The organism is Bradyrhizobium sp. Ken01, assembly GCF_055807355.1.
Genome location: NZ_JBVVPC010000045.1, coordinates 1 through 56,388 on the forward strand (window position 1 = coordinate 1; position 56,388 = coordinate 56,388).

A 56,388-nucleotide genomic window follows, 5' to 3' on the forward strand; every position below is an offset into this window, starting at 1 on the left:
ATCTGGCCGGTCTGATTGCTGTCGTCGTCGATCGCCTGCTTGCCGAGAATGATCAGGCCCGGCTGCTCTTCGTCCGCGATCTTCTTCAGGATCTTGGCGACGGCGAGCGGCTCGACCGCGCCCTCGGCCTTCACCAGGATGCCGCGATCGGCGCCCATGGCGAGACCGGTGCGGATCGTTTCCGACGCCTGCGCCGGTCCGATGGAGACCACCACGACTTCGGTCGCCTTGCCGGCTTCCTTCAGGCGCAGCGCTTCCTCGACCGCAATTTCGTCGAACGGGTTCATCGACATTTTGACGTTGGCGAGTTCAACGCCCGATCCATCGCTCTTGACGCGGACCTTGACGTTGTAATCGACCACCCGCTTTACCGGCACCAAGACCTTCATCGATCCTCTTTCACTCAATCTGGGAGGGGATTTATCAACTGGCGCGGAACCTAAAGGCCTGATCCGGCCCGGTCAACGCGCGAAGGGGTCTAATTTTGGCGCCCAGAAATGCGCCGCCTGATGGGTCAGCGATTCTGGCCCGGAACCCAAAGCACGTCGCCGGCGCCGTCGTCGTTACTGGCGCGGCTGGCCACGAACAGGAAGTCTGACAGGCGGTTCATATACTGGATGCCAGCGGCACCAACAGGCTCTTCCGGCCGGGCCGCCAGTTCCACCATCACGCGTTCCGCCCTGCGGCAAATCGTACGGGCGACATGGAGGTAGGCTGCGGCTGGCGTCCCGCCCGGCAGCACGAAGGAGGTCAGGGGTGCCAGCTTGTCGTTGAGCGCGTCGATGTCGCGCTCGAGCCGCTCGACCTGGCTCGCCACCACCCGCAGCCGCTCCGCCTTGCCCTCACGTTCGGGCACCGCGAGGTCCGCGCCGAGGTCGAACAGATCGTTCTGGATGCGGCCAAGCATCGCGTCGAGCTCGGGCGCATCCCTGGTGTGAAGCCGGACCACGCCGATCGCAGCATTGGTCTCGTCGACCGTGCCATAGGCCTCGATGCGCAGATCGTATTTCGGCCGGCGCTCGCCCGAGCCGAGCGCTGTCGTGCCGTCGTCACCGGTTTTCGTATAGATGCGGTTGAGCACGACCATGTTAACGCCCCATCGCCCACACGGCGACCATCGCGATGACGATCGCCACGAACTGAAGCAGCACGCGCCAGCGCATCAGCTTCTGCGAGGTGTTGGGCGAGCCGCCGCGCATCATGTTGATGAGACCGAGCAGCAGCACCAACGCCACGGCGCCGGCCGCGATCGGCAGGATGAAAGTACTCAGGAGAGATGCCATTCGAGGGTAGATAACACCCTGCGCGCCGGTCCGCCATGGCGTTCCCGATCTGGCTTTTAAGCCAATAATATCAGAAGCTAGCTGGATGAATCCGGATTTGCGCGAACTGCCCATCCTCTTCGCCTCTCCCGACTTGCGGGAAGAGGCCGGAATACGCTCCCCGCGCGCGGGAAGCGGCAGCGGCAACAGCAGTGCAGGTGGCGCGTGAAGGCAGTCCGCACCGTCTACCTTGTCGTAATGGACGCGTTCTACACGTTCCTTGCCGATGACGGCTGGGCGATCGCGAGCCACATCGCGCTGTCGACGCTGATGGCGCTGTTCCCGTTCCTGATCGTGCTGACCTCGCTCGCCGGCTTCTTCGGCTCCAAGGAACTCGCCGATCAGGCGGCCAGCCTGATGCTCCAGGTCTGGCCCAAGCAGGTCGCGGATTCGATCTCGGGGGAAGTCCACGACGTGCTGACCACGACCCGCACCGGCCTATTTACCATCGGTGCGGTGCTGTCGGTCTACTTCGCCTCCAACGGCGTCGAGGCGCTGCGGGTCGCGCTCAACCGCGCCTATGCGGTCGTGGAGATGCGGCCCTGGTACTGGCTACGGCTGGAATCGATCGCATACACGCTGATTGCGGCCTTCACCGCGCTCGCCATGGCATTCCTGATCGTGCTCGGGCCGCTGCTCATCGAGGCCGCGCGTGCGCACATTCCGCTATTCGTTGAATCCAACGAGAGGATCCTCACCTGGCTGCGCTACGGCATCACCGTCGCCGCGTTGGTGGTGGCGCTGATGATCCTGCATACCTGGCTGCCGGCGGGACGGCGCCGGTTCCTCCAGATCCTGCCCGGCATCGTCTTCACCATCGTGGCGTCGCTGATCTCGGGCATCGTGTTCGGCCAGTACCTCGCGCGCTTCGCCAACAATTACGTGACGATGTATGCGGGGCTCGCCTCGGTGATCATCGCGCTGGTGTTCCTGTATTTCATCGCCGCGATCTTCGTTTTCGGCGGCGAGCTCAATGCCGCGATCATCAAGTCGCGGCTTCCTCACGGCGTGTCGCTGCAAGCAGCGCAGTCGCTAGCGCCCGCGGAGACACAGGCTTGACCAGAAATGCGTCGGCGCCGGCCTCGCGTGAAGCGACTTCGTCTTCGCCGCGACCGGACACCCCGATGATGGGGATCTGAGCCAGCGGCGTCGCCATGGTGCGGATCCGCCTGATCGCCTCGACGCCATTGATGCCCGGCAGCACCATATCCATCAGCACCGCGTCGAAGGCGCCCTGCGCGAGCCGGTTCACCGCGTCCTCGCCGCGCCCGATGAATTCGGCATGATGACCGAGCTCGGTCAGGATGGTGTTGAGCACGACGCGGCCGAACGGATTGTCCTCGACGCTGAGCAAGCGCAACGCCGGGACCGCATCCATCTCGGCTTCGCCCTTCGACTTGCGGGACTTGCCCGATCCCGTGGCACACACCGACACCGTCAACGTGAAGGTGGCGCCGCCGCCGGGCCGAGGGGCAACCGTGATGTCGCCGCCCATCGCGCGCGCCAGTTGCTTCACCGACGACAGGCCCAGGCCGGCGCCGCCGAAGCGCGAGGCAATGGTGACGTTGGCTTGGGTAAACGGCCGGAACAACCGCTTGATCTCGGCCATGGTGAGGCCAATGCCGCTGTCGGACACGGCGAAGGCGACGCCGATGCTGCCTTTGCCCTTGGCTTTGCCTCTGCTCTTGGTCTTGTCCTTGCTCTTGGCGGAACGCCAAGGCGCGACCGTGAGCGCCACGCCGCCGTGCTCGGTGAATTTCACGGCATTGTCGATCAGGTTCTCGAGCGCGGCGCGCAGGCGGACGGGATCACCGACCACCAGCCCGGGCAGATTCTCTGAGATATCGACCTCGGCTTGGAGACCCTTGGCTGCGGCGCGACCGGCCAGCGAATCGCCGGCGTTGCGGGCAAGGGTCCGCAGGTCGAACAAATCCTGCCGCAGCGTGCTTCCACCTCCGACGCCCTTGCCGGTCCCCTTGCCGGTTCTGGCGGCATCGACGAACAGGGTGGCAAGGTTCGCCAGATGCTCGGCACCGGCCTTGATCGTGTCGGCCCAGCGTCTTTCCCGCTCACCGAGATCCGAAGTCGCGAGCAGATCGCTGATCGCGAGAATGCCGGTCAGTGGGGTGCGGACCTCATGGGCAAAGGCGGCAAGCGCAGCCTGGACGACGTCCGGCTCGACCCGCTTGGTGCTGCGCTTGCGCAACCGGGCGGCCGGCCCGGAGCGCTTCCGAGCCACTCGCTTGGACGTCCCCGTAGTGCGCGCTGCGCGCGTTTTCGCCGCCATAACTCCCCTTCGAAGTATCCCCTTCGAACCCGGGCCGTCAGGTGAGCATGGCACGGCGGAACACCCGGAGTCACGGCGGCGTTTGGCTAACCCCCAGAGAAACTTAACCTAATCCCACCAGCTGGCGGATACCGGCCGGCGTGGCGCCGGCAGCACGCAATTCACGTAGGCCGGTCGAGTTGGTTGATTTCGACAGCTTCCGGCCGGCCTCGTCACGAAGTAGCCCATGGTGGCGGTAGACGGGTTCCGGCAGGCCGAGCAGAACCTGGAGCAGACGGTGGACCGAAGTGGCGTGGAACAGGTCCTGGCCCCGCACGATCTCGCTGATGGCCTGGAGCGCATCGTCGACAACAACGGACAGATGATAGCTGGTCGGCGTCTCCTTGCGGCCCACAATGACGTCGCCCCAGGCTTCTGGCCGCGCCGGGACGACGCCGCGCTCACCATCGGGCCCCTCGCCCAGTTCGTTCCAGCTCAGGCCGGCGGCGCGGCGGCAGGCTCCCGCCATGTCGAGCCGAAGCGCATAAGGCGCGCCGGTGTCGATGAGGCGGTCGCGCTCGTCGGCGGACAGCGATCTGGCGGCGCCGGGATAGAGCGGCGCGCCGTCCGGATCGCGCGGCCACGGCCCATCCGCTTCACGCGCCGCAACCTGCCTTGCGATCTCGGCGCGGCTTTCGAAGGCGGGATAGACCAGGCCGAGCGCCGAGAGCCTGTCCAGTGCCGCCCGATACGCGTCGAGATGCTCCGACTGCCGCCGCACCGGCATCTCCCAGGCGATGCCGAGCCAGGCGAGGTCTTCGTCAATCGCTGTCTCATATTCCGGCCGGCAACGCGTCGCGTCGATGTCCTCGATCCGCAGCAAGAGCCGCCCACTCGTCTCGCGCGCGCGGTCGGAATTCAACAGCGCTGAATAGGCGTGGCCAAGGTGCAGGTAGCCGTTCGGACTGGGGGCAAATCGGAAAACGGGTGGCGACATATGCACAAATCTCGTCATGGCCGGACTTACCCGATCATCCATCTTCCAACACTCTGTTACGATAGGAGATGGATGCGCGGGTCAAGTCCGCGCAGGACGAGTTGAGCAAGCAATGACCATCCACCTCGAGACCCAGTCCGACCTCGAAGAAGCCGTCCACGCGCTGGTCAAGCGCGATCCGCGCCTGAAGCCCGTGCTGGCGACTGCCGGCATGCCGACGTTGCGGCGGCGCGAGCCGGGCTTTGCGGGGATTGCCCACATTGTCTGCGGGCAACAGCTCTCGACCGCAAGCGCCGCGGCGATCTGGGGACGGCTGTCGGCTGCCTTCGATCCGTTCGACCATGACGCGGTGCGACGCGCGCGCACCGACCGATTGGGGCGGCTCGGCCTGTCCGCCGCCAAGATCAAGACGCTGAAACATCTCGCGCGCGAGATCACCGCACAGCGGCTGAACCTCGACGTGCTCGCCGAAGAAGACGCCGATGCCGCGCATCACACGCTGATCGCACTGCCCGGCATCGGCCCCTGGACCGCGGACGTCTATCTGCTGTTCTGCCTCGGCCATGGCGACGCCTGGCCGGCCGGCGACCTCGCCGTGCAGGAAGGCATTCGCATCGGGCTCGGCTTGCAGGCGCGGCCAACGGAGAAGCAGATGGCGCCGCTCGCCGAACCCTGGCGCCCCCTGCGCGGTGCGGCGGCGCATCTATGGTGGAGCTATTATCGCGCGGTGAAAAAACGCGAGGGCGTCATCGCGGGATCAGCTTAGCCCCGCAACCCAACGCGATCGGTCCGGGCGCAATCGGCGACGAAGTCGACCACGGCCCGCACCGCCGGCAGATCGACGAGGTCGGGATGGGCGAGCAGCCAAAGGTCCGCCACGCTGGCGAGCTTCTGCGGCGCGACGCGCACGAGATCGGGATAGCTTTCGGCGACAAAACACGACAGGGCGGAGATTCCGAGTCCGGCGCGGACCGCCGCCAGCATGTCGCCCTGCGACGAGCAGCGCATCACCACCCTGGCCTGACGCGTGACGACGTCGCTCCAGCGCGCAAGCTGGACGTTAGAGGTCTGATCGGCGAAACCGATGACGCTGTGCCCCTTCCACTCGCCGCGCCGTTCCGGCAAGGACCGCCCGCCGGTGTAGTCGCGCGAGGCGTAAAATCCCGTGCCGAGACGGCCGATCTTGCGGCCGACCAGATTTTCCTCGCCGCTGTCAAAGGGCCGCAGCACCACGTCCGCCTCGCGCCGGCGTACGCTGGCCGGAAACGGATGGGTGATGATCTCGAGCTGGACGTGATCATGCGCGCGCAGGAAAGCAGGCAGGCGCGGCATCAGCCAATGCGAGGCCAGCGTCGCGCCGATCGACAGCTTGACGGTACCACGCGCCTTGTGCCCTCCGGCCGAGACGGCCGTCTCCGCCCGCAGCGCGGCCGCCGCCATCGCCTCGGCGTGCTCGCGCAGTGTCCGTCCATCCGCGGTCAGCGCCAGACCGTCGGCGGCGCGTGCCACCAGCCTGGTGCCGAGCTGGGCTTCCAGCGCCGCGATCTTGCGGCTTACGGTGGGATGGCTGCTGTGCAGCCGGCGTGCCGCGCCGGTGAAGCTGCCGGTCTCGGCGACCGCGACGAAGGTCTTGCAAAGGTCCCAGTCCATGCGCGGCCTCTGTTCAAATCTGAATAGTCATGCGTTCAATATTGAACGATCGGAGGCCGCACTCCAACCCTATAATGGCGTCAAATGAACATGGGCGGCAACTCGCCCGCGACGATCAACAGGGAAACGCCTCGTGATCCGCCTGCCGGCGGGCTGCGTTTCCGGGAGGACATCATGGCGCTGCCGGCTCTCTTGAAGGATTCGCTCGAGCTGCCCGTGGTCGGCTCGCCGCTCTTCCTCGTCTCCGGCCCCGAGCTGGTGATCGCCCAGTGCAAGGCCGGTGTTGTCGGCTCGTTTCCGGCGCTCAATGCCCGTCCGGTGGAAAAGCTCGACGAGTGGCTGAGCCGCATCGAGGACGAACTCGGCGAATACAAATCGCGCAATCCCGGCAAGAAGGTCGCACCCTACGCCGTCAACCAGATCTGCCACGCCTCCAACGACCGGCTGATGAAGGACATGGAGACCTGTGTGAAGCACAGGGCGCCCATCATCATCACCTCGCTGCGGCCGCCCGCCGAACTCGTCGAGGCCGCACATTCCTACGGCGGCCTCGTGTTCCACGACGTCATCAACGTCAAGCACGCGCGCAAGGCCGCCGAGCAGGGCGTCGACGGCCTGATTCTGGTCTGCGCAGGCGCTGGAGGACATGCAGGAACGCTCTCGCCTTTCGCGCTGGTACGTGAGGTCAAGCAATGGTTCGACGGCGCGATCCTGCTGTCGGGCGCAATCAGCGACGGCTTCGCAATCGCCTCCGCGCTGACGCTGGGCGCCGACCTCGCCTATATCGGTACGCGCTTCATCGCGACGAAGGAAGCCAACGCTGACGAAGCCTACAAGTCCGCGCTGACACAGCACGCCGCGCACGACATCGTCTACACCAACCTCTTCACCGGCGTGCACGGCAACTATCTCGGCCCTTCGATTGCCGCGGCCGGGCTCGATCCGGACAATCTGCCGGCCGCCGACAAGACGAAGATGAATTTCGGCTCCGGCGGCAACATGAAGTCCAAGGCGTGGCGCGACATCTGGGGCTCGGGCCAGGGTATCGGCCAGATCGCCGACGCGCCGCCGGTCGCCGAGCTCGTCGACCGGATGAAACGGGAATTCGACCAGGCCCGACAGGATTTCCTGATGCGCGCCAGCGCCTAAAGGCTCGGACCGACAACAAAACGGGAGGACACCATGAAGCTGACAGCCGCACTGATCGGCATGTCGTTGCTGACGCTCGCTGGCGGTAGCGCCCATGCCGAAGGCAGCGACGAGATTCGCATCGGGCAGACCCTGCCCTATAGCGGTCCGGCCTCCGGCTTCGGCGCGATCGGACGGACGCAGGAAGCCTTCTTCGAGAAGGTCAATGCCGAAGGCGGCATCAACGGCCGCAAGGTCAAGTTCATCACGCTGGACGACGCCTATTCGCCGCCCAAGACCGTCGAGCAGACCCGCAAGCTGGTGGAGCAAGAGGAGGTGCTGATGATGTTCGGCTCGCTCGGCACCGCTACCAACAGCGCCGTGCAGCGCTATCTTAACGCCAAGAAGGTGCCGCAGCTGTTCGTGCTCTCGGGCGCCACCAAATGGGCGGATCCACAGAAGAACCCGTGGACGATGCCGGGCATGGCGGCCTACGAATCCGAAGGCGTGGTCTATGCCAAGTACATTTTGCAGACCAAGCCGGATGCCAAGATCGCGATCCTCTCGCAGAACGACGATTTCGGCCGCGACTATGTCGCGGGGTTCAAGCGCGCGCTCGGGACCAAGGCCGCAAACATGATCGTGGCGGAAGCAAGCTATGAGACCAGCGCGCCGACGATCAGTTCGCAGCTCTCGACCTTGAAGGCATCAGGCGCCAACGTGCTGTTCGGCGTCGTGCTCGGCAAGTTCACCTCGCAGATGGTCAAGGGCGTGGCCGAGATCGGCTGGAAGCCGGAGCTGTTCTTCGTGCCGACCTCGGCGTCGTCGATCTCTTTCCTGGAACCGGCAGGGCTCGACAACGCGGTCGGCCTGATCTCGTCCAGCAACCAGAAGGACACGATGGACCCGCAATGGGCCGACGATGCCGGCGTGAAGGAATATTTCGCCTTCATGAAGCGCTACATGCCGACCGCGGACCTCTCCAACTCCAACTACGCCGCGGGCTATCACTATGCCACGCTGCTGATGACGGTGCTGAAGGCGTGCAGGGATGATATCAGCCGCGACAACATCATGCGACAGGCGGCCTCGTTGAAGGATGTGAAGCTGCCGCTGCTGCTGCCGGGAATGGCTGTTACGACCGGCCCCGACGACTATCTGCCGTTCCAGCAGCTTCAGCTCCGGCGCTTCAACGGCAAGAGCTGGGTCGGCTTCGGCGACGTGCTGGATGATCGCTAGACGAGCGGGATGAGGAGACGCCATGATCATCAGCGGCGAACGCCAGATCAGCTATGACGACATCCGGGCCCGGATCAGGCGGGCGATGAGCGGCTTCCGCGCTCTGGGGCTTGCCGAGGCCGCGCCGGTCGCGATGATGCTGCGCAACGATTTCGCCCTGTTCGAGGTGGTTGCGGCCTCGGCCGCGCTGGGAAGTCCGGTGGTGCCGATCAACTGGCATTTGAAGGCCGAAGAGGTCCGTTACATCCTGGCCGACAGCGGGGCGAAGATCCTGGTCTGCCATGCCGATTTGCTGCCGCAGATCCGCGACGGCATACCGGCGGATGTCCTTCTCCTGGTCGTCGCGACCCCGCCCGAACTCGCAGCGACCTTCTCGATCCCTCGCGAGCTGACCGAGATCCCGGTGGGACTGACCGATTGGGACCGCTGGCGCGACGACCATCCGCAAGCGCAGGAGCCGCCGCGGCGGGCCGCAGCGATGATCTACACATCGGGCACCACGGGCATGCCGAAGGGCGTGCGGCGCATGCCGATGCAGCCCGAACAGGCGGCCGCCTCGGAACGTGTGGGCGGGATCGCCTACGGCATCAAGCCGCGGGACAACCAAATCGTGCTGATCAACGGGCCGATGTATCACTCGGCGCCGCATTCCTACGGCATGCTGGCGTTCCGCAGCGCTTGCACCATCGTCCTCCAGGCGCGGTTCGATGCCGAGGAGCTGCTGGCGCTGATCGAGCGCCACCGCGTCACGCACATTCACATGGTACCGACCATGTTCGTCCGGCTGCTGCGGTTGCCCGACGCGGTCAGGCAGCGTTACGACCTGTCGTCGCTGCGCTTCGTCGTGCACGGCGCCGCGCCCTGCCCGCCGGACGTCAAGCGCGCCATGATCGACTGGTGGGGACCGGTCATCAACGAATATTTCGGCTCCACGGAGACCGGGATCCCGGTGTGGCACTCGGCCGAGGAAGCACTGAAGAAGCCCGGCACGGTCGGCCGCGCCATCGAAGGCGGCATCGTCAGGATCTTCCGCGATGACGGCAGCCCGTGCGGTGCCAATGAAGTCGGCGAAATCTACATGCGCCAGACGGCGGTGCCCGATTTCGACTATCACGGCAGATCGGGGGCAAGGGCCGAGGCCGGCCGTGACGGCCTCGTCAGCGTCGGCGACGTCGGTTACCTCGACGAGGACGGCTATCTGTTCCTGTGCGACCGCAAGCGCGACATGGTGATCTCCGGCGGCGTCAACATCTATCCCGCCGAGATCGAGAACCTTCTGATTGGAATGCCCGGCGTGCGCGACTGTGCCGTGTTCGGCATCCCCGACGCGGAATTCGGCGAACGGCTGTGCGCCTTTGTCGAGCCTGAATCGGATGCCGAGCTCTCGGCCGACGCCGTCCGATCGTTCCTGCGCGAGCGGCTTGCCAATTTCAAGGTGCCGAAGAACGTCGAATTCCGCGACGCGCTGCCGCGCGAGGCAACGGGAAAGATTTTCAAGCGCAAGCTGCGGGAGCCCTATTGGGCGACGTGAGCCGGGAGCTCACTTTCGGCCCATGATCGATGCCAGCCGAGCTTATCGAATACAAACTTCTCGCGCAAAGTGCAGACCGCATAAACGGGAAAGAGCGGCAATCGTTCCTGGATTCTTGAGAATTCGAGAACGTTGAATCCACGCGCTTCGATTTCCGAGCTGCCGCAACCAATTCGAATCTCGTCTGTTGTCGACCGGCACAATCACTGCCGGAGGATAAACTATGTCACGTCTAATTTCGCTCGCTGCGGCTGTCCTGCTGCTCGGATCAATGCCCGTAAGCGCACAGTCGCAAAAGGCACAAAGCGGCCCGGGCAACAACGCCGTCAACAGCTCTGATCACAACAACTCCAACGCACCCGTCGCAGGCCGCAACAGCTTCACCGAGGGACAGGCGAAGTCGAAGATCGAGGGCGCGGGCTATTCCAATGTGTCCGGCCTGAAAAAGGACGACAACGGCGTCTGGCGCGGCAAGGCCGACAAGGCCGGCACCAAGGCGGACGTGAGTGTCGATTTCCAGGGCAACGTGAACCCCGCCAAGTAAGGAGGATAAAACATGACCACCACCATTTCTCGACTCTATGACACCTATTCGGATGCGGAACGTGCGGTCAGGCGTCTGGAGGCCGCGGGCGTGCCGCACTCCGACATCAGCATCGTCGCGAACAACTCCGATAATTGGTACGGCTCATCCACCGGCAAGGTCGACCGTGATCGCGACGGGGTCGACGATCGCGCCGAAGGCGCCGGCACGGGTGCCGGCATCGGCGCGGGCCTCGGAAGCGCGGCGGGCCTGCTTGCAGGACTTGGCTTGCTGGCGATTCCCGGACTCGGCCCGGTGGTTGCTGCCGGATGGCTGGCTTCGACCGCAGTTGGTGCCGCGGCCGGCGCCGCGACAGGCGGCATCGTCGGCGCGCTGACCGAAGCCGGCGTCTCCAAGGATGATGCGTCACGCTACGCAGAAGGTGTCCGTCGCGGCGGAACGCTGGTATCGGCGCGGGTACCCGACCAGGACCGCACGCGTCTCGACGCCCTTCTGCATGAGAAGGCCGTGAACCTGCAGGAACGCAGCACCGCCTGGCAAAAGTCCGGCTGGAACGGCTTCGATGCCGCAAGCCCACCGCTGTCTCCCGACGATGTCGGCCGCGAGCGTGAGCTGTACGGCGCCGGGATGCGTGGCAGATAGGGCGACGCAAGCCAAACCAAAGCACGAGGAGGCTCCACTCAGGTGGAGCCTTTTTCGTCACACACTCCAGTTCGGCGAGCGTGGCCCGGGCATCTCATAACGCTCACGGGCGCATTCCGCCTGAGCAGGGCCACATGCTTTCACTGACCGGGTAAAGCGCTTTCGATGACCCTCTTTCCAGTATAGCGTTCGACCTCAGAGGAAACGCCGCGAAGACGGCACGAGGTCGCGCATGCTGGACAGAACCAAGGATATTGCCGCATCCGCGCAAGCCTGGCTCGACGAATTCGAGCGCACGCTTGGCGCACCTGATGGCGCTGGGCTGGATGGTCTTTTCCTTGCCGACAGTTACTGGCGCGATGTGCTGGCGCTGAGCTGGAATCTGCAAACGCTTGCCGGCGGCGACTTGATCAAACGGGGGCTGACAACGCTCGCGGCAAAGGCCGCGCCGAGCCATTTCAAGATCGCGCCGAACCGGGCTCCACCGCGCTGGATCACGCGTGCCGGGACCAACACGATCGAAGCCATCTTCAATTTCGAAACCGCACTGGGGCGCGGCAGCGGCATCGTCCGGCTCGTGCCCGACGCCGCCGACGGCGACCGCCTGAAAGCGTGGACGCTCCTCACCGCGCTCGACGAGCTCAAGGGCTTCGAGGAGCAGCTCGGCACCTCGCGGCCGCGCGGCCAGGCCTATTCGCGCGACTTCCGTGGACCGAACTGGCTCGACCTGCGCAACGCCGCGCGCGACTATGCCGGTCGCGATCCCGCCGTGCTGGTGGTCGGCGGCGGCCAGGCCGGGCTCGCGATTGCGGCGCGGCTGAAGCAGTTGAACATCGACACCCTGATCGTCGATCGCGAGGCCCGGATCGGGGACAATTGGCGCAAGCGCTATCACGCGCTGACCCTGCACAACCAGGTGCAGGTCAATCATTTGCCCTACATGCCGTTTCCGCCGAGCTGGCCGACCTATATCCCCAAGGACAAGCTCGCCAACTGGTTCGAAGCTTACGTCGACGCGATGGAGCTGAACTTCTGGACCGGCACCGAATTCGAAGGCGGCGCCTACGACGATGCCAAGGGCAATTGGACCGTCACGTTGCGACGCGCCGACGGCAGCAAACGGACCGTGCACCCGCGCCATGTGGTGATGGCAACCGGCGTCAGCGGCATCGCCAATGTGCCTGCTATTCCGACCCTCGATAACTTCAAGGGCACGCTGCTGCATTCGAGCCGCTACGAGGACGGCGAGACCTGGGCAGGCAAACGCGCCATCGTCATCGGCACCGGCAACAGCGGCCACGACATCGCGCAGGATCTTCACTCCAGCGGCGCCGAAGTGACGCTGGTGCAGCGCTCGCCGACGCTGGTCACCAACATCGAGCCGTCGGCCCAACTCGCTTATGCGACCTACAATGAGGGCACGATCGAGGACAACGATCTGATCGCGACCTCGATGCCGACGCCGCTGGCGAAGAAGACCCATGTGATGCTAACGGAGCAGTCGAAGCAGCTTGATAAGGAGCTGCTTGACGGCCTTTCCAGCGTCGGCTTCAAGCTCGATTTCGGCGAGGCCGGCACCGGTTGGCAGTTCAAATACCTCACCCGTGGCGGCGGCTATTATTTCAACGTCGGCTGCTCCAACCTCATCGTCGAAGGCGCGATCAAGCTCAGGCAGTTTTCGGACATCGAGGGCTTCGTCGCCGAGGGCGTCCGGATGAAGGACGGCACGACCGTTCCGGCTGACCTGATCGTGCTTTCGACCGGTTACAAGACGCAGGAATATCTGGTGCGGAAACTGTTCGGCGAGGCCGTCGCTGACCGGGTCGGCCCGATCTGGGGCTTTGGCGACGGCCTCGAACTGCGCAACATGTATGTGCGCACTGGGCAGCCCGGCCTCTGGTTCATCGCCGGCAGCCTCGCGCAATGCCGGATCAACTCCAAATATCTGGCGGTCCAGATCAAGGCGATCGAGGAAGGGATTCTGGGGCGGACATGAACACAGCCGTCATTCCGGGGTGCGCGCAGCGCGAACCCGGGATCCATTCCTCCTCGAAAATGCCGTACGACGGATTCCGGGTTCACGCTGCGCGTGCCCCCGAATGACAACAGGAGAGGACATTCAATGCCAGCCATTCTCGGCACCGGCGAGCACCGCTACCGCGTCGTTGAGAACTTCGCAAAGCTGCCGGACCGATGGCAGCTCACCGACGTCGCCTCGGTCGCGGTCGACAGCAAGGACCGCGTCTACGTCTTCAACCGCGGGGCCCATCCGATGGTCGTGCTGGATCGCGAGGGCAACTTCTTGCGCAGTTGGGGCGAAGGCCTGTTCTCGCGCGCCCACGGCCTGCACATCGATGCCGACGACAATCTCTATTGCACCGATGACGGCGACCACACCGTGCGCAAGTGCACCACCGACGGCAAGGTGCTGCTGACGATCGGCATCCCCGAGAAACCGTCGCCGTTCATGAGCGGCGATCCCTTCCACCGCTGTACCCACACTGCACTGTCGCCGAAGGGCGAAATCTACGTCTCCGACGGCTATGGCAATGCGCGTGTGCACAAGTTCACGCCCGACGGCAAGCTGATGACGAGCTGGGGCGAGCCCGGCACCGACCCCGGCCAGTTCAACATCGTGCACAACATCGCCACCGATGGCGACGGCTTTGTCTATGTCGCCGACCGCGAGAACCATCGCGTGCAGGTGTTCGACGGCAACGGCAGGTACGAGACGCAGTGGAACAATCTGCACCGCCCTTGTGCGCTATGCTGCTGCGGTGGCGGCAAGAGCCCGACCTTCGTCATCGGGGAACTCGGCCCCGGCCTCGCGGTCAACCGCAAGGTGCCCAATCTCGGCCCGCGGTTGTCGATTGTGGATGCAAAAGGCAACCGCATCGCGCGGCTCGGCGGCGAGGAAGGCCCGGGCGTTGCGAACGGCAAGTTCCTGGCACCGCACGGCATCGCGCTGGATTCCAGGGGTGACATCTATGTCGGCGAGGTCGGAGTCACCGACTGGAAGACCAGCTTTCCGGACGAGGAGATGCCGGCCGCGGTGCGCGCGACGCGATGTTTGCAGAAGCTGGAGCGGGTGCGGGACTAGCTGCCTCGGCACATCCACGTCGCGCTGTCAGGACGACGCTGCCTCCGCGGCCTCGGACCTGGAAATCATGGCGTTTTGCGCGGTTTGCCACCCCCCGGCCGCATTGCTTGCGCCGGAATAAGTCGCTCAACGGGCTTCACAATCCCGTCACGCTGCATGTAGTATGTCAGTTACGTGCTGCTTCGCAGCGTACATTGGAGGCCAGGAGCGTTACTTGAACGCACATGTCTCGCAAGGCCATTGGCCGGTGTTGGTGCTGAATGCGGACTTCCGGCCGCTGAGTTACTACCCACTGTCTTTGTGGTCGTGGCAGGACGCGATCAAGGCGGTATTCCTCGACCGCGTCAACATCGTCGCGCATTACGATCAGGCGGTCCATAGTCCCACGCTGCAAATGCAGCTGCCGAGCGTCGTCTCGCTCAAATCCTTCGTCAAGCCGACCACGCACCCTGCGTTCACCCGATTCAACGTCTTCCTGCGCGATCGTTTCGCCTGCCAATATTGCGGTTCGCCCGAAGACCTCACCTTCGACCACATCATCCCGCGCAGCAAAGGCGGCCAGACCACCTGGGAGAACGTGGTCGCGGCGTGCTCGCCCTGCAATCTGCGCAAGGGCAATCTCACGCCGGTGCAGGCCAAGATGTTTCCACGCCAGCACGCGTTCGCGCCGACCGTGCACCAGCTCCACCGCAACGGCCGCCTGTTCCCACCGAACTATCTGCACGACAGCTGGCTGGACTACCTCTACTGGGATACGGAGCTGGATCCGTAAGGGAGCGCCGAACTGCGGCACCAATCTCGGCTCCGCGCGTCAGGCTGCGGTCCGCGGAGTTGAGCCTCTACACCCGCTGCAAGGCAAGCGTCTCCCGAGCGTGAGTGCAAGCGCTGCTCATTCGCGGGAGCCAAGCGGCTTGTCATGGATGATTGCGGCGGAGACCACGCTGATCACGAGAACGATCAGCATGCCTGTCGATGCAGACGGAGCGTCTCGAACCAGGTGAGCTGGCAGATCTCAAAGGACGGAACTTGAAGCGCCGGCGCCCGTTCAAAGCCGAGGCCAGACGTTTCCACAGGCGCCGATTGTCGGCGACACGCCACACTGCCACAGCACAAGAGGGGAGACTTGCGATGCCCACAGCCGAGCACGATCACGTCTACAAGATCCTGGAACTGGTCGGATCGTCCGAGACCTCGATCGAGGACGCGATCAAGAACGCGGTCAGCCGGGCCGCCAAGACCGTTCGCGAGATGAAATGGTTCGAGGTGGTGCAAACGCGCGGCCATATCGAGAACGGTGCCGTGCGCCACTACCAGGTTACGCTGCGCGTCGGCTTCACGCTGGATGAATGAGGCAGAAAGGCCAGGCGAAACCGACGCCCGAGGCCAGCCTGGTTAGCTCGACAATAGCCCGTCAATTATCGAGGACTGTTCCGACCGGAAGCGCACAATCCGCACGGATGTTGCAACAGGCCGTTAAGGCCAAAGTGGGAGGTTTGCGCCGGAATGGAGCAAGCCTGATGGCCACGGGCCGCGAACTCGGAAAGACGCGCCTTCCGCTCTGGGCGGCGGGTTTCGTCATACTGACCTGCTTCGCCATCCTCGGCTTGAGCGGCTGGCGCGAATGGGAAACCCGCAACGCCGAACTCAGGAACGCCGAGATCGACGTCGCCAATCTGGCGCATTCGCTGATCCAGCACGCGGACGACACGTTCGAACTCGTTGATACGATCCTCGTAGGCCTGGTCCATCGGCTCGAAATCGACGGGACGGGTCCGGACACGATTACCAAGCTTCAGGCCTATCTGCCGACACGGAAATCATCGGATCGCATCCGCGGGATCTTCGTTTATGACGCGACCGGGCAGTGGCTTGCCACGACCGAGCACCTCGACTTCTCCAAGCTCAACAACAGCGACCGCGAATATTTCCAGCGCCATCGCGACTCTCCGGAAACGGGCACGCTGATCGGACCGCCCGTCAAGAGCCGATCCGGTGGACAATGGATCATCACCGCATCTCGCCGGATCAACGATGCCGACGGTGGCTTTGCCGGCGTTGCCCTGCTCACGATCGACGTCGGCTATTTCGTCAAGTTCTACGAACGGTTCGACATCGGTCCAAACGGCTCGACATCGCTGCTCAACAATGGCGGCATTTTGCTGGCACGCAGCCGCGATGATGTTGCCGCCTTCGTCGGGCGTGACCTGTCCAGTACGCCGTTGTTTAGGGATTGGGAAAGCCGTCCCGCCGCGGCGGTCTACTATTTCAAATCACCGCTCGATGGCGTGCAGCGGCTGAGCTATTACCAGCGCAGCAGCCGCTATCCTCTGATGGTGCTCGCGAGCAAGTCGCGGGACGACGTGCTGGCGCCCTGGCGGCGCGCTGCCGCCGCGCGCACGACCTTCGTCCTCGGCCTCGTGCTGCTAATCGCGGTGATCGGCTTCTACCTGGTCCGTCAGCTCGCGCAGCGGCAGCGCATGGCCCAGGCCCTCGTCGTCAACGAAGCAAACTTCCGCCTGTTGGCCGAGCAATCCAGCGACATGGTGACCCGGATCGGGCTGGACAACCGGCTGCTCTACGTTTCTCCCTCGTGCGTACGCATCACGGGCTGGTCCTCCGAGGAGCTGCTGGCCACCTCGGCACTGGCGGGCATTCACGCCGACGACATGGAGCGCGTCGAGCAGGCCATCGCTGCGCTCAGGAATGGCGAGGCCGAGGAGGCGCGGTTCGTCTATCGCCAGCGTCATCGCGACAAGGGCGAGATCTGGGCGGAGGCTGCCTTGCACGTGACCCTGGCGTCGGACAGCGGCGAGATCGACGGCGTCGTCGCGGTGGTGCGCGACATGACCGAGCAGAAGGATCTTCAGGACAAGCTCGCCTCGCTTGCAACGACCGACGGCCTCACCGGCCTCGCCAACCGGCGCGCCTTCGACGAGCGTCTCGTGGACGAATGGGCGCGCGCAAGGCGCGACGGCACCCAGCTCTCGCTCCTGCTGATCGATGTCGACCATTTCAAGAAGTTCAACGACCATTACGGACATCCGGCGGGCGACGGGTGCCTGCGCGCGCTGGGCCGGATGCTATCAGCCCACACCAAGCGCCCAGCCGACCTCGCGGCGCGCTACGGTGGCGAAGAATTCGCCGTGCTGTTGCCGAACACCGGCCCCGAGGGCTGCGCCGAGGTCGGCGAAGCAATTCGCAAGGCGCTGCACGATCTCGCCATTCTGCATGCGCAAAGTCCCCCCTCGCGCCTCGTGACCGCAAGCGTTGGCGGCGCGACGAGTCTTCCGTCTCAAACCACGACGGACTGCAGCACGCTGGTCGTCGCCGCCGATCGCGCGCTCTACGCCGCCAAGGACAACGGCCGTGACCGGCTGGTGATGTCGGGGCAGGTCGTTCCCTGGCCCGCCAGGAGCGCGTGACGGATCGACCGTTGCCTCGGATTGTCGCCTGCGCTCCAGCGCGGTATGGCTTGGATCACGGCCGGATGTTCGGCCAATCCGAGAGTGCTGCTGTGGCTGGTAGAATAAAACTCATCCTCTTCGACATGGACAATGTCCTCTGCGACTACGACAGGGCAAAGCGTGTCGCATCGCTGGCGAAGGTTGCCGGGACCACGAGCGAATCCGTCCACAAGGCGATCTGGGACAGCGGCTTCGAGCTGCTCGGCGATTCCGGCACTCTCGATGCCGCGGAGTATTTGCAGGGTTTCGGTGACCGCATCGGCTATCCGCTGTCATTGGACGAGTGGATCGAGGCGCGACGCCGTTCGATGCAGGCCGATCGTGCGATGCTGGAGATTGCCGGCAGCTTGCGGCAAACCGTCGACGTTGCCGTCCTGACCAACAACACCACGCTGGTCGCCGACCATATCGCTGCGCTGCTGCCGGAATTGCCGCCGCTGTTCGGCTCGCGAATCTACGCCTCGGCCCGGTTCAAGACGGCGAAGCCGGACCCGGGCTGCTTCCGCCTTTGTCTGTCGGAGCTCGACGTCAAACCGGAGAGCGTCCTGTTCGTCGACGATCTCATGCCCAACGTCGCCGGCGCGCGAGAGGCGGGTCTGTTCGCGCATCACCACACCTCGGTTGAGACTTTCAGGCGGACCCTTTCGGAGCACGGCCTGCTTCACGCATGAATGCGCGCTCCGCATTTGTCGGCGTCAGGCGAGATGGCACGCCACAAAGTGCCCGCCCGCTCCTTCCTTCAGCTCCGGTGCGCTTTCCGCGCAACGCGGCTGGGCGATAGGACAACGGGTGTGGAAGTGGCAGCCCGACGGCGGCTTCATCGGGCTCGGAACGTCGCCCTTGAGGCGGATGCGCTCGCGCTTGAGCTTGGGATCGGGCACCGGCACCGCTGATAACAGCGCCCTCGTGTAGGGATGCTGCGGATTGCGGTAGAGGTCGCTGGCCTTGGCGAGCTCGACGATACGGCCAAGATACATCACCGCGACGCGGTCGGAGATGTGCTCGACCACCGACAAATCATGCGCGACAAAGAGATAGGTGAGGTTCAGCTCGGCCTGGAGATCTTCCAGCAAATTGATGACCTGCGCCTGGATCGAGACGTCGAGCGCGGACACCGGTTCGTCGCAGACGATCAGCTTCGGCTCGACCGCGAGCGCGCGCGCGATCACGATGCGCTGGCGCTGGCCGCCGGAAAACTCATGCGGATAGCGGCGCATGTGCTCGGCCTTGAGACCGACCTTCACCAGCAAGCTCGCGACGCGATCCTCGCGCTCCTTGGCCGATGAGCCGAGCTTATGGATGACGAGCGCCTCGCCGAGGATGGCGCCGACCGTCATGCGCGGATTGAGGGAGGCGAACGGGTCCTGGAACACGAGTTGCATGTTTCGCCGCATCGCGCGCAAATCGGTGCCGCCGAGCTGGCCGACGTCCTGGCCGTCGAACACGACCTCGCCGTCGGTCGGCTCGATCAGGCGCAGCACGCAGCGTCCCGTCGTCGACTTGCCGCAGCCGGATTCGCCGACGAGGCCGAGCGTCTCGCCGCGATTGACCGAGAACGAGACCCCGTCGACCGCGTAAACGCTGCCGACCTGGCGCGACAACAGCCCGCCATGCACGGGGAAATATTTCTTCAGGCCGCTGACGCGGAGCAAAGGCTCGGTCATGCTGCGCCTCCCAACTGCGTATCTCCCAGATGACAGGCCATGCGGTGGCCGGGCGCGATCTCGCGCAGCAGCGGCTCCCTCTCGGTGCAGACGCTCATGGCGTGGCGGCAGCGCGGAGCGAAGCGGCAGCCGACCGGCGGATTGATCAGGATCGGCACCGAGCCGCCGATCGCCTCCAGCCGTAGCTTGTGCTCGCTGGCGAGATCGATGCGCGGGATCGAGCGGATCAATCCCTGGGTATAGGGATGGCCGGGATTGCCGAAGAGGTCGTCGACAGGCGCCTCCTCCACGACCTTGCCGGCATACATCACGACGACGCGTTGCGCGGTCTCGGCGACGACGCCCATGGCATGGGTGATCAACATCACCGCCATGCCGAAGCGTTCCTTCATGTCCTGGAGCAGGTCGAGGATCTGCGCCTGAATGGTGACGTCGAGAGCCGTGGTGGGCTCGTCGGCGATGATCAGCTTCGGCTTGCACGCAAGCGCCATCGCGATCATCACGCGCTGGCGCATGCCGCCGGAGAACTGATGCGGATAGTTGTGAACGCGGCCTTCGGCGTTGGGAATCTGCACCAGCTTGAGCATCTCGATGGTGCGCTCGAGCGCCTGCTTCCTGGTGACGTTCTCATGGCGGCGCAGGCTTTCGGCGATCTGCTCGCCGATCGTCAGCACCGGATTGAGCGAGGTCATCGGCTCCTGGAAAATGAAGCCGATCTCCTTGGCGCGGATCTCGTCGAGCTGACTGCTCGTCAGCGGCACGAGATCGCGGCCCTCGAAGATGATCTCGCCTGCCGCGATGCGCCCCGGCGGCATCGCGATCAGCTTCAGGATCGACATCGCGGTGACGGTCTTGCCGCAGCCGGATTCGCCAACGACGCAGAGCGTCTCGCCGCGGTTGATGGAGATGTCGACACCGTCGACGGCCTGGAGGATGCCGTCGTCGGTGGAGAAGTGGGTTTTCAGTCCCTTGATCTCGAGCAGCGGCGCCATCAGATCACCCGCCGCGCATCGAGCGCGTCGCGCAGGCCATCGCCGATGAAGTTGATGGCGACCACAGCGATGAAGATTGCGCCGCCCGGGAACAGCGCCCAATGCGGGCCTATGTCGAGAAAGTCCTTGGCATCATAGAGCAGCCGGCCCCAGGTCGGCGTATCCGGAGGGAAGCCGAGGCCGAGGAAGGACAGCGTGGATTCCGCGATGATGGCGGCGGCCACGTCGATGGTGCCGGCGATGATCACCGGACCGAGCGCATTGGGCAGGATATGGCGCACCACCTGCCGCACCGGGCTTGCCCCGAGCGCGCGCGCGGCTTCGACGAATTCCTTCTCCCGGATCGACAGGAACTGGGCGCGAACGAGGCGGGCGACCGGCATCCACCGCAAGCCACCGATCACGAGCACGATCAGGATGAAAATGCCGCCCTCGGGGCCGAAAGCGGCCTTCAGCCCGTCGCGGAAGAGATAGATCAGCAGCAGCAGCAGGGGCAATTGCGGCAGCGACAGGAAGAGATCGGTGAGCCACATCAGCCCATGGCCGAGCGCGCCGCGCGACATGCCGGCGAGCGCGCCGATCAGCACGCCGACAAAGACCGAGACCAGCATCGCGGCGAGACCGACCGCCAGCGAGATGCGCCCGCCATAGATCATCCGGGCGAGGATATCCTGCCCGAGATCGTCGGTGCCGAAGGGATGGGCCAGAGACGGCCCCTGCATGCCCGCCACGATATCGATGTCGTCGATCTTGACCCGCCAGACGAAGGGGCCGACCACCACCGCCAGGATCAGAACGAGGAGCAGGAACGCGCTGACCACGGCAAGCTTGTGCCGGCCATAGCGCCGCCACGTCTCGCGCCAGGGCGAGTAGACGCGCCGCTCAGCGGAGGGAGATGCGAGGGTCAAGCCAGCCATAAAGAACGTCCGCGATGAGATTGAACAGCACGACCAGGCACGCAAAGACGAAGGTGACGGCCATCACCACCGGCGTGTCGTTGGAAAGGATGGAGGAGATCAGCAGCGAGCCGATGCCGGGGATGCGAAAAATCTGCTCGGTGACGATGGCGCCGCCGAACACCGCCGGGATTTGCAACGCAATCAGCGTGACGACCGGAATCATCGCGTTGCGCATCACGTGCTTGATGATCACCCGCCGCTGGCCGATGCCCTTGGCGCGCGCGGTGGTGACGTAGTCCAGCCGGATGACGTCGAGCATCGCGGAGCGCACGAAACGCGTCATCGACGCAGCCTGGAACAGGCCGAGCACCGCCACCGGCATGATCGCCTGACGGATCATCTCCAGCACCCAGTGAATACCAGTGCCTTTGATGTCGGTCGTGTAGACGAAAGGCAGCCAGTCCAGCGTGACCGAGAAGATCAGGATGAACAGGATACCGGTGAAGAAGGTCGGCAGCGAGAAGCCGACAAAGGCGAGCGTGTTGGCGACTTGGTCGAACAGCGAATAAGGTTTCGTCGCGGCATAGACCCCGACCGGGATCGCGATCAGGAGCGCCAGAATCTGCGCCGAGCCGATCACGTAGAGCGTCGTTGGCAGTCGCTGGAGAATGAGCGTGTCGACGTTCATCCGGCTGACGAAGGAGAAACCCCAGTCGCCGTGCAGCATGGCGTTGAGCCAGTGCAGGTAACGAAGGTAGATCGGATCGTCGAGGCCGAACTTCGCCCGAAGCGCGAGAGCGACTTCGGGCGGCACGTTCGGATTGGTCGCCAGCTCCGAGAAGGGATCGCCCGGGGCGAGTGCGAGCACGACGAACAGCACGAGCGAAATTCCGAGCAGGCTCGGAATCGCGATCAGGAGGCGACGCAGGACATACTGGCTCATGAAGAAGGACCGCTCTAGGCGTGCGTGATCATTCTTCGCGGTACCAGTCGAACAAATTGTCGGTCTCGTTGGCCCAGCCGGAAACGACCGGGCGCAGATTGTTGGCGGCCGCCTCGACCTTCAGGCGGTGCTGCACCGGGATGAAAACGATGTCCTGGTACATCAGGTCATTGGCCTTGATGTAGAGCGCCGCGCGCTTGACTGGATCCATCTCGCCGTCGGCGGCCAGGATGGTCGCGTCGTACTCCTTGTTGACCCAGCGCGGGAAGTTGGTGCCCTGCCACTTGTTCTCCTTGGTGGCAACGAGGTTCGAAAGGTAGCGACGCATGTGCTGCGACGGATCCGGCTGGCTCAGCGGGATCTGGAACATCTCCATGTCGGCGTAGAACTTGGAATAGGTGTCGGGATTGCCGACGTCGGAGGAGAAGAACACGGAGGCGACGACCGATTTCAGCTCGACGTCGATGCCCGCCTTCTGGCAGGCCTGCTTGACGATGGCCTGCGTCTTCTGGCGCGGCCCGTTGATCGCGGTCTGGTAGAGGAGCTTCAGCTTCTTGCCGTCCTTCTCGCGGATGCCGTCGGCGCCCGGCTTCCAGCCGGCGTCGTCCAGGATCTTCGAGGCTTTCTCGACGCTGAACTCCCACGATGTGTTCTTGGACACGAACTTTTCGGGCCCGTTGAGGAAGTTGGCGGTGGTGCGCCCGGCGCGGCCGTAGATCGCCTTCTTGACCGACTCGCGATCGATCAGCAGCGAGAGCGCCTTGCGCACCGCCGGATCGGAAAACAGCGGGTGCTTGGTCTTTATCGAGGAGCGCTCGCCATCGACCTCCGTGTTGGGATCCGTGAAGTTCAGCGCGATGAATTCGGTGTCGCCGCCGACGGCGTAGACGGTCTTTCCCTTGCCGCCCTTCTCCAGGCGCAGCAGCACGTCGTCCTCGACCTGAATGTTCCAGCCGAAATCATATTCGCCGGTCTGGATCACCGCGCGCGCGGCAGAGACGGCGTCGCCGCCGCCCTTCATCTCGATCGAATCGAAATAGGGGCGGTTGGCCATGTGATAATCGGGATTGATCACGCCGCGGACGAGATCGCCCGGCTTGAACTCGACGAACTTGTAGGGGCCGGTGCCGACCGGCGAGAGGTTGGTCGGCGCCTCCCGCGATTTGGACCCCATATAGTCCTTGAACAGATGTTTCGGGATGATGGTATTGGGAGCCCCGACAAAAGCGTCGGCCCAAAACGGCGTCGGCTTGTTGAAGAGGATGCGGACCGTGAGGTCGTCTACCTTCTGGACCGTGATGTCGCGGAGCGTCGCGATCGTCAGTGCGGAGGTCGCCGGATCCTTGGCATATTCCCAGTTGAACACGACGTCGTCGGCTGTGAACGGCGTGCCGTCATGCCATTTGACGCCGGGCTTGAGCTTCCAGGTCACCGACTTGCCGTCGGCGGCGAGGCCGCCGTTCTGGATCGAGGGAATTTCGGCGGCCAGGACCAGCTTCATATTGCCGTCGGGATCCCAACAGGCGAGCGGCTCGTAGAACAGACGCGCGCCGTCCTGGTCCTTGGTGCCGGTGGCGAAATGCGGATTGAGCAGGGTCGGCCCCTGCCACCACAGCAGCTTGAGCGCACCACCGCCGCCGCGCTTGGTCGGCTTGTAGGTCGAGACGCCCTCAGCCATCGCGACGCCGCCAAGCGCGAGGATCTGGTTGGCCAAAGGTGCGGTGAGACCCACGGCAGCCAGGCGCTGAATGAAGCCGCGGCGATCCATCCGCCCGTCCTTCACGTCACCGATCATCGAACGCAGTTGTTTATCCAGCATGGTTGTCCCCCGTCTGGTTCCCGTATGGATGCAGGCGGTCGCGCGAGACGACCACCGGGCTTGGCTGGCGGTAGATGGCACACCGAATGGGGTGCGCGTCAACTGCGACCGTGTGTATGCAAACGGTCTTCTGACTGTCTGTTGGGCAAAACCATATTCCGCAGCCCATCCGTTCGGCAATCCAGCATCAAAACACGCTGAATTCCGCGCTGCACTGCAGAAAATTTGATCGCCGCATCAGACGAAGTATCGAGGCGAAATTCTACGCCACGGACATGTCGAGCGGCGGCGCGACGTGGTCTGGCAGCGGACAGACGTAAGGCGTCTTGGCCGTCCGCTTCTCAAGGTCAGCCTTGGCGGCCTCGATCAGCTCCGGGTCCGTCAGCGCCTTGATGCCGATGCCGGCCATCGCCTTCGCCGCCTGCACCATGGCCTTGTGCGCATGCGCGCTCTTGCCCTGCGCGACCACCTGCCAGGTGTGGAAGGGGGTTCCGATTGCAACCGTGGGTGCGTGGACCTGCACGGTCGGCACCACCCAGCTCACGTCGCCGACGTCGGTCGAGCCGACCAGCGGATTGCGCTTGGCATCGAGCGGCACCAGGAAGTCAGCCAGCGGCCGGTCGGTCGGCTCCATGCCGATCGCGTAATAGACCGACTCGATGTCCTTGTCGCTCAGCGTCGCGCGGATCTCCGTCGCAAAGCCCTTGTCCGCGTCGTCGAAATGCGGTGGTCCGAGCTCTTCCATGACCCGGTGCAGCGCCTGCTCCAGCGGCGTGTTCGGCAGGATATTGGAGACCGCGGAGATGATCTTCATCTCGACCTTGGTCTCGGTCATCAGCGCCGCGCCCTCCGCGATCTTGCTCACGCGTCCGACCAGCTCGTTCATGCCGGGCAGATCACGGGCACGGATCGAATAGCGCACGCGCGCATGCGCCTGCACCACGTTCGGGGCGATGCCGCCGGTGTCGAGCAGCGCGTAGTGCACGCGCGCGTCGCTCGGCATGTGCTCGCGCATATAGTTCACGCCGACATTCATCAGCTCCACGGCGTCGAGCGCGGAGCGGCCGAGATGCGGCGAGGCTGCCGCATGCGAGGTGCGGCCGGTGAAGATGAAATCGGCGCGGGTGTTGGCGAGTGACGGCGTCACCGCGACTTCCCAGAAGCTGTGCGGATGCCAGGTGATGGCGATGTCGGCGTCTTCGAATGCACCGGAGCGCACCATGAAGGCTTTTGCCGCGCCGCCTTCCTCGGCGGGGCAGCCGTAATAACGCACGCGGCCCGGCACCTTGTTCTCGGCAAGCCAGTCCTTCACCGCGGTCGCGGCGAGGAGAGCTGCGGAACCGAGCAGATTGTGGCCGCAGCCATGGCCGTGGCCGCCGGTCTCGACCGGACGATGCTCCGCGACGCCCGCCTCCTGGCTGAGGCCCGGCAGCGCGTCATATTCCCCCATGAAGGCAATGACCGGCCCGCCCTCGCCCCATTCGCCCATCACCGCGGTCGGAATGCCCGCGACCTGCTCGGTGATGCGAAAACCCTGATGACGCAACTCGGCAAGATGCTCGGCGGCGGACCGCGCCTCGGTGTAGCAGACTTCGGGCATGCCCCAGACCTTGTCGCTGAGGTCGATGAAACGTGCCTTGATCGTGTCGATGCCACGCCAGATGTCGCTGCGGTTGTCCATGCTTTGGTCCGTGATCCCTGGGTCAAACGAAGCGGCAATGGTTAGCAGCTTCATTGTACGGCGCCTAGCACCTCGCCGGACAGCAGCCATGCGGCCAATGCCTGAGGCGCTCGACCGACCGTGCATCAAGCTTCCCGCGCCTTTCAAAGATTTCACCCGGTGCGTCGGGAATAGTTGGGGAACGAGGCTTTCAAGACGGCCTCCTCCAGCCTAAATTATCCGTGCTTCGCGCGTCGTCCCGCTAATCGGCGGAGCGATGCTCTCAGCCAGGAGAACTCCATGCCCGCCCTGACCGAATGGAGAGTGCCGCCCGCCAATCAGCCGCGTGCGAGCGATTACGCTTTCGATCTCGACCACGCGCTCGCCTCTGTCGTCGGCCTGCATGCCATCATCCCGCCGGACGCCTTCAGCGCCGAGACACTGGGCACCGAACGCGCCGGCAACGGCGTCGTGATCGACGACGGGCTGGTGCTCACCATCGGATATCTCATCACCGAAGCAGAGTCGGTGTGGCTGCATGTCGGAGACGGGCGCGTGGTGGAGGGACATGTGCTCGGCTTCGATGCCGTCACCGGCTTTGGCCTGGTGCAGGCGCTCGGCCAGCTCGACGTCGATCCCTTGCCGCTCGGCATCTCGGCCGAGACCCGGCTCGGCGACCGCGTCGTGGTCGGCGGCGCCGGCGGACGCACGCGCTCGGTCGCGAGCCAGATCGTGGCGAAGCAGGAATTCGCGGGCTACTGGGAATATCTGCTGGACGAGGCCATCTTCACCCATCCCGCGCACCCGAACTGGGGCGGCACGGCGCTCCTCAATGATCGCGGCGAGTTGATCGGCATCGGCTCGCTCCAGCTCGAACGTGAGCGCGACGGCAAGGCCGAGCACGTCAACATGATCGTGCCGATCGACCTGCTGAAACCGATCCTGGACGATCTGCGCAAGTTCGGCCGCGTCAACAAGCCGGCACGCCCGTGGCTCGGACTCTTTTCGACCGAGATCGACAACCGCGTGGTGGTGATCGGGATCTCCGCCAACGGCCCGGCCGCCCGTGCCGAGCTCAAGACCGGCGACGTCATCCTCGCGGTTGACGGCGAGAAGGTCACGAGTCAGACCGGCTTCTACAAGAAGCTGTGGGGCCTCGGCGCTGCCGGCGTCGACGTGCCGCTGACGGTACATCATGAAGGCGTCACCTTCGACGTTACGGTGACCTCGACCGATCGCTTCAAGCTCTTGAAGGCGCCGAAGCTGCACTGACAAGCCGAACTGAAGCAAGGAAACGACGATGAGCGAGGCCGTCGTTGACGAAATCGTGGCCGTGCTGCCGCCGCTGCTCAATGCGCTGGAGGCGCTCGCCTTCTTTCAGCGCAACCTGCACCCGCCGGCCTTCGGCTCCGTGATGAACGCGATCGGCGCTCCCGACGAGACGCTGCAAACGGCGCGCGCGGCAATCGGAGAATGGCCGGAGCAGTTCACCGGACTGCGTGAGCGGCTCGACCGTGCCTGCGACGAGACGCTCGCCGCCTTTGCCGGCCTGCGCGAGGTCGAGCACGGCAATGGCGACCTCGTCGCGGTCTTCCGCGCGCTGCGTCATGTGCCGCGCGCGCAGGAGGCACTCTATCCGCTGGCCGTGCAGTTTCCGCCGGTCAGCAGCTTCTTCCTCAACGCCGCCCATCGCGAGAATGCCGACCTGTTGTCGCGACTCGAAGCCGGCGCGGACGCGCACACCGGCATCATCCACGATCACAACGAGCCCGGCAGCCGCGGCGGCTTTTCGGTCTACGTGCCCGAATATTACAGGCCCGACCGCGCCATGCCGCTGGTGATGGCACTGCATGGCGGCAGCGGCAACGGCCGCGGCTTTCTGTGGAGCTGGCTGCGCGACGCCCGCAGCCTCGGTGCGATCCTGGTGGCGCCGACCGCGACCGGCCCGACCTGGGCCCTGATGGGTGACGATTCCGACACGCCCAATCTCATGCGCATTCTCGATACGGTGCGCGGCCGCTGGACCATCGACGCCTCGCGCATGCTGCTGACAGGCATGAGCGACGGCGGCACCTTCTGCTACGTCACCGGCCTCGACGGCGCCTCGCCCTTCACGCATCTCGCGCCGGTGTCGGCAACCTTCCATCCGCTGATGGCGGAGATGGCCGACGCCACGCGCCTGCAGCGCCTTCCGATCTTCATCACGCACGGCAAGCTCGACTGGATGTTTCCGGTGCAGACCGCGCGGCAGACACAGGCGGCCCTCGCCGCCGCCGGCGCGAATGTCACCTATCGCGAGATCGACGACCTCAGCCACACCTATCCTCGCGAGATCAACGCGGAGCTGGTGCAGTGGCTGAATGAAGCGTGAACGGATCGTCCTTACCTACGCCGCACTGTCGCGGAACAATCACTCCGGGTCGACGTTATCGCCCGTCATCGGAGGTTTCGCCATGCGGATGTTTCTTGGAATGATTTTGGGCGCGTTGCTGCTCGGCTGCGGCGTGTACGTCTATGACTCCATGCAGACGTCGTCGGTCGCCAATGGCGAGGTCGCGACGACCAATCGCACCATCGTGAACTGGGATGTCGCCAAGGCCGATTGGGACGCGCTGCGTGATCGCGCGCACAAGGACTGGGTCCGCATCTCCTCGAAGTAACGACTTGGTATCAAGATGAAATGAGGCGCCGTCGCGGGTCCGCGGCGGCGCCTTCGTATTGCGCGGTGAATATCGCTCGGCTCAGTTCATCTTGGCCTTGCGGGCGTCGGCAATGACCTGCTCGAACTCGTTCATGCTGAGCACGCCCGGCACGCGATACTTGCCGACGATGAAGGACGGGGTGCCGCGGAAACCGAAGGCTTCGGCCTGCTCGTTGTTGCGCTTGAGCACGGCGTCGATGTCCTTGGCGCGGTCGGCGAGATCGCGCTTCAACCGATCCATGTCGACACCGGCGACCGCGAGCAACTCGTTGATGCGCGGCTCGGTCAGGCGCGAGCTGACGCCCATCATGGCGTCATGGGCCTGGTGGTACCTGTCCTGGAATTTCGCCGCGAGCGCCGTCCGCGCCGCCGTGACCGAGACCGGCCCGAGGATCGGCCAGTCCTTCATCACCAGCCTGACCTTGCCGTCGTCCTGGATGACCTGACGCAACTCGGGCTCGAGCTTGCGGCAATAGGGGCAGTTATAGTCGGACCATTCGATGATGCTGATATTCCCGTCGGGATTGCCGGCGACGGGAACATCGGGGTCGCGCAGCACCTTGGCTTCTGTGAGCACTTCGTCTTCGTCGGTCGCCGCGCGCGCCGAAGTGATCCCACCCGCTACAAGGGCGCCCGCCCCGATCAGCGTCAGCGCCGCGCGCCGCGTCGGCACAAGGCCCTTGTTCCTGAATCCAGCCATATCTCGTTCCATTTCGGTCCCATCTCCGTCGATACGGTTCGAGACTGGGAATTGTTACAGCTCATATAGAGTGTCGCAGAGCCGATGTCATCGCCACGCTATGCGGGTATCGGGGTCGGCTCGTGCGAAGCCGCAACGCGGGGCAGCATTGCCATCAGCGTCCCAGTCATCATGGCGATCAACGTGACCTTGCCCTCGTGCTCGGCAAACGCCTTTGCCTCGCAAAAGGTCAGCGTGCGGCCGGGCTTGACCACCTCTGCCTTGAAGACGAAACGCTCGCCCCGCGCCGGCGCGAGCAGCGTGGTCTTGAACTCGACGGTGAGGATATCGGCCTCGCGCGGCATCAGGGTGAAGGCGGCGACACCACAGGCATTGTCGAGGCCTGCGGTAACGATGCCGGCGTGGACAAAGCCGTTCTGCTGCGTGAGGGCCGGCGAATGCAGCATGGCCAATTCGACCTCGCCCGGCGCAAGGCGGACGATCACGATGCCGAGCGTGTGCATCGCCGGCTGGCCGTCGAACATGGCGATGGCAGCCGCGCGATAGCCCGGGTTCTTCGGCTCATATGCAGCCATGGCTCAGGCCCCCGCCGGCTCGGCGAGATGCCTCAAAGCGATCTCGCGTATGGCATCCGTGAACGGCACCGATTTGCGCTGGCTACGGTCCATGTGCACGCCCGCGATCTCGCAGAACGCGGCGATCTCGCCGGTCTCGGCATTGGTCATGTCGTGCCGGAAGCGGATCGATTTGTCGCGTATCTCGAGCAGGCAACTGCGGATCTCGACGATGTCGCCGGCGAGCAGCTCGCGCTTGTAGGTGATGTTCTGCTGCACGGCGGCCATGCCGCGGCCGGAGGCACGCAGATAGCTCGGCGTCAGCCCTAGGCGGGCAAACATATTCCAGTTGGCCTCGTCGAATTTGCCGACATACCACATGACGTTCATGTGGCCGACGTGATCGCACTGCCACGGGTAGACCGTGCCGCGGTAGGTCGCCTCCCGCTCCATCGCAATTCTCCCTGGCCTTTTCTTCCTTTGATTATTGATACGGTAGCGTATCAACCTCCTCCCGCGTTAGCAATACGGCACCGTATCAAGAATCGGCGAGGCTTCCTGCATGAGTGACGGCAAAGGCGATATCTGGGTCGAGGCAGGGCTCACCGAGCTCGCCCGATCCGGGGTCGAGGGGGTGCGGGTCGAGGTGCTCGCCAAGAACCTGGGCGTCACCAAGGGCGGCTTCTACCGCCGCTTCGCCGACCGTGCCGCGCTGCTCGGTGCCATGCTGGAACGGTGGCGCGAGGGGCGCTCAACGGCGATCGCGCAGCAGACGAGTCTCGATGGCCAGGAGCCCCGTGAACGGCTGAGGGTGGTGATCCAGCTCTATTCGGAGCGGCTCAATCCGGACGGGATGGCAATCGAGCTTGCGATCCGGCAATGGGCCCGCTCGGACGAGGGCGCCGCGGCAGCGGTGGCGAACGTGGACGCGGCGCGGCTGAAGCACGTCGCCGAACTCTATCGCGCGACCGGCCTCGATACCGAGGCAGCCGAAGCGCAGGCCTTCCTGTTCTACTGCTTCATCTTCGGCCAGAGCCTGCTGTTCGTCGAGCGCGGCCCGCGCAAGCGATCGCAGCTCGTGGCGAAATCGGCCGAGAAACTACTGGATTAAAGCAAGAGGCCGAAGCTTGGCTCCGGCCTCTGTGTCGTCTTAAAGCGTCAGGCGGCGCCCTTCAGCTTCTTGTTGCATTCGCTGTAATAGCCGCCGCCCTTCTCGATCCACTTCATGCCGCCATTGCCGTTGGTGGTCTTGTTGGCGTTGTACTGGTCGACGCAGGTGTGCAGGCGTCCCTTGCCGGGGGTCTCCTTGGCGTATTTCGGATCGACCGCGTTCGGGTAGATCGCGGGGCCGGCCGGCAGGGTCGGCGCAGCAGCCGGGGCGGCCTCCTTCTTCGCCTGCTTCGGCTCGGCGGGAGCGGCGGGCGCAGCAGGAGCGGCCGCGGTTGGTGCAGCCGCTGGCGTCGCATCCGCGCCGCACTGGGCCTTGCGGAAGTCATTCCACTTCGTGGTGCCGAGCGAGCCGTCCTTCTTGGCGGCCTGGTATTTCGCGCTGCACTCCTGCGAGGTCAGCGCCTGCGCCGGCGCACTTGCCACCAGCGCGGCAAAGCCCGACAGCACAACTGCACACAGCAACTTTGATTGAATGGTCATCCTTGGTCTCCTCCTTGATCTTCCCCCGAGGGAAGTGAACCGAGGATTGCTATCCTAGCGTGCCGCCCGCTCGCGACAAGGAAGCGATGGCTGCTGCCGCCAAAATATAGTGACCCTCCACGTTCGAATTATTCATGTCGCGTTCAGCAACGCCAGCCGACTTTCGCGCCCTTCGCAATTCCCGCAAGAAGAGTGCAGCACCCATGACCTTCACATCTCGCCTCGCCGTCGTCGCTCTCGCCTCCCTGCTCGCCACCGGCACCGCCTACGCGCAGACCGCCGCGCCGGCAGCAAAGACCGACGCCAAGACCACAACCGCCGCCCCGATGGACAAGAAGGCACCGAAGGAACACTCGGCCGAGTCGCTCGAATGCTCCAAGCAGGCCGACGCCAAGGGCCTGCACGGCAAGGAGCGCAAGAAATTCCGCTCTGAATGCATCAAGACCGCCAAAGCCGGCATGACCGCGCCGGCTGCGGACAAGAAGTAAATCCTTCCCCCTGCTCGCGGCTTCGGCGAGAGGCGCGCGCATTGCGGCATGACGTGGCCGCAATTGTGCGTCTCTCGCTGATTTGCGATAAGGCGGTGTGAAGCAAATCACCGCCTCCCTGCCGTTCGAATGGCCGAGCCGTGCCAAGATCTTGAGCACGGTGGAAACGCTTGTCATCGGCACCGCCGGCGGCCTCGTGTTTCTGCTCGCGGGCCTTCCGGGGGGATTGATCTCGGGCTCCATGATCGCGGTCGGGATCGCCGCGATCGCCGGTCGCCAGCTGACGCTGCCGCCGATCCTGACCCAGACCGTGCTGGTGCTGCTCGGCATTTCGTTAGGATCAGTCGTCTCGCGCCACCTGCTTCAACAGGTCAGTGCCTATCCGCTCACCATCGGGCTGCTCGCGCTCGCGACCTTCTGCTCGACCTTCGGCTCCAGCTATTATCTCCAGCGCATCCACGGCTGGGACCGCACCTCGGCCTTCCTCGCCGGCAGCCCCGGCGCGCTGTCGCAGATCACGATTTTGGCGGTCGAGCGCGGCGCCGATTTGCCGGGCATCGCGGTGGTGCAGACCATGCGCGTCATCATCCTCACCGCGGCGCTGCCGATGGTGCTGGCGTTCGCCGGCGTCGCGCCCTCCGTCGCGCCGTCGCTGACGACGACGATTGCCTCGCCGCTTGACCTGGTCGAGCTGGTCGCGGCCTCGCTGGCCGCGGCGCTCGTCCTGCGGCTGATCAGGTTTCCGGCGAGCTGGATGTTCGGTGCGATGATCGGCTCAAGCGTGCTGCATGGCGCAGGCTGGGTCGAGGGCGGCCTGCCGGACTGGGTACGCGGCGTGGCGCTGGTCGGCATCGGCGCCCTGATCGGCAGCCGCTTCGCGCGGATGCGGATCAAGACGCTTGCCGGCCACATCAACGCGGCGCTGGGCTCGTTTGCAGTGGCCATCGCCGTCTCCGCGATCTTCGTCGGCATCGTGGCGCTCACCACGCAGGTGAAATTCTCTGACGTCGTGGTCGCCTACGCACCGGGCGCGATGGACGCCATGCTGGCGCTGGCCCTGACGCTGCACATCGACCCGATCTTCGTCGGCGCACATCACCTCTCGCGTTTTGTCTTCGTGACGATCGCGACGCCAGGCATCGTGCACCTGTTCGGCCGGACGCAGGACGATGTGGATGATTGAGCCTCAGCGCTTCGCCGTCGCAACGAATCCCCACGCGGCGATCGCAGCCATCAGGAGCGAGATCAGCACATTGTAGCCGGCAAGCGAGAGGCCGAGGAAGCGCCACTGCACCTCGTCGCAGCGGATCACCTTCACGGTATCGAGCCGCGACAGCAGGTCGGTGGCGCTGCCGAGATTGACCACGGGACCGGAGCAGTCGGTCGGTCCCTTCCAAAAACCCCATTCGACGCCGGCGTGATAGGTGCCGAGTCCGGCATTGGCGAGGCTCGCCAGCACAAGGATCGCAAGGCCCGCGAACAGCAGCGGCCTCGGCGCACCGCCCCGCGCCGCGAGTGCGATGAGCAGGCCGAGCGGGATCGCGAGGTAATAGGCGTAGCGCTGCTCCAGGCAGAGCGGACAGGGCACGATCCCGAGCACCAGCTGGAAGAACCAGGCGCCCGCGATGGTCGCGGCTGCCGTCAGTGCGACCGCGAGCGAAGCGGCCAGCGCGGGGCTCGTCGCCGCCGGTTTGAACGCAGGTATTGCGGCACTCTGGGTCGTCACGGCAGCCTCATTTCGATGGGTCGCTTTCCAAGGCTGTAACCCCGGCCCATGCGGCTGTCGAGAACGGCCGGGATCACTTTGGCGCGGGTTGACCCCGCTTGGTCCATGGCTATAGTCCGCCGGCTTCGCGACGCCTTGTTTGGGGCTGACCGAGGGCCCCTGTGGCGGAACTGGTAGACGCGCTCGACTCAAAATCGAGTTCCGCAAGGAGTGCTGGTTCGATTCCGGCCAGGGGCACCAAAACTAAAAGACGAAGCAATTACAATAACTTACAGAAGAAGTTAGAGTCCTGATTCTTCAGGAAAATTTTTAATCGCGCATTGAAAACACACGTAAAAGTTCGGCGTTGAAATTCCGGATGTGAGTACGATTCAAGCGAGCGCACCTCACACATGCGGATCGTACTCACACAGCGCTCCGCCCATCGCGTCACGAAACGCATCGCGAGCCATCGCGCTCGCACGCCGCGCACGTTCAATATTTTTATCCGCCTAATCAAGCGAGGCCATTCGACAGGACTCGCAACAACATGCACGGAGATTTCCAACGACAGATCCGGTTTAGTCGTGAGTAGGCAATGCCGTCTCGATGGACATTCACCATCAAACCAATCGCCTCGCTGCTCGCAAGACACCTCGGCTCAGGATTTCTCAAGAGCGGAAAATGTATCGATGCATTTGCAGGTACCAAATGATCTCGATCCCGCACGACCGACGATGCATCACCTGGCCGCCTTATGTTATTTGCGTTCTCAGCCGGATGGTCCTGGCGAGTGTGTTACCGGTGCTTACGGCCGATACCAGGCGCCCGGGTGTCGCCGGGCCCGATCCGGTGCGTTCAACGATCCGACCGCTCGACGACAACCTCGCTGAACTGGAGCACCGGCACGATGTCGGTGTAGTTGGCGAGGTCGCCCCGGATCTCGGCGGCGTGCTCCTCCACGGCGGCCTGATAGCCCTCGGCCGAAGTACAGATGAAAGCGCACATCGCCACGTAGGCGGGCGGCGCACCGGGCGCTCTGCCGGCCAGGCCCTTCTCGACGGTGTAGTAGGCGCAGACACTTCCCAGCTTGGCCTTTACCATCGGCATGTGCCGGTCGCGGTAGTAGGCGTGGTCAAAGCGCGCGCCTTCGGTGTATGGGTACATCAGGTTGATCTTGATCATGCGGTTCTCCTTGTCATCATTGCCGTCGTCGCCTAGGGATTCTCGTGACCGCCGACGATGTCAAACATGCAGATGCTTGCACGAGTTCGCAAGTGGGTGTCGAGCACGAGGAATTTGCCGACGTTGCGGAGCTGTTCCCGCCTGAAGCGGAAGAAAAAGCGGCGCGTTCTAAAGACAGCTACACCTACCTCATTTAGTGGGGAGAAATTTTCAAGACCGGTCGAGGGCAGGATCTGGAAAAGCGAGTGAGCAAATCACAAAGCGCTCAGCGTCAAGTGGAGTCGTGGCCGCTCAGAAACTGTGTCACGACCTCGATCTGTTCGTCAGCGATCAGGGCCGGCGCATGCCCGCAGTCCGCGACGGTGTGAACGCGGACATTGCGATTGCGCCGCATCATGTCCCTGAGGACGCCTTCGGAAAGCAAATCCGATTGCTGCCCGCGTATCACAAGAATGGGGACGTCGATCGCGTCCCAGTATTTCCAGAGATCGACGCTGTAGTGCCAAGGATTTCGAAAGGCATGGGCGATATTCGGATCGCACAGCGGCCTGAAACAGCGCCCCTCCGCGCTCCAGACCACACTATGCGTCGTCAGATGCCGCCAGTGCGCATCCTCCAATCGCCCGAAGGGCGCGAGAACCCGCCGGTAGTAGCCTTCGGCTTGTTCGATTGTCTCAAAGGATTTTGGAGCATCGTTGAGATTGGTGCCGAGGCGAAGCAATCCGGTCCAGGGCAGATAGGGTCCGATATCGTTGATGACGATGCGACGGATCGGACTGCCCGGAAGGGCAGCCAGCACCATCCCGATCAGGCCGCCCAGCGACGTTCCAACCCAATCGATCTCCGTTGCACCAAGAGCTGCCATCAACACGGTCATGTCGCTGCAATATTGCGGCAAGGCATAGTCGCTGCTGTCGTGCAGCCGTTCGCTTTGTCCGCGGCCCGGCAAGTCCGGGCAGACGACCTGCCGCCCTGCCATCGCGAGAACTGCGGCGAGGTGATCGAAGTCCCGACCGTTTCTGGTCAACCCATGGACGCAGAGCACCGGCCGCACCGCGGGCGTCGGCCCCCAATCCGTGAATGCGATGCGATGGAAACTGCGCCGGGTCAGCCCGCGCACCGATCCGGTGCGCTCGGGCGCCCTCTGCCGTCCTACAGGCCAGTCCGCGGGGCGCAACTCGGTGGATTTCAGCCCCATCGGTCTATTCGACAAACTGGTGGGCATCGGCCGACGTTTCGAAGATATGCGGTGCGACGTCGCGGCGGGACAGCGCGTCGCCGAGCTTCAGGCGCATGAATGCGCTGGTGGTGTAGCGCGAGGCATGATCGTAGCAGGTCCGCTCGATTTCGGCGGCCATCGAAAACCACTTGTCCGTCATGTGGGACGCGATATCGGACGAATCGTAGTTGATCACAGCGGAAAACCGATGTCCGACCCGGTTAAAGATTTCGAGGATGGCGGCCCGGATCACCTCGACATCGGCGTCGGAATGGACTCGATAGCCGTCGAGACCGAGAAACAGCGTGTTGCGATCGGCATCATATGACAGCCGCTCCGCCAGCGGGCGATTGAGCAGCCGGTCGTCGAGCTGCATCAGCGCTTCGCTGAACAGCGAAACATCCATGGATTTCGGCGAGCGGATGATGGGCGGAAAACCCATGAGCGCGAGAATGTCGCGCTCCATATCGATACCTGGTGCGATCTCGATCAGTTCGAGACCCTCGGAAGTGAGCCGGAACACGCATCTCTCCGTCACATAGAGAACGGGCTGCCTGTTGATTGCGGCAAGCTTGCCCGAAAACGTGATCTGATCCACCTTGTCGATGAATTTCGAGGACTTGCCTTCGCCGAGGATCTTGAGCTGACCATCCACGACTGACGTCTTGAGGCCGCCGGTGGTAAAGGTGCCTGCGAAGATCAGCCGCCGCGCATTCTGGGATATGTTGATGAAGCCCCCGGCGCCGGCCAGGCGGCCATTGAACAGGCTGACGTTGACGTCCCCGCGGCCATTGACCTGAGCCATGCCGAGACAGGCCAGATCGAGCCCGCCGCCGTCGTAGAAATCGAACATCTGGTTCTGGTCGATGATCGATTCTGCATTGATCGAAGCGCCGAAATCGAGGCCGCCTTGCGGAATGCCGCCGATGATGCCGGGCTCGGCAGTCAGCGTTACAAAGTCGAACAGCTTTTCTTCTGCAGCAACCGACGCAACTCCCTCGGGCATGCCGATGCCGAGATTGACCACGCCGCCCATCGGCAATTCCAGGGCGCAGCGGCGCGCAATGATCTTGCGGTTATCCAGCGCCATCGGAACATTGCGATCGGCCGGCGCACGCAATTCGCCCGAGAATGCTCCGTTGTAGCCGGTGGCATAGGTCTGGACATGGTTTTCGGGCTGCGCAACGACGACGCAGTCGATCAAGACGCTCGGAATTTTGACATGGCGCGGATTGAGCGAGCCGGAGGCGGCGATGCGCTCCACCTGCGCGATGACGAATCCCTTGCAGTTCTTGGCGGCCGTTGCCAGCGCCAGATTATCGAGGGTCAGCGCCTCCTTTTCCATTGAGATGTTGCCGTTGTGGTCGGCGGTGGTACCTCTGATGATCGCAACGTTGATCGGAAATGCCTTGTAGAATAGCCATTGCTCGCCGTCGATTTCGATCAACCGCACCAGCTCTTCGGTGGTGCGCGCATTCAGCTTTCCGCCGCCGTTGACTGGATCGACGAAGGTGCCGAGTCCGACCTTGGAGAGAAGCCCGGCCTTGCGCCCCGCAATTTCGCGAAACAGATGCGATACGCATCCGAGCGGCAAGTTATAAGCCTCGACGTGATTGTCGACCGCCATCCGGGCGAGCTTCGGAACCAGGCCGAAATGTCCGCCGACCAGGCGTTTGATCAGGCCGGGATGCGCCAGGCGATTGAGGCCGCGATCGGCGCCGTCCCCCGGCGCCGCCGCGAACACCAGCGAAAGGTCCCGCGGCTCTCCGGTCTGCACGAAGCGCCGCTCCAGCGCCTTGATGATCTCATCGGGCGTTCCCACGCCGACGAAGCCGGACGACGCGACGGTGTCACCGGAACGGATGATGGCCACCGCCTCGGCGGCGTCGACGATCTTGTTGCGCATCAGGCTTCACTTCCGGGATTGGCGTCGCGGGCGACCAACCAGTCGGCAATGCTCTGGCTCAGCTTGCCCTGTGATTTGCTGGAGACGAACAGGCCGACATGGCCGCCGGGCAGCGGAATTTCAGTGTAATCCGTGCTGCCGATCTTCGCTGCGAGCGCACGCGAGCAGTCCGGCGGAATGATATGGTCGTCCAACGCGAAAACATTCAGCACCGGAGCCCTGATCGACTTCAGATCGACCCGACGGCCGGACAGTTCAAAGCTGCCATCGACCAAGCGGTTCTCCTGGTAGAGATCCTTCAGCCACTGCTTTGCCGCTTCGCCGGGATGATGCGGACGGTCCGCGAGCCACTTTTCCATGCGGAGGAAATTCATGAACTTCGCCTCGTCATCGACGACGTCGATGAGATCGACGTTGTATTTCGTCAGCGAGCGCATCGGCGTCATCATCGAAAACACCGAGCTCATGAACTCGCCCGGCAGCACGCCATAGGTATCGACCAGCTTGTCGATGTCTTCGGGATCGAGGCTCCGGGTCCAGATATTGAGGAAACCGTGGTGCGCGGCCTTGTCGTTGACGTCGGCATGGAAATCGATCGGGGTGATGGTGATAACGAGATTTTTCACCTTCTCCGGATGCAGAGCGGCGTAGCACGTCGTAAAGACGCCGCCTTCGCAGATGCCGAGCAGCGTGATCTTGTCATGGCCGGTTTCCTGCGCGATGCGGTCGACCGCGGCATCGATGTAGTCATTGACGTAATCATCAATCTTCAGCCATCGCTCGGTTCGGCCCGGCTGGCCCCAGTCGATCAGCCAGAGATCGAGCCCTTTTGAGAGCAGGCTGCGCACCAGCGAACGGTCCGGCTGTAAATCAGCCATGGTATACCGCCCGATCAGGCCGTAGGCCAAAAGGACGGGCGTCTTCGCGGTCGCTTCCGCCAGCGGCTCGTAATGGAACAGCTCGACCTTGTCGCGGCGCATGACGAGATGCTTCGGCGTCGTGCCGATGACGACGTCTTCGTCCCGCGTGTTGGCGATGAGCTGTGTCGCCTTGAACATTTTCTCGGCGTTGGCCGCCATGTCGCGGGCGAAGCGCGAGGTCTGATTCTCCTGGTCGCTCATCGTGCGCCTTCGCTCTTCTGGTCGCGCATCTGGCGGGAGAGCGTACGGACTTCACGGCGGAGTTCGGTCAATTGCCGCGTCACATCGTCGAAATCCTTGCGAGTCGGCAGGCCCAACATGGCTGACGCCGCTTCAGCCACGTCATCCTGCCGGCTCCGTAATTTGAGTCCCGCCTGGAGTAGCTCTTTCTGAGCTTGCAAAAAGCCGTCGGTGCGCTGGTTACGGATAAGTTCCTCGTTGGAGATTTCGCCCCATTTGGCGAACGCCTCGCGCCAGTCCGGAGGTGGGGAGCCACCGCTACCGGTTGCGGACATCGTCTCGTAAAACCGCTTCGACGCTTCGGGCCAGGGCGCGGCGGCAACCGCATTGTAGCTCGCAAGCCGCTGGCGCATCTCGATCCAGGCGCCAAAGGCCAACGCCATTTTCCGGTCGATGTCCCAGACGTCGGCAAGCCGCGGCCCCTGCGCCATTCGCTCGATCGCCGCGGACAATTCGTTGCCGTCGCCAAATCCACCCGGCTTCTCGGACAGACGCGCCATCATGAACGGTGCCATCGACCCCGACCACGCCTCGACCATGCGGTTTGAGGATTCCGCCATCGTCTGCCAAAGCTTCGCCCATTCGAGGCCGGGATCGGAATCGGCGGAAGCCGATTTGTCGTTCTCACTCATGCTACTCACTCTTTGTGCCCGTTCAGGCTGCCGCGCGGTTGCCGAACGCCTCGGTGTAGATCGCCAGCGCATCGTCGAAGCTCAACTCCCTGGGATTGTTGACGAGAAGCCGCGTCTGCTTCATCGCGTCCTCGGCAAGCTTCTTCAGGTCGCCCCTCGCAATGCCGACGTCGGCCAGCGAGGCTGGCACGTTGCAGTCGCGGCAGATCGCTGCGATCGCGTCGACGAACAGCCGTGCCCGCTGGCTGACACTCATTCCTTCCGACTTGGGATCGACGATCGGCGCCAGTTCGGCGTAGAGGCCTTCTGCCTCCGGCAAATTGAACCGCAGCACCTGGGTCAGCACCAAGGCATTCGATAGGCCATGCGGCACGTGGAACAGCGCGCCGATCGGATAGGCCAGCGCGTGCACGGCGGCAACCGGGGAATTGGCGAACGCCATGCCGGCCAACATCGAACCCAGCAGCATTTGCGACCGCGCTTCGAGATTAGATCCGTCCGCACAGACCGTCCGGACATTCGCCGACAGGAGCGCGAGAGCCTGCCGCGCCAACTGGTCCGACATCGGATTCTTCCGGTGCTTGCTGGTATAGGCTTCGATGGCATGGACCATGGCGTCGATGCCGGTCGCCGCGGTGACATGCGCGGGCAGGCCGAGCGTCAGCTCCGGATCAAGGATCGCCCAGTCCGGAAGCAGGCGGGGCGCAACGACGCCCTTTTTCTCAGTCGTCGGCGTGGTGACGATCGCGATCGGGGTCACCTCCGAGCCCGTTCCGGCCGTTGTCGGCACCAGCAGCAGCGGAAGGCGTTCGCCCTTGGCAAGACCGACGCCGTAGATATCTTCGAGGCGATCAGGCGTCTTGGCCAGATAGGCCACCAATTTCGCGGTATCGAGCGCGCTGCCGCCGCCGATCGAGGCAACCAGCTCGATGTCCTTGTCACGGCAAAGTGCGACCGCCCGCTCGATGATATGCGACGGCGGATCCGCCTCCACGTCCTCGAATATTGTCAGCTCGCAGCCGCCGGCAATCAGGCCAGCCTCGGCGTTCTTAGTCAGGCCGGCATTGCGTACACCCTTGTCGGTCACCAGCAGGACACGTTTTGCCGCGTATCCAGCGACCAACTCCGCCAGCTTTTTCGAGGCGCCTGCCTCGAACAGGATGTTGGGCGGCGCCTGGAAGGTAAACGCTTTCATCTGACATCACTCCTGATCTGATCGGACGTTAGTGCCGCAAGCGCCGCGGCGAGCTGTTCGGTCACGGCGTCAATCGGCTGCAAACCGTCGACGATGTTGAGCAGTCCCTGCGACCGGTAGTATCGCGTGACCGGCGCGGTTTGCTCGCGATAAACGTCGAGCCGGGTCTTGAAGACCTCGGGATTATCGTCGCGGCGCACCGGCTCGCCTCGGCTTGCCGCCTCGTCGGCGCGCCCCTTGATGCGGTCGAGCAGCGCACCTTCGTCGACCTCGAGCTCGAGCACGGCATCGAGCTTGATGCCCCGGGTGGCGAGTTCCCGATCGAGCGCTTCGGCCTGGGCGACCGTGCGCGGGAAGCCGTCAAGGACAAAGCCGTTTGCCGCGTCGGAATGATCGATTCGGTTGGCGATCACGGACACCACGACATCGTCGGGCACGAGTTCACCGCGATCCATGATGTGCTTGACCCGCAATCCCGCAGCCGTGCCTTGCGCGACCGCTTCGCGCAGCATGTCGCCGGTCGACAATTGCGGGATCGCAAATCGAGTCACGATCCTCGTCGCCTGCGTGCCCTTGCCTGCGCCTGGCGGCCCCAACAGAACCAATCTCATATCGTTGCCCATATCTCGGTTTCAGCTCTTTGCTCGCGCGATGGCCTCGACGATCAGCCGGCGCGCTTCGGCACTGTCGCCCCATCCGATCACCTTCACCCACTTCCCAGGCTCCAGATCCTTGTAGTGCTCAAAGAAGTGCTGGATCTGCTCGATCGCGATCTGCGGCATGTCAGCGATCCCGTTGACGTGGGCATAGCGCATCGTCAGTTTCGGCATCGGCACGGCGATGATCTTCTCGTCGCCGCCGCCCTCGTCGTCCATCTTGAGCACGCCGATCGGCCGCACATTGATTACGGCGCCGGGAGCGATCGGCCGCGAATTGGCCACGAGGACGTCGATCGGATCGCCATCGTCTGAAAGCGTGTGCGGCACGAAGCCGTAATTTCCGGGATAGCGCATCGGCGTATACAGGAAGCGATCGACAAACAGCGCGCCGGCCGCCTTGTTCATTTCGTATTTGATCGGTTCACCGCCGATCGGAACCTCGATGATGACATTGACGTCTTCAGGAGGGTTGTCACCGATCGAAATCGCTTCAATATTCATGTCGACACCGGCTTTCGGCCGTGGCGATTCTTGATGAGATCGTCGACCACGGCGGGATCGGCCAGGGTCGAGGTATCGCCGAGCGCGCCGACTTCGTCCTCGGCGATCTTGCGCAAAATCCGACGCATGATCTTTCCAGAGCGGGTCTTGGGCAGGCCCGGCGCAAACTGAATGACGTCAGGTGCGGCGATCGGTCCGATCTCCTTGCGGACCCAGGCCACCAGCTCCTTGCGCAATTCCCCGGATGGCTCCGCATCGGACATCAACGTGACGTAGGCGTAGATGCCCTGCCCCTTGATGTCGTGCGGAAAGCCGACGACGGCGGCTTCCGAGACTTTCTGGTGGGCAACGAGCGCGCTTTCGACTTCGGCGGTCCCCATGCGATGACCGGAGACGTTGATGACGTCGTCGACGCGACCGGTGATCCAGTAGTACCCGTCGGCATCGCGGCGGCAGCCATCGCCGGTGAAATACTTGCCCGGATATGTCGCGAAATAGGTCTGCATGAAGCGCTCGTGATCACCATAGACCGTGCGCATCTGGCCCGGCCAGGAGTCCGCAATGACGAGATTGCCTTCGCACGCGCCGGTCAGCACGACGCCATTTGCGTCCACCACTTCCGGCATCACCCCGAAAAACGGCAGGGTTGCCGAACCGGGCTTCAAGGCCGTCGCGCCGGGAAGCGGCGAGATCAGGATGCCGCCGGTCTCGGTCTGCCACCAGGTGTCGACGATCGGACAACGTCCATCACCGACGACGCGGTGATACCATTCCCACGCTTCCGGATTGATCGGCTCGCCGACCGAGCCGAGCAACCGCAGCGATGCACGGCTGGTCTGTTTGACCGGCCCTTCGCCCGCCCCCATCAACGAACGGATCGCGGTCGGCGCGGTGTAGAAGATGTTGACCTTGTGTTTGTCGACGACCTGCCAAAAGCGCGATGTCGAGGGATAGTTCGGTATCCCCTCGAACATCAGCGTGGTCGCGCCGTTGGCCAGCGGGCCGTAGACGATGTAGCTGTGGCCGGTGACCCAGCCGACATCGGCGGTGCACCAGTAGACATCGCCGTCGTGATAGTCGAACACATATTGGTGCGTCATCGACGCAAAAACGAGATAGCCACCCGTGCCGTGAACGACGCCCTTTGGAGCACCGGTTGAACCCGACGTGTAGAGAAGGAACAGCGGGTCCTCCGCGTTCATTTCGACCGGCGCGCAATCGGTCGAAGCCTTTGCCACTTCGTCCGCGTACCAGACGTCGCGGCCGTCGACCCAGTCGATTGCACCGCCGGTGCGCTTGACCACGATCACCGTCTTGACAATGCCGGTCGCCTTCTTGACCGTGTCGTCGGCATTGACCTTCAGCGGTACCTTGCGGCCGCCGCGCAACCCCTCATCGGCGGTGATCACGACTTTGGACTGGCAGCCCTCGATGCGCCCGGCCAGCGCATCCGGCGAGAACCCGCCGAACACGATGGAATGGACCGCCCCGATCCGCGCGCAGGCGAGCATGGCATAGGCGGCTTCCGGAATCATGGGCAGGTAGATCGTGACGGTGTCGCCTTTCTTCACACCGTGACTTTTCAGGACATTGGCGAAACGACAGACCTGATCGTGCAACTCCGCGTAGGTGATGTGCCTGGATTCGTCGGGATCGTCACCCTCCCAGATGATCGCGACCTGGCCGGCGCGCTGGGCAAGATGCCGGTCGATGCAGTTCATCGCCACATTCGTGGTGCCGTCCTCGAACCACTTGATCGAGACCTTGCCGGGCGCGAAGGACGTGTTCTTCACCTTCGTGAACGGCTTGATCCAGTCGATCCGCTTGCCGTGCTCCGCCCAGAAAGCATCCGGCGTCGATACCGACGAGGCATACATGCGGCTGTATTTCGCAGCGTCAGCATGAGCCCGCTGTGACCAGCCGGCCGGCACGTCATGGATCACTGTATCTGACTTTTTTGTGCCCACCCTGGAGCCTCCCCGACGCACCGCGATACGATTGTCTTGAGGATGATGCATCGTCCGCGCTCGGACCGCGTGCAAGCAACATCCAGTGATCAGGCGATTTGATCTCGATTTGAGGCAACCGGCCTCACTTATTCAGGTCGACGGTCGACGGTGGGCTCATCGCACTTGCAAGCTCGCGAAACTGCGCGTTCATTTTTTCCATCTGCTCCTTGAGATGGCTTTGATAAACCGCACTCATTTCCTGCGGGTCCTTGGCATGCAACAGCCGTTGCGCAAGCTCGAAACCCGAAGCCACATTTTCCTCGGCGAACGCGACGGCTCTTTCGTTCATCTCCTTCGCAGCCGAATAGGTTGAGCGAACGCTGGAATCGGCCTTCTCTCTCAATTTCTGGGATTCGGTCATGTACTTCGACACGGCCTCTTTCGCCTTGTCGAGCGTGGTCTGCGCCATTTCCCGCATCTTCTCGGCCTGCTCGTTGATCTGCTCACTCATTGCACTCTCCATTGCCGGCGTTACGACCACGCCAATTTCAGCTCAGCTGCTCAATCGACCCTTGCCGACGGCTCACACGGCCGGCTCAACGACCTGTTTCAGCTTCTCGCGAAGTTCATCCACGAGCACGCGTGTATTTTCGCTGTAGTCGATCGGCACCACGACGAGGTGCACACCGCCGCCCTTGAACGCGTTTTCGAGCGTCGGAATCAATGAATCCGTGCTTTCGACCCGCGAGCCTCTCGCGCCGTAGCTCTCGGCATATTTGACGAAATCCGGATTGCCGAACGTAAGGCCGAAGTCCGGGAAACTATCGACCGCCTGTTTCCAGCGGATCATGCCATAGGCCGAATCTTCTAGGATCAGCACGACGAGATTCAATTTGAGGCGAACCGCGGTTTCCATCTCCTGCGAATTCATCATGAAGCCGCCGTCGCCGCAGACCGCGAGCACGCGACGTTCCGGATGCAACATCGCCGCCATCATGGCGGATGGCAGCCCGGCGCCCATTGTCGCGAGCGCGTTGTCCAGCAGCAGCGTGTTCGCCACATAGGTGCGGTAGTTGCGGGCGAACCAGATCTTGTACATCCCGTTATCCAGCGCGACGACGCCGTCTTCGGGAATGACCTTTCGCACATCGTGCACGATGCGTTGCGGTGTCGGCGGCCAGCGCTCCTCGGTGGCGCGATCGCCGATCCGGGCCAAGATGCCCTCGCGAAGGCTCAACAGCGCGCCGGCATGATGCAGTCGCCCCTCGAGACGGTCGGCCAGCAACTCCAGGCTCGGCCCGACATCGCCGACCACTTCGCATTGCGGAAAGTAGACCCGCTCCACGTTGGCCGGCGTGTAGCTGACGTGGATGACTTGAGGACCTTTCGGGCCCATGATGAATGGCGGCTTTTCGATCGTGTCGTGACCGATGGCAATAATCAGGTCGGCCCGGTCGACTGCTTCATGCACGTAATCGCGCTCGCTGAGCGCCGCCGTTCCCATGTAGAGATTGCTGCCGCCAGGTACCGTTCCTTTGCCCATTTGTGTGGTGAAGAACGGAATTTTCGTGCGGCGGACGAAGCCACCGATGCCAGCCGTGCTGCGCGGCCGGGACGCGGCGGCGCCGAGCATGATCAATGGCCGCTTGGCCTTGAGGATCATGTCGGCGGCGCGGTCCAGCGAGGCACGATGAGCGACCGGAATCTCGATCGGATGCGGCGCCACCATCGCGACGTCTTCGGCTTCCTCGCCCGCGATGTCCTCGGGCAGTTCCAGAAGAATCGGACCCGGACGCTCTTCCATGGCGATCCGGAAGGCATCGCGAACGATTGTCGGAATGCCGCTTGTGCTGACGATCTGGAGCGACAGCTTGGTCAACGGCTTGAAAGCGCTAACCACGTCGACGATCTGGAATTTGGCCTGCCGGCTGCTCATGATGCCCTTCTGACCCGTGAGCATGATCATGGGCATGGCACCGAGCAGCGCGTAGGCGGCGCCAGTTGTCAGGTTCAATGCGCCAGGGCCAAGCGTGGTGATGCACACGCCGGGCTTGCCGGTCAGCCGTCCATAAGTCGCGGCCATGAAGGCCGCGCCTTGCTCGTGGCGTGTCAGGATCAGCTTGATCGAAGAGTTGCGCAGGCTTTCCACGACATCGAGGTTCTCTTCACCGGGAACACCGAAAATCCGGTCGACGCCCTCGTTCTCGAGCGCGGCAACCAGTAGATCTGAACCCTTCGGCATTAGCGCGTCTCCTTTTCAATTCACTTCTCAGCAGACACCATCCCACGCATGGACGAGGCCCGTGGTGTTCGATCAGATCCGGCCATCGCCTTCGAGATAGCCTCGCGTCCTCGTGTCTGGCATCCAGAGCGAGGCAATGAAGGCAACGAAAGCCATCGCCGCGACGTACCAGAAGAATACCGTTTCGTATCCGGACGATTTCAGTGACAACGCAACATACTCGGCGGTTCCGCCGAACATCGCATTTGCAATAGCGTAAGGAAGCCCGACCCCAAGCGCGCGTACCTCGGGCGGAAACAGCTCGGCCTTCACGACGCCGCTAATCGAGGTGTAGAAACATGCAATCATGAGGCCGACCATGATCAGGCCGAAAACGGCATAGACGCTGGTCGTGCTGGACAACATCATCAACAGCGGCACCGCGGCCAGCGTCGCGCATCCGCTGAACAGAAGCATGTTGTTGCGGCGACCAATCCGGTCCGAGAGCATCCCGAACGCCGGCTGCAGCAGCATGAAGGCGATCAGGGCAGCGGTCATGATCGAGCTGACCACCTTGGCATCCAGCTTCACGCTATTGACCAGGAACTTCTGCATGTAGGTCGTAAACGTATAGAAAAACAGCGATCCGCCGATCGTGAATGCGAGAACGATCAGCAGCGCGCGCTTGTGATGCCAGAGGCCGGCGAGAGAACCAGCCTCCTTGCGATGCATGGTCTCTGCCGACGCCGTTTCCTGCAACGAGCGGCGGAGATACAACGCCACAACGGCTGCGACGGCTCCGAACAGGAATGGAACCCGCCATCCCCATTCCTTCAACTCGTCGATCGACAAGGTCTGCTGCAGAACCACTACGACGAGGAGCGCGAGAAGTTGTCCGCCGATGAGCGTGACATACTGGAAGGACGAATAGAACCCGCGGTTGCCCTTGCCGGCAATCTCGCTCATATAAGTTGCCGCCGTTCCATATTCTCCGCCGACCGACAGGCCTTGCGCCATGCGCGCAAACAGCAGCAAAGCGGGCGCCGCCGCGCCGATTGTTTGGTACGTGGGCAGCATCCCGATCATCAGGGATCCGGCACACATCAGGAGCACCGACAGCACCATCGAATTCTTGCGGCCATGCGCGTCGGCGATCCAACCGAACAGCCAGCCACCGAGCGGCCGCATGAAGAACCCTACGGCGAAAATGCCCGCCGTCGCCAGCAACTGGCTGGTCTGGTCGCCCGACGGGAAGAACGCGGCCGCGAAATAGATCGAGGTAAATGCGTAAGCATAAAAGTCGTACCACTCGACCAGGTTTCCCGACGAGGCAGCCACGATCGCTTTGATACGCGAGAGCTTTTGCGCCGTGCTATCAACGGGGATTGCCGCGTGCGACGCAACAATAGCGGTCATTGCTTACCCTCCCAATCGACGGATGATGCTTCGCGTGAAGTCGCCAGTGGACGCCTTTCCGCCCAGATCGGGCGTGCGGACGCCGTCCTTGCGCAAGACCTGATCAATTGCCGCTCTAAGACGGATTGCGAGATCAGGCTGATCAATGTGCTCCAGCATCAGCCCGACCGCCAGCAGCAAAGCGAGCGGATTGGCGATTCCCTTGCCAGCGATATCCGGCGCCGAGCCGTGCACGGCCTCGAAGATCGCCGCATCCGGTCCGATGTTGGCACCGGGCGCCATACCGAGGCCGCCGACCAGGCCGGCGAGCTGATCGGACAGGATGTCACCGAACAAATTGGTGGTGACGATGACGTCGAACTGCCAGGGATTCATGACGAGCTGCATGGCGGTCGCATCGACGATTCGATCGTCCATCTTGACCTTGCCTTCGTATTTCTTTGCAACCTCGTGACCGACCTCGAGAAAGATGCCGGTCAGCGCCTTCAGCACGTTGGCCTTGTGCACGACGGTCACCTTCTTGCGACCGTTCTTGAGCGCGTAGTCGAATGCGAATTCGATGATCTTGCGCGATCCTTCGCGGGTATTGACCCCGGTCGAAATGGCGACCGCGTGCGGATCGTCCCCGATCGGGATGTAGTGTTCGAAAGCGACATAGAGGCCGCCGAGGTTCTCTCGGACCAGCACGATATCGATTTCGTCGAATCGTCCTCCGGGAACCATGCTTCGAACCGGCCGCAGATTGGCGTAAAGGCCGAACTCCTCGCGCAGACGAACATTGATCGAGCGGAATCCTCCCCCCACCGGGGTCGTTAGCGGGCCCTTCAGGGCAAGCCGCGTGCGCCGGATGCTGTCCAGCGTCGCCTGCGGCAGCGGATCACGGCAATCCTCGATCGCGGCCAAGCCACCCTGCTGGATATCCCATTCGAATGGAGAGCCTAGCGCTTCGAGAATGTCGACGGCCGATTTCACGATCTCGGGGCCGATACCGTCGCCTGGAATGAGCGTGGCGGGCCGCTTCTGCAGTGATTTAGCTGTGGTCATCGCAAATCCCCATGAATGAAACGGCGTTCTCAGCCGGCGTCCTTCGAAACGTTGGCCCGGCGTTCAATGGACTGGCTCCTGCACGGCCACGGCGTCGCGTTGCGGATTTCGGCCGAGCGCCAGCACCATGATGCATCCCGCGCCGGACAGAGCGGCAAGCGGCAGCAGCCCCAGTGAGTAGCTGCCAGTGGCATCCTTGATCACGCCGAGCAGATAGCTCCCCAGGAATCCGCCGATATTTCCAATCGCGTTGACCTGCGCGATCGCGGCGGCGGCAACGCCAGCCGACATCCATTCCGTCGCAAGCGCCCAGAACGGCCCCTTGACGATGTAGGTGGCGGTGACGGAGACACACAGCAACAGGACCACCGGAAGCAGCGCACTGGTGAATGGAGCAAGCGAAAGGCTGACCGCCAAGAGCAGCAGCGGAATCGCGGTGTGCCAGGTTCGCTCGCGCGTGCGATCCGAATTCCGGCCCCAGAGCACCATCAGCACCGATGCAATTCCGAACGGGATGGAATTGACCAACCCGGTTTCCATGTTGCTCAGGCCGAACGACTTGATGATCTGGGGCTGCCACAGCGACAGAACCTGGCTCGAGCCGGACGCGCCGGCATAGATCAGCGACGCGGCGAGAACATATTTGTTGGACACGACCTGCCAAAGCGACAAATGCGCCGCGGCCTTTTTCGGCGAAGAAGTGTCGGCGGCCAATCTATTGGCCAGCCAGTTGCGCTGCGCATCGGTGAGCCATCGCGCATTGGCAGGACCGTTGGGCAGCACGAAGAACGAGGCGATGCCGAGAAGGACCGCAGGTACCGCCTCCAGCACGAACATCCACTGCCAGCCGTGATAGCCGAGATATCCCTCAAGCTGCAGCAACGAGGCGGAAATCGGCGAGCCGAGGAAACTCGAAATCGGAATGGCAACCATGAAGATCGCGACGATCCGGCCGCGGTATTCGGCGGGGAACCAGTAGGTCAAATAGAGAATGACGCCGGGAAAGAACCCTGCCTCGGCAGCCCCCAGCAACATTCGCACGAGATAAAACGAGTTGGGCCCCACCACCAGCGCCATGCATGCGGCGACGATGCCCCACGTAATCATGATCCGCGCGATCCAGAGCCGGGCTCCCACCTTCTCCATCGCCAGATTGCTCGGCACCTCGCAAAGGACATAAGTGATGTAGAACAGCCCGCCACCAAGCCCGAACGCCGCCGACGAGAGGCCGATATCCTGGTTCATTTGCAGCGCGGCGAAACCGGCGTTGACGCGGTCGACGAACGCTATGAAGTAACAGACCATCAGGAAGGGAATGATGCGGAACGTCACCTTCCGCATCGTTTCCTTTTCAATGTGCGATGGCCGTGCAGCAGTTGAAGTCATGGCGTCCTCATGATCGGTGGCCGTCAGGCTGCCAGTTGGCGTAGGACGTATTGAAGAATTCCGCCGTTGCGGAAATACTCCAGCTCGTCGAGCGTATCGATGCGGCAGGTCAGGGGAACGAGGATCTTGCTCGCGCCATCGGACTGGCGGATCTCGATCGCGAGCTTCTGGCGCGGCACCAGGCCGCTCTCGATTCCGCGCAGGGTCACGATCTCGTCGCCTTTCAGTCCGAGCGACCGCCAGGACGTACCCTCCTCGAACACCAGCGGCATCACGCCCATGCCGACGAGGTTGGACCGGTGAATGCGCTCAAAACTTTCGGCAATAACGGCGCGAATACCGAGAAGGTTGGTGCCCTTGGCCGCCCAATCGCGCGACGAACCGGTGCCGTATTCCTTGCCGGCGAAAACCACCAGCGGCACCTTGTCGGCCTGGTAACGCATGGCGGCGTCGTAAATCGACATCCGCTGGCCGCTCGGCTGATGAATGGCATAGCCGCCCTCGACCACCTTGCCGGCTTCGTCCTTCACCATCTGGTTCTTGATGCGGATGTTGGCGAACGTGCCCCGCATCATCACTTCATGATTGCCGCGGCGGGTGCCGTACTGATTGAAGTCGACGACGCGGATCTGGTGATCGCGCAGATAGCGCCCGGCAGGGCTGCTCTCCTTGATCGAACCCGCGGGCGAGATGTGATCGGTGGTGATCGAATCGAGGAACATGCCAAGAATATGCGCATTGATGATGTCGGTCGGCGGCGTCGGCTCCCTGGTCATCCCGACGAAGTATGGTGGGTTCTGGACATAGGTCGAAACCTGGTCCCACTCGTAGGTTTGCCCCTTGGTGACGCCGATATTCTTCCAGTTAGTATCGCCGCTGAAGACGTCCGAATAGCGCGTCTTGAACATCTCGCTGCCGATCGTACGATCGATGCAATCCTGCACATCCTTGCTCGATGGCCAAATATCCCGCAGATACACCGGCTTTCCGTCGCTGCCGAAGCCGAGCGGCTCCTTCACCAGATCCAATGCCATCGATCCGGCGAGCGCATAGGCGACGACCAGCGGCGGCGACGCCAGATAGTTCGCCCGCACGTCCGGATTGACCCGCCCCTCGAAGTTGCGATTGCCGGAGAGAACCGCGACCGCCACGAGATCATTGCCCGAGATGGTGTCGGAGATTGCTTGCTGGAGCGGGCCGGAATTTCCGATGCAGGTCGTGCAGCCGAAACCGACCAGATTAAAGCCGAGCCTATCGAGATCGGTTTGAAGACCCGATTTCCTGAAGTACTCCTCGACGATCTGCGACCCCGGCGCAAGCGAGGTCTTGACCCATGGCCTTGTCCTCAGCCCTTTGGCGACGGCGTTGCGCGCCAGCAGTCCTGCCGCCAGCATGACGCTGGGATTCGACGTGTTCGTGCACGACGTGATGGCGGCGATCACCACGTCGCCGTGACCGAGATCGAAGTTTTCGCCTTCAACGCGATGCCGCGTGCCGGTCTGCGCGATTTGCCGGAACTCCTGATCCATGGCGCCGAGGAAGGCACTTTTCGCGGTGTCGAGCGTCACGCGATCCTGTGGCCGTTTTGGTCCGGCGATCGACGGCACGACATCGGTCATGTCGAGTTGCAGGGAATCCGTGAACACCGGGTCCGGGGTATCGGCGGAGCGCCACATGCCCTGGGCTTCGGCATAGGCCTTGACCAGCGCGACGCGGTCGGGATCGCGGCCGGTTATGGCCAGATAATCGATTGTCCGCTGATCGATCGGAAAGAAGCCGCAGGTCGCGCCATATTCCGGCGCCATGTTCGCAATGGTCGCACGGTCCGCCACCGTCATGTCGTCGAGCCCCGGGCCATAGAACTCGACAAACTTGCCGACGACGCCGCGCTTGCGCAGCATCTGAGTCACGGTCAGCACGAGATCGGTCGCCGTGACGCCCTCCTTGAGCCGGCCGGTAAGCTTGAAACCGACGACTTGCGGCAGCAACATCGAAATTTGCTGACCGAGCATGACAGCCTCAGCCTCGATACCGCCGACCCCCCATCCGAGTACGGCCAGGCCGTTGACCATTGTGGTGTGCGAATCCGTGCCGACCAGCGTATCCGGGTAGGCCAGTTCATTGCCGCCGTCTTCGGCCGGGCCGGTCCAGATCGTCTGAGCCAGGAATTCCAGATTGACCTGGTGGCAGATACCGGTCCCCGGAGGGACCACCCGGAAATTCGAGAATGCGCCCTGCCCCCATTTCAGAAAGCGATATCGCTCGCCGTTGCGCTGGTATTCGAGCTCGACGTTCCTGGCCAGCGCCTGACCATTGCCGAAAGCGTCGACGATGACGGAGTGATCGATGACGAGATCCACGGGCACTAGCGGATTGATTTTTTGTGGATCTCCGCCGAGCGATTTCATGGCGTCGCGCATCGCGGCGAGATCGACGACGGCTGGAACGCCGGTGAAATCCTGCATCAGCACCCGGGCCGGCCTGAAAGCGATTTCCTTCTCGGCCGAGCCCTTGTCCTGGCTCCACAGCGCGGCATGCTCGATGTCAGCCTTGCTCGTGCCGCGGCCGTCTTCGTTGCGCAGCATGTTCTCGATGATGACTTTCAGGGAAAATGGCAGCTGTGAGACGCTGGGAAGGCCGTTCTTTTCCGCGGCGGCAAGCGAATAATAGGCGTAGGTCTTTGCACCGACGACAAGTGTCTGGCGTGCGCCGAAGCTGTTGAGATACTGCTTCATTTTCAAGTCCCCCTTCGCTGGAATCGTCCGTCTCCCGCAGATCTGAAGCCGGTCTATTTCTCCGATGCAGCGAAGGGATCGAGACCCGCTTTTTTTAGGGCCGGAGCAGCTGAAGCTGAAGCGAGGAAGGCAATGAGAGCCCGTCCGGCTTCCGGCTGACTGGCACTGGATGTTATGCCTGCAGAAAAGATCGTGATTTTCTGGACGTCTGGCGGGAGCGGCCCGACGAGGTCGGCTCCAGCGATCGGCAGAAGTTCGCTGATCTGTTGAAAGCCGAGTTCGGCGTCACCGCGTGCAACAACACTCGCGACCGGCTCCGCCGGAATCATTTTGGCCTTCTCCTTCATCTCGGCGGCAATCCCGAGACGCTTGAACAGCTCAGTGCCGACATAGACGCCGCTGGCGCTATCGGAGTACGCAACCGACTTCGCGTTCAACAGTGCCTGTTTCAATGCGTCGGGCGTCCCGATGTCAGGCTTTGACGCCCCAGCGCGTACCGCGATCCCGATCGGCGAGCGTACCAGGTCGACGCGGCTGGTTCTGACCGCCTTGCCGTGCTCGATCATCTCGCCAAGCGCGTCGCCGACCATGATGAGCACGTCCGCTGCCTCCCCGCGTGCCAGTCGCACGGGGATGGCGTTCTCCGTCGTTCCCATCGAGGGGCCGTAAGCCGTGACGACCGTGTGTCCCGTCGCGCGTTCGAATTGCGGGACGAGTTCCTTGTAAGGTGTCGCCAAGCCTCCCGAGATCATGACCCTGACCTCGGACGCCCCGGCGATTCCCGCCGCAGCCGTCAAAACAATCAGCAAGCTCAGCGCAGTCAGCCTGCGCATGACGATCGTCACGCTCATCGGCAAATTCCTTCGATGCAATTATTCGGGGACTTTGCTTGTTCGATGACGGTCGACGTCATCGAGCACTTGGTGGTCACGTCCCTATTGCCGTCTCAACCGAACCAGCGCCGGACAGCGCGCGTCGTTGTTGCGGCCTGTAAACGAGGTACGTTCCGGCCAGACCGCAGAGCGCTGCCGCGCTCATCCAATATCCCGGCGACGCATTGTCACCAGTGGTAGCGATCAGCCAGGTGCAGATCGCTGCCGTAAACCCGCCGAACGTCGTTGCCAGACTATATGCGAGGGAGAATCCCGACGTTCGTACACCCACCGGCATGACCTCGGTCAATGCGACGATCATCGCACCGTTGTAGCTGGCGTAGATGAAAGACAACCAAAGTAGGACCGTCAGCATCTTCGGGAACGTCGGGCCTGCGGCCAACCAGGAAAGTGCGGGATATGCAGTCAGAAATGCCAAAGTCGAAAAGGCGATGAGGATCGGCCGACGACCAATCCGATCGGACAACGAGCCCATGATGGGAAGCCAGATGAAATTCGATATTCCCACGCAAATCGTCACGATCAGGCCATCGGCCGCGGTCAGCTTGAGGACCGATTTGCCGAATGTCGGCGTGTAGACGGTAATGAGGTAGAACGACACCGTAGTCATGATCACCATCATCATCCCGGCAAGAACAATGCTCCAGTTTGCGAGGATGGAGCGATAGATCTCGCGGGGTGTCGGATGATGCTTCCGTGCCAGGAATTCATCGGTTTCCTGCAGCGAGCGTCGAATGAAAAACACGAAAGGAACGATCAGGCAGCCGATGAAGAACGGAATGCGCCAGCCCCAATCGTCAAGTTGCGCCGGTGCAAGCCATGCATTGAGAGCAAAACCCAGCGAGGCTGAGACGATGATCGCGACCTGTTGACTTGCCGATTGCCAGCTGGCGTAAAAACCCTTCTTTCCCGGTGTGGCCATTTCCGAGAGATAGACGGAAACACCACCAAGCTCGACGCCAGCCGAGAAGCCTTGCAGCAGGCGTCCAACCAAGACGAGGATCGGGGCCAATATGCCAATGGTTGCGTAACTTGGCACGAACGCGATGAGCACCGTGCCGGCAGCCATGATCGACAATGTAACGATCAGGCCTTGGCGTCGGCCGATCCGATCCACGTAGGCGCCGAGGATGATGGCGCCGAGCGGACGCATCAGAAAGCCTGCGCCAAACGCGACAAAGGTCAGCAGCAATGACGCGTATTCATTTTCGAGCGGGAAGAATGCTTTGGCGATGTACGACGCGTAGACGCCCGACAGAAAGAAATCGAACATCTCAAGAAAGTTGCCACTGGTGACGCGGAGCACCATGCCAAGCTTCGACTGTCCGGTGGTAGCCGTCATGCCGTCCTCCCTTTTATCGTTTATGATTTTTTCTCTTGTCCACCCGTCTGGCAGGTGTTGGAAACCTGATCGCGGCCGGGTTGACCGATACGCGAGGTGCGATCGTTCAAGCCACGATTGCTGCCTCATCGTATATCAGCTGCCTGTCACCAACCTGTCGCTGATGCACCCCGCAGGAAAATCGGGTTGAAGACGGCGCGCCTGACGAGCCGGCAGATACGGGGGCTTCTCTCGATGTTGTTCCGTTTGAAATCCAGATCCGTGGATTTCTATCGGTCCTGCAATGCGCGGCGCCACTCTTTGAGAAAGCTCGCTCGTTTCGATTGATCGAGATAGGTGAGCAATTCTGCACCAATATGGATCGGCTTGACCGCGCCGCTGCGATCCGCAGGTATCACGCCTTGTGCACCGAGGCCGAGACGCACAGGGCCGACCGATCGGGCCAGGAGAAATTTCTGGCCGCGCTCCGAAAGCAAGTAGTCAAGAAACAGTTTCGCGGATTCCGGGTGCGGCGCGGTGACCGGTATGAAGGCTATGCGCGACATCAAGGTGATGTAGTCGGCAGGAAACACGATTCCGATAGAGGCATCTTCCTTGGCCCGTTCGATCGCGTAAGACCCTATCATATTGTAGGCGATCAGATGTTCGCCGGATGAAATTCGATCAAGCACCGTTCCGGTGGTCGAGTAGAGCTTGATACCGGCGCCGCCAAAGGCACGGACCATATCCCACGTCGTCCTCGTGATTCCGGCATCGCGCGTGATGAACAGGAATCCGGTCCCGCTCTGCTCCGGGTCATAGGTTGCGATCTTGCCCCGATAGGTATCGCGCCTCCGGCTCAGAAGGCTCTTCAGATCTGCGCGGGTTCGAGGAACATCGGACTCCGCAACGAGGTTCTTGTTATAAACAATGACAATCGGCTCCGCCGTGATGGCATAGGCTTCGTCTTTCCAGATTGCCCAATCCGGGATATGCGCAATTTCCTTCGACACATAGGGTTGGGCATAGCCGTCATTGACGAGCTTGATCTGCAGATCCATCGCGGAGCTCCAGACAATGTCTCCGGGGGCTGCGCTCGAGGTCGAGGGATCCACGACTTGATTGTAGATGTCGTTGGAATTGATCTTTGTATGGACGATCTCGATGTCCGGATGACTTGCCCGGAAATCGGCAAGCAAGTCGGCGACGTCCGCGTCCTGGGTAGTCGATACGACCTTGAGTTGCTCTCGAGCTCCGGCGGTAGCGGATGCTTGCCCCTTGAGAGGGCCGAGCCGCGCCTGCTCCGAC

The 56,388-nt window shown here is 63.0% G+C and carries 55 protein-coding genes and 1 tRNA gene (1 of these 56 only partly in view); 21 read left to right on the forward strand and 35 right to left on the reverse strand.

Annotated features, from left to right (window positions below):
- The 3 genes from AC0L3S_RS31180 to AC0L3S_RS31190 all read right to left on the reverse strand — a co-directional run.
- Window positions 1-389, reverse strand: a 389-nt coding sequence (locus tag AC0L3S_RS31180; RefSeq protein ID WP_473280321.1) for an electron transfer flavoprotein subunit beta/FixA family protein, incomplete at its 3' end; no start/stop codon positions are given.
- Window positions 390-514: 125 nt separating this feature from the next.
- A complete protein-coding gene (locus AC0L3S_RS31185; RefSeq protein WP_247285810.1) occupies window positions 515-1,087 on the reverse strand; it encodes a cob(I)yrinic acid a,c-diamide adenosyltransferase in 573 nt (190 codons plus the stop codon).
- A 1-nt stretch (window position 1,088) separates the two neighbouring features.
- Window positions 1,089-1,283 carry a twin transmembrane helix small protein gene (locus AC0L3S_RS31190; RefSeq protein ID WP_035974492.1) on the reverse strand — a complete coding sequence of 65 codons (195 nt, stop codon included), beginning with the start codon at window positions 1,281-1,283 and terminating at the stop codon, window positions 1,089-1,091.
- 204 nt (window positions 1,284-1,487) lie between these two features.
- Here AC0L3S_RS31190 and AC0L3S_RS31195 point away from each other — a divergent pair, with 204 nt between their 5' ends.
- Window positions 1,488-2,381, forward strand: coding sequence for a YihY/virulence factor BrkB family protein (locus AC0L3S_RS31195; RefSeq protein WP_473263827.1), 894 nt, complete (start codon window positions 1,488-1,490; stop codon window positions 2,379-2,381).
- Here AC0L3S_RS31195 and AC0L3S_RS31200 read toward each other — a convergent pair.
- Together AC0L3S_RS31200 and gluQRS are read right to left on the reverse strand one after the other, a co-directional pair.
- Window positions 2,308-3,609, reverse strand: a complete 1,302-nt coding sequence (locus tag AC0L3S_RS31200) for an ATP-binding protein (RefSeq protein WP_473283481.1) — start codon at window positions 3,607-3,609, stop codon at window positions 2,308-2,310. The two genes, AC0L3S_RS31195 and AC0L3S_RS31200, sit on opposite strands and share 74 nt — an antisense overlap.
- A gap of 103 nt (window positions 3,610-3,712) precedes the next feature.
- On the reverse strand, window positions 3,713-4,585 hold the full coding sequence (gluQRS, locus tag AC0L3S_RS31205) for a tRNA glutamyl-Q(34) synthetase GluQRS (protein WP_473283483.1): 873 nt from the start codon (window positions 4,583-4,585) through the stop codon (window positions 3,713-3,715).
- Between the two features lie 112 nt (window positions 4,586-4,697).
- On the opposite strand from gluQRS, the gene AC0L3S_RS31210 reads away from it, so the two are divergent.
- Window positions 4,698-5,351 carry a DNA-3-methyladenine glycosylase family protein gene (locus tag AC0L3S_RS31210; protein WP_473263830.1) on the forward strand — a complete coding sequence of 218 codons (654 nt, stop codon included), beginning with the start codon at window positions 4,698-4,700 and terminating at the stop codon, window positions 5,349-5,351.
- Here the strand turns inward: AC0L3S_RS31210 and AC0L3S_RS31215 are convergent.
- Entirely contained in the window at window positions 5,348-6,235 is an 888-nt protein-coding gene (locus AC0L3S_RS31215) for a LysR family transcriptional regulator (protein ID WP_473283485.1), read from the reverse strand. The two genes, AC0L3S_RS31210 and AC0L3S_RS31215, sit on opposite strands and share 4 nt — an antisense overlap.
- A 174-nt stretch (window positions 6,236-6,409) precedes the next feature.
- On the opposite strand from AC0L3S_RS31215, the gene AC0L3S_RS31220 reads away from it, so the two are divergent.
- From AC0L3S_RS31220 to AC0L3S_RS31270, 11 genes are all read left to right on the forward strand, one after another.
- Window positions 6,410-7,384 (forward strand): NAD(P)H-dependent flavin oxidoreductase, encoded by a 975-nt coding sequence (locus AC0L3S_RS31220; RefSeq protein WP_473263832.1) that lies wholly within the window; start codon window positions 6,410-6,412, stop codon window positions 7,382-7,384.
- 33 nt (window positions 7,385-7,417) lie between these two features.
- A complete protein-coding gene (locus tag AC0L3S_RS31225; protein ID WP_473283487.1) occupies window positions 7,418-8,602 on the forward strand; it encodes an ABC transporter substrate-binding protein in 1,185 nt (394 codons plus the stop codon).
- Window positions 8,603-8,624: 22 nt separating this feature from the next.
- Window positions 8,625-10,133 carry an acyl-CoA synthetase gene (locus tag AC0L3S_RS31230; RefSeq protein WP_473283489.1) on the forward strand — a complete coding sequence of 503 codons (1,509 nt, stop codon included), beginning with the start codon at window positions 8,625-8,627 and terminating at the stop codon, window positions 10,131-10,133.
- Between the two features lie 223 nt (window positions 10,134-10,356).
- Entirely contained in the window at window positions 10,357-10,677 is a 321-nt protein-coding gene (locus AC0L3S_RS31235) for a PepSY domain-containing protein (RefSeq protein WP_007615326.1), read from the forward strand.
- 12 nt (window positions 10,678-10,689) lie between these two features.
- On the forward strand, window positions 10,690-11,319 hold the full coding sequence (locus tag AC0L3S_RS31240; protein ID WP_473283491.1) for a hypothetical protein: 630 nt from the start codon (window positions 10,690-10,692) through the stop codon (window positions 11,317-11,319).
- 232 nt (window positions 11,320-11,551) lie between these two features.
- Window positions 11,552-13,315: a flavin-containing monooxygenase gene (locus AC0L3S_RS31245; RefSeq protein ID WP_473283493.1), complete on the forward strand. Its 1,764-nt coding sequence runs from the start codon at window positions 11,552-11,554 to the stop codon at window positions 13,313-13,315.
- Window positions 13,316-13,441: 126 nt separating this feature from the next.
- Window positions 13,442-14,419, forward strand: a complete 978-nt coding sequence (locus AC0L3S_RS31250; RefSeq protein ID WP_473283495.1) for a peptidyl-alpha-hydroxyglycine alpha-amidating lyase family protein — start codon at window positions 13,442-13,444, stop codon at window positions 14,417-14,419.
- A 214-nt stretch (window positions 14,420-14,633) separates the two neighbouring features.
- Complete coding sequence (locus AC0L3S_RS31255) at window positions 14,634-15,191, forward strand: HNH endonuclease (protein WP_007597381.1); 558 nt, start codon at window positions 14,634-14,636, stop codon at window positions 15,189-15,191.
- A 356-nt stretch (window positions 15,192-15,547) separates the two neighbouring features.
- The gene (locus AC0L3S_RS31260) at window positions 15,548-15,769 is read left to right on the forward strand and encodes a dodecin (protein WP_473263838.1); all 222 of its coding nucleotides are present in this window, start codon (window positions 15,548-15,550) and stop codon (window positions 15,767-15,769) included.
- Window positions 15,770-15,936: 167 nt separating this feature from the next.
- On the forward strand, window positions 15,937-17,841 hold the full coding sequence (locus AC0L3S_RS31265) for a sensor domain-containing diguanylate cyclase (RefSeq protein ID WP_473283497.1): 1,905 nt from the start codon (window positions 15,937-15,939) through the stop codon (window positions 17,839-17,841).
- A 65-nt stretch (window positions 17,842-17,906) separates the two neighbouring features.
- Window positions 17,907-18,554, forward strand: a complete 648-nt coding sequence (locus AC0L3S_RS31270; protein WP_473283499.1) for an HAD family hydrolase — start codon at window positions 17,907-17,909, stop codon at window positions 18,552-18,554.
- Window positions 18,555-18,578: 24 nt separating this feature from the next.
- Here the strand turns inward: AC0L3S_RS31270 and AC0L3S_RS31275 are convergent, their stop codons facing one another.
- From AC0L3S_RS31275 to AC0L3S_RS31300, 6 genes are all read right to left on the reverse strand, one after another.
- Window positions 18,579-19,547, reverse strand: a complete 969-nt coding sequence (locus AC0L3S_RS31275) for an ABC transporter ATP-binding protein (protein WP_027565638.1) — start codon at window positions 19,545-19,547, stop codon at window positions 18,579-18,581.
- Entirely contained in the window at window positions 19,544-20,539 is a 996-nt protein-coding gene (locus AC0L3S_RS31280) for an ABC transporter ATP-binding protein (protein WP_473263840.1), read from the reverse strand. The genes AC0L3S_RS31275 and AC0L3S_RS31280 overlap by 4 nt, the downstream gene beginning before the upstream one ends.
- Window positions 20,539-21,456, reverse strand: a complete 918-nt coding sequence (locus AC0L3S_RS31285) for an ABC transporter permease (RefSeq protein ID WP_473283501.1) — start codon at window positions 21,454-21,456, stop codon at window positions 20,539-20,541. Before AC0L3S_RS31285 ends, AC0L3S_RS31280 begins: the two co-directional genes overlap by 1 nt.
- Complete coding sequence (locus tag AC0L3S_RS31290; RefSeq protein ID WP_007597394.1) at window positions 21,422-22,381, reverse strand: ABC transporter permease; 960 nt, start codon at window positions 22,379-22,381, stop codon at window positions 21,422-21,424. The genes AC0L3S_RS31285 and AC0L3S_RS31290 overlap by 35 nt, the downstream gene beginning before the upstream one ends.
- A gap of 28 nt (window positions 22,382-22,409) precedes the next feature.
- Entirely contained in the window at window positions 22,410-24,200 is a 1,791-nt protein-coding gene (locus tag AC0L3S_RS31295; protein ID WP_473263841.1) for a peptide ABC transporter substrate-binding protein, read from the reverse strand.
- A 262-nt stretch (window positions 24,201-24,462) separates the two neighbouring features.
- The gene (locus tag AC0L3S_RS31300) at window positions 24,463-25,881 is read right to left on the reverse strand and encodes a M20 family metallopeptidase (protein ID WP_473283503.1); all 1,419 of its coding nucleotides are present in this window, start codon (window positions 25,879-25,881) and stop codon (window positions 24,463-24,465) included.
- 279 nt (window positions 25,882-26,160) lie between these two features.
- Between AC0L3S_RS31300 and AC0L3S_RS31305 the strand changes: the two genes are divergently transcribed.
- The 3 genes from AC0L3S_RS31305 (at window position 26,161) to AC0L3S_RS31315 (ending at window position 28,520) form a co-directional block, all read left to right on the forward strand.
- Window positions 26,161-27,132 carry a S1C family serine protease gene (locus AC0L3S_RS31305; RefSeq protein WP_473263843.1) on the forward strand — a complete coding sequence of 324 codons (972 nt, stop codon included), beginning with the start codon at window positions 26,161-26,163 and terminating at the stop codon, window positions 27,130-27,132.
- Between the two features lie 28 nt (window positions 27,133-27,160).
- Window positions 27,161-28,231, forward strand: coding sequence for a phospholipase (locus AC0L3S_RS31310; protein WP_473283505.1), 1,071 nt, complete (start codon window positions 27,161-27,163; stop codon window positions 28,229-28,231).
- Window positions 28,232-28,313: 82 nt separating this feature from the next.
- Window positions 28,314-28,520, forward strand: coding sequence for a hypothetical protein (locus AC0L3S_RS31315; RefSeq protein WP_027514183.1), 207 nt, complete (start codon window positions 28,314-28,316; stop codon window positions 28,518-28,520).
- Between the two features lie 81 nt (window positions 28,521-28,601).
- Here the strand turns inward: AC0L3S_RS31315 and AC0L3S_RS31320 are convergent, their stop codons facing one another.
- The 3 genes from AC0L3S_RS31320 to AC0L3S_RS31330 form a co-directional block, all read right to left on the reverse strand.
- On the reverse strand, window positions 28,602-29,261 hold the full coding sequence (locus AC0L3S_RS31320) for a DsbA family protein (RefSeq protein WP_473283507.1): 660 nt from the start codon (window positions 29,259-29,261) through the stop codon (window positions 28,602-28,604).
- Window positions 29,262-29,359: 98 nt separating this feature from the next.
- Window positions 29,360-29,836, reverse strand: a complete 477-nt coding sequence (locus tag AC0L3S_RS31325) for a PaaI family thioesterase (RefSeq protein ID WP_473283509.1) — start codon at window positions 29,834-29,836, stop codon at window positions 29,360-29,362.
- Between the two features lie 3 nt (window positions 29,837-29,839).
- Complete coding sequence (locus tag AC0L3S_RS31330) at window positions 29,840-30,268, reverse strand: acyl-CoA thioesterase (protein ID WP_473283511.1); 429 nt, start codon at window positions 30,266-30,268, stop codon at window positions 29,840-29,842.
- A gap of 109 nt (window positions 30,269-30,377) precedes the next feature.
- Between AC0L3S_RS31330 and AC0L3S_RS31335 the strand changes: the two genes are divergently transcribed.
- Window positions 30,378-30,926, forward strand: a complete 549-nt coding sequence (locus AC0L3S_RS31335) for a TetR/AcrR family transcriptional regulator (RefSeq protein ID WP_473283513.1) — start codon at window positions 30,378-30,380, stop codon at window positions 30,924-30,926.
- A gap of 47 nt (window positions 30,927-30,973) precedes the next feature.
- Here the strand turns inward: AC0L3S_RS31335 and AC0L3S_RS31340 are convergent, their stop codons facing one another.
- A complete protein-coding gene (locus tag AC0L3S_RS31340; protein ID WP_473263849.1) occupies window positions 30,974-31,465 on the reverse strand; it encodes a hypothetical protein in 492 nt (163 codons plus the stop codon).
- Between the two features lie 203 nt (window positions 31,466-31,668).
- On the opposite strand from AC0L3S_RS31340, the gene AC0L3S_RS31345 reads away from it, so the two are divergent.
- A complete protein-coding gene (locus tag AC0L3S_RS31345; protein ID WP_473283515.1) occupies window positions 31,669-31,953 on the forward strand; it encodes a PsiF family protein in 285 nt (94 codons plus the stop codon).
- A gap of 97 nt (window positions 31,954-32,050) precedes the next feature.
- Window positions 32,051-33,136 carry an AbrB family transcriptional regulator gene (locus AC0L3S_RS31350; RefSeq protein WP_473283517.1) on the forward strand — a complete coding sequence of 362 codons (1,086 nt, stop codon included), beginning with the start codon at window positions 32,051-32,053 and terminating at the stop codon, window positions 33,134-33,136.
- 3 nt (window positions 33,137-33,139) lie between these two features.
- Here AC0L3S_RS31350 and AC0L3S_RS31355 read toward each other — a convergent pair whose 3' ends face one another.
- Window positions 33,140-33,679, reverse strand: a complete 540-nt coding sequence (locus AC0L3S_RS31355; protein ID WP_473263852.1) for a disulfide bond formation protein B — start codon at window positions 33,677-33,679, stop codon at window positions 33,140-33,142.
- Between the two features lie 155 nt (window positions 33,680-33,834).
- Here AC0L3S_RS31355 and AC0L3S_RS31360 point away from each other — a divergent pair.
- A tRNA-Leu gene (locus tag AC0L3S_RS31360) sits at window positions 33,835-33,919 on the forward strand.
- A gap of 597 nt (window positions 33,920-34,516) precedes the next feature.
- Here AC0L3S_RS31360 and AC0L3S_RS31365 read toward each other — a convergent pair.
- Complete coding sequence (locus tag AC0L3S_RS31365) at window positions 34,517-34,843, reverse strand: EthD family reductase (protein ID WP_473263853.1); 327 nt, start codon at window positions 34,841-34,843, stop codon at window positions 34,517-34,519.
- A gap of 44 nt (window positions 34,844-34,887) precedes the next feature.
- On the opposite strand from AC0L3S_RS31365, the gene AC0L3S_RS31370 reads away from it, so the two are divergent.
- Window positions 34,888-35,040, forward strand: a complete 153-nt coding sequence (locus AC0L3S_RS31370) for a hypothetical protein (RefSeq protein WP_473263854.1) — start codon at window positions 34,888-34,890, stop codon at window positions 35,038-35,040.
- 74 nt (window positions 35,041-35,114) lie between these two features.
- On the opposite strand, the gene AC0L3S_RS31375 is transcribed toward AC0L3S_RS31370, so the two are convergent.
- The 17 genes from AC0L3S_RS31375 to AC0L3S_RS31455 form a co-directional block, all read right to left on the reverse strand.
- Window positions 35,115-35,963, reverse strand: a complete 849-nt coding sequence (locus AC0L3S_RS31375) for an alpha/beta fold hydrolase (protein WP_473283519.1) — start codon at window positions 35,961-35,963, stop codon at window positions 35,115-35,117.
- An 82-nt stretch (window positions 35,964-36,045) separates the two neighbouring features.
- Window positions 36,046-37,968, reverse strand: coding sequence for an acyl CoA:acetate/3-ketoacid CoA transferase (locus AC0L3S_RS31380; RefSeq protein ID WP_473263856.1), 1,923 nt, complete (start codon window positions 37,966-37,968; stop codon window positions 36,046-36,048).
- A complete protein-coding gene (gene phaC / locus AC0L3S_RS31385; RefSeq protein WP_473283521.1) occupies window positions 37,968-39,089 on the reverse strand; it encodes a class III poly(R)-hydroxyalkanoic acid synthase subunit PhaC in 1,122 nt (373 codons plus the stop codon). Before phaC ends, AC0L3S_RS31380 begins: the two co-directional genes overlap by 1 nt.
- Window positions 39,086-39,760, reverse strand: a complete 675-nt coding sequence (locus tag AC0L3S_RS31390) for a poly(R)-hydroxyalkanoic acid synthase subunit PhaE (RefSeq protein ID WP_473283523.1) — start codon at window positions 39,758-39,760, stop codon at window positions 39,086-39,088. The genes phaC and AC0L3S_RS31390 overlap by 4 nt, the downstream gene beginning before the upstream one ends.
- Before the next feature lie 22 nt (window positions 39,761-39,782).
- The gene (locus AC0L3S_RS31395) at window positions 39,783-40,955 is read right to left on the reverse strand and encodes an iron-containing alcohol dehydrogenase (RefSeq protein WP_473263859.1); all 1,173 of its coding nucleotides are present in this window, start codon (window positions 40,953-40,955) and stop codon (window positions 39,783-39,785) included.
- Window positions 40,952-41,566: an adenylate kinase gene (locus AC0L3S_RS31400; protein WP_473283525.1), complete on the reverse strand. Its 615-nt coding sequence runs from the start codon at window positions 41,564-41,566 to the stop codon at window positions 40,952-40,954. The genes AC0L3S_RS31395 and AC0L3S_RS31400 overlap by 4 nt, the downstream gene beginning before the upstream one ends.
- 21 nt (window positions 41,567-41,587) lie before the next feature.
- Complete coding sequence (gene ppa / locus AC0L3S_RS31405) at window positions 41,588-42,115, reverse strand: inorganic diphosphatase (protein ID WP_354169193.1); 528 nt, start codon at window positions 42,113-42,115, stop codon at window positions 41,588-41,590.
- The gene (gene acs / locus AC0L3S_RS31410; RefSeq protein WP_473283527.1) at window positions 42,112-44,082 is read right to left on the reverse strand and encodes an acetate--CoA ligase; all 1,971 of its coding nucleotides are present in this window, start codon (window positions 44,080-44,082) and stop codon (window positions 42,112-42,114) included. Before acs ends, ppa begins: the two co-directional genes overlap by 4 nt.
- A 124-nt stretch (window positions 44,083-44,206) precedes the next feature.
- Window positions 44,207-44,575, reverse strand: a complete 369-nt coding sequence (locus tag AC0L3S_RS31415; RefSeq protein WP_473263862.1) for a phasin family protein — start codon at window positions 44,573-44,575, stop codon at window positions 44,207-44,209.
- A 72-nt stretch (window positions 44,576-44,647) separates the two neighbouring features.
- Window positions 44,648-46,306 carry an acetolactate synthase large subunit gene (locus AC0L3S_RS31420; protein ID WP_473283529.1) on the reverse strand — a complete coding sequence of 553 codons (1,659 nt, stop codon included), beginning with the start codon at window positions 46,304-46,306 and terminating at the stop codon, window positions 44,648-44,650.
- 72 nt (window positions 46,307-46,378) lie between these two features.
- Complete coding sequence (locus AC0L3S_RS31425) at window positions 46,379-47,701, reverse strand: MFS family transporter (RefSeq protein WP_473263864.1); 1,323 nt, start codon at window positions 47,699-47,701, stop codon at window positions 46,379-46,381.
- A 3-nt stretch (window positions 47,702-47,704) separates the two neighbouring features.
- Complete coding sequence (locus tag AC0L3S_RS31430) at window positions 47,705-48,745, reverse strand: isocitrate/isopropylmalate dehydrogenase family protein (protein ID WP_473283531.1); 1,041 nt, start codon at window positions 48,743-48,745, stop codon at window positions 47,705-47,707.
- 63 nt (window positions 48,746-48,808) lie between these two features.
- A complete protein-coding gene (locus AC0L3S_RS31435) occupies window positions 48,809-50,086 on the reverse strand; it encodes an MFS transporter (RefSeq protein ID WP_473263866.1) in 1,278 nt (425 codons plus the stop codon).
- 68 nt (window positions 50,087-50,154) lie between these two features.
- Window positions 50,155-52,866: an aconitate hydratase AcnA gene (gene acnA, locus AC0L3S_RS31440; protein ID WP_473283533.1), complete on the reverse strand. Its 2,712-nt coding sequence runs from the start codon at window positions 52,864-52,866 to the stop codon at window positions 50,155-50,157.
- A 53-nt stretch (window positions 52,867-52,919) separates the two neighbouring features.
- Window positions 52,920-53,717, reverse strand: coding sequence for a substrate-binding domain-containing protein (locus tag AC0L3S_RS31445; RefSeq protein ID WP_473283535.1), 798 nt, complete (start codon window positions 53,715-53,717; stop codon window positions 52,920-52,922).
- A 76-nt stretch (window positions 53,718-53,793) separates the two neighbouring features.
- The gene (tcuC, locus tag AC0L3S_RS31450) at window positions 53,794-55,101 is read right to left on the reverse strand and encodes a tricarballylate/proton symporter TcuC (RefSeq protein ID WP_473263874.1); all 1,308 of its coding nucleotides are present in this window, start codon (window positions 55,099-55,101) and stop codon (window positions 53,794-53,796) included.
- 269 nt (window positions 55,102-55,370) lie between these two features.
- Window positions 55,371-56,388, reverse strand: the 3' portion of a protein-coding gene (locus AC0L3S_RS31455; RefSeq protein WP_473283537.1) for an ABC transporter substrate-binding protein. Its footprint extends 2 nt past the window's final position; the window shows 1,018 of its 1,020 coding nt (coding positions 3-1,020); the start codon is cut by the window's right edge — 1 of its three bases falls inside, at window position 56,388; the stop codon is at window positions 55,371-55,373.

Bases quoted from the DNA above. Each gene is read 5' to 3' on its own strand.
- AC0L3S_RS31390 (WP_473283523.1), bottom strand. From the start codon at position 39,760: ATGAGTGAGAACGACAAATCGGCTTCCGCCGATTCCGATCCCGGCCTC.
- AC0L3S_RS31290 (WP_007597394.1), bottom strand. From the start codon at position 22,381: ATGAGCCAGTATGTCCTGCGTCGCCTCCTGATCGCGATTCCGAGCCTG.
- AC0L3S_RS31420 (WP_473283529.1), bottom strand. From the start codon at position 46,306: ATGCCGAAGGGTTCAGATCTACTGGTTGCCGCGCTCGAGAACGAGGGC.
- AC0L3S_RS31230 (WP_473283489.1), top strand. From the start codon at position 8,625: ATGATCATCAGCGGCGAACGCCAGATCAGCTATGACGACATCCGGGCC.
- AC0L3S_RS31300 (WP_473283503.1), bottom strand. From the start codon at position 25,881: ATGGACAACCGCAGCGACATCTGGCGTGGCATCGACACGATCAAGGCA.
- AC0L3S_RS31220 (WP_473263832.1), top strand. From the start codon at position 6,410: ATGGCGCTGCCGGCTCTCTTGAAGGATTCGCTCGAGCTGCCCGTGGTC.
- AC0L3S_RS31330 (WP_473283511.1), bottom strand. From the start codon at position 30,268: ATGGAGCGGGAGGCGACCTACCGCGGCACGGTCTACCCGTGGCAGTGC.
- AC0L3S_RS31380 (WP_473263856.1), bottom strand. From the start codon at position 37,968: ATGCGCAACAAGATCGTCGACGCCGCCGAGGCGGTGGCCATCATCCGT.
- tcuC (WP_473263874.1), bottom strand. From the start codon at position 55,101: ATGACGGCTACCACCGGACAGTCGAAGCTTGGCATGGTGCTCCGCGTC.
- AC0L3S_RS31270 (WP_473283499.1), top strand. From the start codon at position 17,907: ATGTTCGGCCAATCCGAGAGTGCTGCTGTGGCTGGTAGAATAAAACTC.
- AC0L3S_RS31265 (WP_473283497.1), top strand. From the start codon at position 15,937: ATGGCCACGGGCCGCGAACTCGGAAAGACGCGCCTTCCGCTCTGGGCG.
- AC0L3S_RS31225 (WP_473283487.1), top strand. From the start codon at position 7,418: ATGAAGCTGACAGCCGCACTGATCGGCATGTCGTTGCTGACGCTCGCT.
- AC0L3S_RS31245 (WP_473283493.1), top strand. From the start codon at position 11,552: ATGCTGGACAGAACCAAGGATATTGCCGCATCCGCGCAAGCCTGGCTC.
- AC0L3S_RS31275 (WP_027565638.1), bottom strand. From the start codon at position 19,547: ATGACCGAGCCTTTGCTCCGCGTCAGCGGCCTGAAGAAATATTTCCCC.
- AC0L3S_RS31235 (WP_007615326.1), top strand. From the start codon at position 10,357: ATGTCACGTCTAATTTCGCTCGCTGCGGCTGTCCTGCTGCTCGGATCA.
- AC0L3S_RS31280 (WP_473263840.1), bottom strand. From the start codon at position 20,539: ATGGCGCCGCTGCTCGAGATCAAGGGACTGAAAACCCACTTCTCCACC.
- AC0L3S_RS31425 (WP_473263864.1), bottom strand. From the start codon at position 47,701: ATGACCGCTATTGTTGCGTCGCACGCGGCAATCCCCGTTGATAGCACG.
- AC0L3S_RS31445 (WP_473283535.1), bottom strand. From the start codon at position 53,717: ATGAGCGTGACGATCGTCATGCGCAGGCTGACTGCGCTGAGCTTGCTG.
- ppa (WP_354169193.1), bottom strand. From the start codon at position 42,115: ATGAATATTGAAGCGATTTCGATCGGTGACAACCCTCCTGAAGACGTC.
- AC0L3S_RS31295 (WP_473263841.1), bottom strand. From the start codon at position 24,200: ATGCTGGATAAACAACTGCGTTCGATGATCGGTGACGTGAAGGACGGG.
- AC0L3S_RS31315 (WP_027514183.1), top strand. From the start codon at position 28,314: ATGCGGATGTTTCTTGGAATGATTTTGGGCGCGTTGCTGCTCGGCTGC.
- phaC (WP_473283521.1), bottom strand. From the start codon at position 39,089: ATGAGCGACCAGGAGAATCAGACCTCGCGCTTCGCCCGCGACATGGCG.
- AC0L3S_RS31215 (WP_473283485.1), bottom strand. From the start codon at position 6,235: ATGGACTGGGACCTTTGCAAGACCTTCGTCGCGGTCGCCGAGACCGGC.
- AC0L3S_RS31210 (WP_473263830.1), top strand. From the start codon at position 4,698: ATGACCATCCACCTCGAGACCCAGTCCGACCTCGAAGAAGCCGTCCAC.
- AC0L3S_RS31365 (WP_473263853.1), bottom strand. From the start codon at position 34,843: ATGATCAAGATCAACCTGATGTACCCATACACCGAAGGCGCGCGCTTT.
- AC0L3S_RS31185 (WP_247285810.1), bottom strand. From the start codon at position 1,087: ATGGTCGTGCTCAACCGCATCTATACGAAAACCGGTGACGACGGCACG.
- AC0L3S_RS31260 (WP_473263838.1), top strand. From the start codon at position 15,548: ATGCCCACAGCCGAGCACGATCACGTCTACAAGATCCTGGAACTGGTC.
- AC0L3S_RS31285 (WP_473283501.1), bottom strand. From the start codon at position 21,456: ATGGCTGGCTTGACCCTCGCATCTCCCTCCGCTGAGCGGCGCGTCTAC.
- AC0L3S_RS31395 (WP_473263859.1), bottom strand. From the start codon at position 40,955: ATGAAAGCGTTTACCTTCCAGGCGCCGCCCAACATCCTGTTCGAGGCA.
- gluQRS (WP_473283483.1), bottom strand. From the start codon at position 4,585: ATGTCGCCACCCGTTTTCCGATTTGCCCCCAGTCCGAACGGCTACCTG.
- AC0L3S_RS31325 (WP_473283509.1), bottom strand. From the start codon at position 29,836: ATGGCTGCATATGAGCCGAAGAACCCGGGCTATCGCGCGGCTGCCATC.
- AC0L3S_RS31240 (WP_473283491.1), top strand. From the start codon at position 10,690: ATGACCACCACCATTTCTCGACTCTATGACACCTATTCGGATGCGGAA.
- AC0L3S_RS31435 (WP_473263866.1), bottom strand. From the start codon at position 50,086: ATGCGGAAGGTGACGTTCCGCATCATTCCCTTCCTGATGGTCTGTTAC.
- AC0L3S_RS31250 (WP_473283495.1), top strand. From the start codon at position 13,442: ATGCCAGCCATTCTCGGCACCGGCGAGCACCGCTACCGCGTCGTTGAG.
- AC0L3S_RS31400 (WP_473283525.1), bottom strand. From the start codon at position 41,566: ATGAGATTGGTTCTGTTGGGGCCGCCAGGCGCAGGCAAGGGCACGCAG.
- AC0L3S_RS31310 (WP_473283505.1), top strand. From the start codon at position 27,161: ATGAGCGAGGCCGTCGTTGACGAAATCGTGGCCGTGCTGCCGCCGCTG.
- AC0L3S_RS31190 (WP_035974492.1), bottom strand. From the start codon at position 1,283: ATGGCATCTCTCCTGAGTACTTTCATCCTGCCGATCGCGGCCGGCGCC.
- AC0L3S_RS31335 (WP_473283513.1), top strand. From the start codon at position 30,378: ATGAGTGACGGCAAAGGCGATATCTGGGTCGAGGCAGGGCTCACCGAG.
- acnA (WP_473283533.1), bottom strand. From the start codon at position 52,866: ATGAAGCAGTATCTCAACAGCTTCGGCGCACGCCAGACACTTGTCGTC.
- AC0L3S_RS31415 (WP_473263862.1), bottom strand. From the start codon at position 44,575: ATGAGTGAGCAGATCAACGAGCAGGCCGAGAAGATGCGGGAAATGGCG.
- AC0L3S_RS31430 (WP_473283531.1), bottom strand. From the start codon at position 48,745: ATGACCACAGCTAAATCACTGCAGAAGCGGCCCGCCACGCTCATTCCA.
- AC0L3S_RS31320 (WP_473283507.1), bottom strand. From the start codon at position 29,261: ATGGCTGGATTCAGGAACAAGGGCCTTGTGCCGACGCGGCGCGCGGCG.
- AC0L3S_RS31305 (WP_473263843.1), top strand. From the start codon at position 26,161: ATGCCCGCCCTGACCGAATGGAGAGTGCCGCCCGCCAATCAGCCGCGT.
- AC0L3S_RS31200 (WP_473283481.1), bottom strand. From the start codon at position 3,609: ATGGCGGCGAAAACGCGCGCAGCGCGCACTACGGGGACGTCCAAGCGA.
- AC0L3S_RS31345 (WP_473283515.1), top strand. From the start codon at position 31,669: ATGACCTTCACATCTCGCCTCGCCGTCGTCGCTCTCGCCTCCCTGCTC.
- AC0L3S_RS31340 (WP_473263849.1), bottom strand. From the start codon at position 31,465: ATGACCATTCAATCAAAGTTGCTGTGTGCAGTTGTGCTGTCGGGCTTT.